Annotated in this window: 50 protein-coding genes and 1 pseudogene (1 of these 51 running past the window's edge); 31 read left to right on the top strand and 20 right to left on the bottom strand. The window is 69.8% G+C overall.

Going from position 1 to position 57,671, the window contains the following annotated elements; all coding sequences use genetic code 11:
- Positions 1-514: the 3' portion of an SDR family oxidoreductase gene (locus RPQ07_RS01755; RefSeq protein WP_313942178.1), read on the top strand. It extends 233 nt beyond the left edge of the window; the window shows 514 of its 747 coding nt (coding positions 234-747); its start codon lies beyond the left edge, outside the window; its stop codon occupies positions 512-514.
- Positions 515-657: 143 nt separating this feature from the next.
- The gene (locus RPQ07_RS01750) at positions 658-1,335 is read left to right on the top strand and encodes a class I SAM-dependent methyltransferase (RefSeq protein ID WP_313942177.1); all 678 of its coding nucleotides are present in this window, start codon (positions 658-660) and stop codon (positions 1,333-1,335) included.
- A gap of 60 nt (positions 1,336-1,395) precedes the next feature.
- On the opposite strand, the gene RPQ07_RS01745 is transcribed toward RPQ07_RS01750, so the two are convergent.
- Together RPQ07_RS01745 and RPQ07_RS01740 are read right to left on the bottom strand one after the other, a co-directional pair.
- The gene (locus RPQ07_RS01745; protein ID WP_313942176.1) at positions 1,396-1,752 is read right to left on the bottom strand and encodes an STAS domain-containing protein; all 357 of its coding nucleotides are present in this window, start codon (positions 1,750-1,752) and stop codon (positions 1,396-1,398) included.
- Positions 1,753-1,936: 184 nt separating this feature from the next.
- Positions 1,937-2,722, bottom strand: coding sequence for a DUF72 domain-containing protein (locus RPQ07_RS01740; protein WP_313942175.1), 786 nt, complete (start codon positions 2,720-2,722; stop codon positions 1,937-1,939).
- Between the two features lie 410 nt (positions 2,723-3,132).
- Here RPQ07_RS01740 and RPQ07_RS01735 point away from each other — a divergent pair, with 410 nt between their 5' ends.
- A complete protein-coding gene (locus RPQ07_RS01735) occupies positions 3,133-4,602 on the top strand; it encodes a HEAT repeat domain-containing protein (RefSeq protein WP_313942174.1) in 1,470 nt (489 codons plus the stop codon).
- Positions 4,603-4,687: 85 nt separating this feature from the next.
- Here RPQ07_RS01735 and RPQ07_RS01730 read toward each other — a convergent pair whose 3' ends face one another.
- Positions 4,688-5,488 (bottom strand): restriction endonuclease, encoded by an 801-nt coding sequence (locus RPQ07_RS01730; protein ID WP_313942173.1) that lies wholly within the window; start codon positions 5,486-5,488, stop codon positions 4,688-4,690.
- A gap of 249 nt (positions 5,489-5,737) precedes the next feature.
- Here RPQ07_RS01730 and RPQ07_RS01725 point away from each other — a divergent pair, with 249 nt between their 5' ends.
- From RPQ07_RS01725 to RPQ07_RS01710, 4 genes are all read left to right on the top strand, one after another.
- Positions 5,738-6,958, top strand: coding sequence for a serine hydrolase domain-containing protein (locus RPQ07_RS01725; RefSeq protein ID WP_313942172.1), 1,221 nt, complete (start codon positions 5,738-5,740; stop codon positions 6,956-6,958).
- Between the two features lie 9 nt (positions 6,959-6,967).
- The gene (locus RPQ07_RS01720) at positions 6,968-7,846 is read left to right on the top strand and encodes a hypothetical protein (protein WP_313942171.1); all 879 of its coding nucleotides are present in this window, start codon (positions 6,968-6,970) and stop codon (positions 7,844-7,846) included.
- A gap of 49 nt (positions 7,847-7,895) precedes the next feature.
- Entirely contained in the window at positions 7,896-8,645 is a 750-nt protein-coding gene (locus tag RPQ07_RS01715; protein WP_313942170.1) for an MBL fold metallo-hydrolase, read from the top strand.
- A 149-nt stretch (positions 8,646-8,794) separates the two neighbouring features.
- Complete coding sequence (locus RPQ07_RS01710) at positions 8,795-9,211, top strand: VOC family protein (protein ID WP_313942169.1); 417 nt, start codon at positions 8,795-8,797, stop codon at positions 9,209-9,211.
- Between the two features lie 271 nt (positions 9,212-9,482).
- Here RPQ07_RS01710 and RPQ07_RS01705 read toward each other — a convergent pair whose 3' ends face one another.
- A complete protein-coding gene (locus RPQ07_RS01705; protein WP_313942168.1) occupies positions 9,483-9,881 on the bottom strand; it encodes a DUF6221 family protein in 399 nt (132 codons plus the stop codon).
- 241 nt (positions 9,882-10,122) lie between these two features.
- Between RPQ07_RS01705 and RPQ07_RS01700 the strand changes: the two genes are divergently transcribed.
- Positions 10,123-11,430, top strand: a complete 1,308-nt coding sequence (locus RPQ07_RS01700) for an MFS transporter (protein ID WP_313942167.1) — start codon at positions 10,123-10,125, stop codon at positions 11,428-11,430.
- A gap of 93 nt (positions 11,431-11,523) precedes the next feature.
- Here the strand turns inward: RPQ07_RS01700 and RPQ07_RS01695 are convergent, their stop codons facing one another.
- On the bottom strand, positions 11,524-13,857 hold the full coding sequence (locus tag RPQ07_RS01695) for a discoidin domain-containing protein (RefSeq protein ID WP_313942166.1): 2,334 nt from the start codon (positions 13,855-13,857) through the stop codon (positions 11,524-11,526).
- 616 nt (positions 13,858-14,473) lie between these two features.
- Here RPQ07_RS01695 and mscL point away from each other — a divergent pair.
- The 3 genes from mscL to RPQ07_RS01680 all read left to right on the top strand — a co-directional run bounded on the left by mscL (position 14,474) and on the right by RPQ07_RS01680 (position 17,976).
- Positions 14,474-14,917 carry a large conductance mechanosensitive channel protein MscL gene (mscL, locus tag RPQ07_RS01690; RefSeq protein WP_313942165.1) on the top strand — a complete coding sequence of 148 codons (444 nt, stop codon included), beginning with the start codon at positions 14,474-14,476 and terminating at the stop codon, positions 14,915-14,917.
- 255 nt (positions 14,918-15,172) lie between these two features.
- Entirely contained in the window at positions 15,173-17,038 is a 1,866-nt protein-coding gene (locus RPQ07_RS01685; RefSeq protein ID WP_313942164.1) for a LamG domain-containing protein, read from the top strand.
- Positions 17,039-17,373: 335 nt separating this feature from the next.
- On the top strand, positions 17,374-17,976 hold the full coding sequence (locus RPQ07_RS01680) for a YcxB family protein (RefSeq protein WP_313942163.1): 603 nt from the start codon (positions 17,374-17,376) through the stop codon (positions 17,974-17,976).
- A gap of 151 nt (positions 17,977-18,127) precedes the next feature.
- Here the strand turns inward: RPQ07_RS01680 and RPQ07_RS01675 are convergent, their stop codons facing one another.
- The 3 genes from RPQ07_RS01675 to RPQ07_RS01665 are packed head-to-tail and all read right to left on the bottom strand — an operon-like array spanning position 18,128 to position 20,708.
- Entirely contained in the window at positions 18,128-19,486 is a 1,359-nt protein-coding gene (locus RPQ07_RS01675; protein WP_313942162.1) for an FtsX-like permease family protein, read from the bottom strand.
- A complete protein-coding gene (locus tag RPQ07_RS01670) occupies positions 19,483-20,178 on the bottom strand; it encodes an ABC transporter ATP-binding protein (protein ID WP_313942161.1) in 696 nt (231 codons plus the stop codon). The genes RPQ07_RS01675 and RPQ07_RS01670 overlap by 4 nt, the downstream gene beginning before the upstream one ends.
- Entirely contained in the window at positions 20,175-20,708 is a 534-nt protein-coding gene (locus RPQ07_RS01665; protein ID WP_313942160.1) for a PadR family transcriptional regulator, read from the bottom strand. Before RPQ07_RS01665 ends, RPQ07_RS01670 begins: the two co-directional genes overlap by 4 nt.
- 350 nt (positions 20,709-21,058) lie before the next feature.
- Between RPQ07_RS01665 and RPQ07_RS01660 the strand changes: the two genes are divergently transcribed.
- Together RPQ07_RS01660 and RPQ07_RS01655 are read left to right on the top strand one after the other, a co-directional pair.
- Complete coding sequence (locus RPQ07_RS01660; protein ID WP_313942159.1) at positions 21,059-24,079, top strand: trypsin-like peptidase domain-containing protein; 3,021 nt, start codon at positions 21,059-21,061, stop codon at positions 24,077-24,079.
- Between the two features lie 18 nt (positions 24,080-24,097).
- The gene (locus tag RPQ07_RS01655) at positions 24,098-24,688 is read left to right on the top strand and encodes an NUDIX domain-containing protein (protein WP_313942158.1); all 591 of its coding nucleotides are present in this window, start codon (positions 24,098-24,100) and stop codon (positions 24,686-24,688) included.
- On the opposite strand, the gene RPQ07_RS01650 is transcribed toward RPQ07_RS01655, so the two are convergent.
- Positions 24,674-25,930, bottom strand: coding sequence for a hypothetical protein (locus RPQ07_RS01650; protein ID WP_313942157.1), 1,257 nt, complete (start codon positions 25,928-25,930; stop codon positions 24,674-24,676). The two genes, RPQ07_RS01655 and RPQ07_RS01650, sit on opposite strands and share 15 nt — an antisense overlap.
- 119 nt (positions 25,931-26,049) lie before the next feature.
- Here RPQ07_RS01650 and RPQ07_RS01645 point away from each other — a divergent pair, with 119 nt between their 5' ends.
- The 8 genes from RPQ07_RS01645 to RPQ07_RS01610 all read left to right on the top strand — a co-directional run bounded on the left by RPQ07_RS01645 (position 26,050) and on the right by RPQ07_RS01610 (position 35,059).
- The gene (locus tag RPQ07_RS01645) at positions 26,050-26,460 is read left to right on the top strand and encodes a CU044_2847 family protein (RefSeq protein WP_313942156.1); all 411 of its coding nucleotides are present in this window, start codon (positions 26,050-26,052) and stop codon (positions 26,458-26,460) included.
- Positions 26,461-26,891: 431 nt separating this feature from the next.
- Entirely contained in the window at positions 26,892-29,198 is a 2,307-nt protein-coding gene (locus RPQ07_RS01640) for a collagenase (RefSeq protein ID WP_313942155.1), read from the top strand.
- 82 nt (positions 29,199-29,280) lie between these two features.
- Positions 29,281-30,453: an FAD-binding oxidoreductase gene (locus RPQ07_RS01635; RefSeq protein WP_313942154.1), complete on the top strand. Its 1,173-nt coding sequence runs from the start codon at positions 29,281-29,283 to the stop codon at positions 30,451-30,453.
- Positions 30,450-30,764: a (2Fe-2S)-binding protein gene (locus tag RPQ07_RS01630; RefSeq protein WP_313942153.1), complete on the top strand. Its 315-nt coding sequence runs from the start codon at positions 30,450-30,452 to the stop codon at positions 30,762-30,764. The genes RPQ07_RS01635 and RPQ07_RS01630 overlap by 4 nt, the downstream gene beginning before the upstream one ends.
- Complete coding sequence (locus RPQ07_RS01625) at positions 30,745-32,214, top strand: FAD-dependent oxidoreductase (protein ID WP_313942152.1); 1,470 nt, start codon at positions 30,745-30,747, stop codon at positions 32,212-32,214. Before RPQ07_RS01630 ends, RPQ07_RS01625 begins: the two co-directional genes overlap by 20 nt.
- Before the next feature lie 63 nt (positions 32,215-32,277).
- Positions 32,278-33,192: a dihydrodipicolinate synthase family protein gene (locus RPQ07_RS01620; RefSeq protein WP_313942151.1), complete on the top strand. Its 915-nt coding sequence runs from the start codon at positions 32,278-32,280 to the stop codon at positions 33,190-33,192.
- A 46-nt stretch (positions 33,193-33,238) separates the two neighbouring features.
- On the top strand, positions 33,239-34,240 hold the full coding sequence (locus tag RPQ07_RS01615) for a proline racemase family protein (RefSeq protein ID WP_313942150.1): 1,002 nt from the start codon (positions 33,239-33,241) through the stop codon (positions 34,238-34,240).
- Positions 34,241-34,342: 102 nt separating this feature from the next.
- A complete protein-coding gene (locus RPQ07_RS01610; protein ID WP_313942149.1) occupies positions 34,343-35,059 on the top strand; it encodes a GntR family transcriptional regulator in 717 nt (238 codons plus the stop codon).
- Between the two features lie 215 nt (positions 35,060-35,274).
- On the opposite strand, the gene RPQ07_RS01605 is transcribed toward RPQ07_RS01610, so the two are convergent.
- Both RPQ07_RS01605 and RPQ07_RS01600 read right to left on the bottom strand, forming a co-directional pair.
- Positions 35,275-35,997 carry an alpha/beta hydrolase gene (locus tag RPQ07_RS01605; RefSeq protein ID WP_313942148.1) on the bottom strand — a complete coding sequence of 241 codons (723 nt, stop codon included), beginning with the start codon at positions 35,995-35,997 and terminating at the stop codon, positions 35,275-35,277.
- A gap of 403 nt (positions 35,998-36,400) precedes the next feature.
- On the bottom strand, positions 36,401-37,090 hold the full coding sequence (locus tag RPQ07_RS01600) for a hypothetical protein (RefSeq protein ID WP_313942147.1): 690 nt from the start codon (positions 37,088-37,090) through the stop codon (positions 36,401-36,403).
- 44 nt (positions 37,091-37,134) lie between these two features.
- On the opposite strand from RPQ07_RS01600, the gene RPQ07_RS01595 reads away from it, so the two are divergent.
- Positions 37,135-38,340 (top strand): cupin domain-containing protein, encoded by a 1,206-nt coding sequence (locus tag RPQ07_RS01595; RefSeq protein ID WP_313942146.1) that lies wholly within the window; start codon positions 37,135-37,137, stop codon positions 38,338-38,340.
- 10 nt (positions 38,341-38,350) lie between these two features.
- Positions 38,351-39,247, top strand: a complete 897-nt coding sequence (locus RPQ07_RS01590; RefSeq protein WP_313942145.1) for a sucrase ferredoxin — start codon at positions 38,351-38,353, stop codon at positions 39,245-39,247.
- Positions 39,248-39,419: 172 nt separating this feature from the next.
- On the opposite strand, the gene RPQ07_RS01585 is transcribed toward RPQ07_RS01590, so the two are convergent.
- Entirely contained in the window at positions 39,420-39,914 is a 495-nt protein-coding gene (locus RPQ07_RS01585; protein WP_313942144.1) for a hypothetical protein, read from the bottom strand.
- A 432-nt stretch (positions 39,915-40,346) separates the two neighbouring features.
- On the bottom strand, positions 40,347-41,255 hold the full coding sequence (locus RPQ07_RS01580) for a GlxA family transcriptional regulator (RefSeq protein WP_313948745.1): 909 nt from the start codon (positions 41,253-41,255) through the stop codon (positions 40,347-40,349).
- A gap of 129 nt (positions 41,256-41,384) precedes the next feature.
- Here RPQ07_RS01580 and RPQ07_RS01575 point away from each other — a divergent pair, with 129 nt between their 5' ends.
- The gene (locus RPQ07_RS01575) at positions 41,385-41,978 is read left to right on the top strand and encodes an MBL fold metallo-hydrolase (protein ID WP_313942143.1); all 594 of its coding nucleotides are present in this window, start codon (positions 41,385-41,387) and stop codon (positions 41,976-41,978) included.
- 517 nt (positions 41,979-42,495) lie between these two features.
- On the opposite strand, the gene RPQ07_RS01570 is transcribed toward RPQ07_RS01575, so the two are convergent.
- Both RPQ07_RS01570 and RPQ07_RS01565 read right to left on the bottom strand, forming a co-directional pair.
- The gene (locus tag RPQ07_RS01570; protein ID WP_313942142.1) at positions 42,496-43,335 is read right to left on the bottom strand and encodes an SGNH/GDSL hydrolase family protein; all 840 of its coding nucleotides are present in this window, start codon (positions 43,333-43,335) and stop codon (positions 42,496-42,498) included.
- On the bottom strand, positions 43,322-43,891 hold the full coding sequence (locus RPQ07_RS01565; protein ID WP_313942141.1) for a PadR family transcriptional regulator: 570 nt from the start codon (positions 43,889-43,891) through the stop codon (positions 43,322-43,324). Before RPQ07_RS01565 ends, RPQ07_RS01570 begins: the two co-directional genes overlap by 14 nt.
- 340 nt (positions 43,892-44,231) lie before the next feature.
- Between RPQ07_RS01565 and RPQ07_RS01560 the strand changes: the two genes are divergently transcribed.
- Positions 44,232-45,668: a WGR domain-containing protein gene (locus RPQ07_RS01560; protein ID WP_313942140.1), complete on the top strand. Its 1,437-nt coding sequence runs from the start codon at positions 44,232-44,234 to the stop codon at positions 45,666-45,668.
- Between the two features lie 248 nt (positions 45,669-45,916).
- On the opposite strand, the gene RPQ07_RS01555 is transcribed toward RPQ07_RS01560, so the two are convergent.
- The 3 genes from RPQ07_RS01555 to RPQ07_RS01545 all read right to left on the bottom strand — a co-directional run bounded on the left by RPQ07_RS01555 (position 45,917) and on the right by RPQ07_RS01545 (position 49,507).
- Entirely contained in the window at positions 45,917-46,822 is a 906-nt protein-coding gene (locus RPQ07_RS01555) for a DMT family transporter (RefSeq protein ID WP_313942139.1), read from the bottom strand.
- Between the two features lie 918 nt (positions 46,823-47,740).
- Positions 47,741-48,382: an RDD family protein gene (locus RPQ07_RS01550; protein ID WP_313948744.1), complete on the bottom strand. Its 642-nt coding sequence runs from the start codon at positions 48,380-48,382 to the stop codon at positions 47,741-47,743.
- A gap of 573 nt (positions 48,383-48,955) precedes the next feature.
- Complete coding sequence (locus tag RPQ07_RS01545; RefSeq protein WP_313942138.1) at positions 48,956-49,507, bottom strand: AAA family ATPase; 552 nt, start codon at positions 49,505-49,507, stop codon at positions 48,956-48,958.
- Positions 49,508-50,302: 795 nt separating this feature from the next.
- On the opposite strand from RPQ07_RS01545, the gene RPQ07_RS01540 reads away from it, so the two are divergent.
- From RPQ07_RS01540 to RPQ07_RS01515, 6 genes and pseudogenes are all read left to right on the top strand, one after another.
- On the top strand, positions 50,303-53,629 hold the full coding sequence (locus tag RPQ07_RS01540) for an RHS repeat-associated core domain-containing protein (protein ID WP_413777689.1): 3,327 nt from the start codon (positions 50,303-50,305) through the stop codon (positions 53,627-53,629).
- Positions 53,630-53,694: 65 nt separating this feature from the next.
- Positions 53,695-53,904, top strand: a complete 210-nt coding sequence (locus RPQ07_RS01535; RefSeq protein ID WP_313942136.1) for a hypothetical protein — start codon at positions 53,695-53,697, stop codon at positions 53,902-53,904.
- Positions 53,905-54,118: 214 nt separating this feature from the next.
- Complete coding sequence (locus tag RPQ07_RS01530; protein WP_313942135.1) at positions 54,119-54,406, top strand: hypothetical protein; 288 nt, start codon at positions 54,119-54,121, stop codon at positions 54,404-54,406.
- A 532-nt stretch (positions 54,407-54,938) separates the two neighbouring features.
- Positions 54,939-55,916, top strand: coding sequence for a hypothetical protein (locus RPQ07_RS01525; protein ID WP_313942134.1), 978 nt, complete (start codon positions 54,939-54,941; stop codon positions 55,914-55,916).
- A gap of 176 nt (positions 55,917-56,092) precedes the next feature.
- Positions 56,093-56,446 carry a hypothetical protein gene (locus tag RPQ07_RS01520; RefSeq protein WP_075032794.1) on the top strand — a complete coding sequence of 118 codons (354 nt, stop codon included), beginning with the start codon at positions 56,093-56,095 and terminating at the stop codon, positions 56,444-56,446.
- Between the two features lie 60 nt (positions 56,447-56,506).
- A pseudogene (locus RPQ07_RS01515) lies at positions 56,507-56,712 on the top strand (IS5/IS1182 family transposase); the annotation flags it as partial.
- 150 nt (positions 56,713-56,862) lie between these two features.
- On the opposite strand, the gene RPQ07_RS01510 reads toward RPQ07_RS01515, so the two are convergent.
- Both RPQ07_RS01510 and RPQ07_RS01505 read right to left on the bottom strand, forming a co-directional pair.
- Complete coding sequence (locus RPQ07_RS01510) at positions 56,863-57,225, bottom strand: hypothetical protein (protein ID WP_313942133.1); 363 nt, start codon at positions 57,223-57,225, stop codon at positions 56,863-56,865.
- Between the two features lie 183 nt (positions 57,226-57,408).
- Positions 57,409-57,609, bottom strand: coding sequence for a hypothetical protein (locus tag RPQ07_RS01505; protein ID WP_313942132.1), 201 nt, complete (start codon positions 57,607-57,609; stop codon positions 57,409-57,411).
- Positions 57,610-57,671 lie beyond the last annotated feature (62 nt).

Raw genomic sequence — 57,671 nt, 5'->3', positions numbered from 1 at the left:
GGAGCTGCCCGGCACGGTCGACCACGTGCTCTCCACGGCCGGCGGCCCCGCATACATGCCCTTGGCCGACATGGACCTCGCGGAGGTCCGCCGCCACTTCGGCGATCGCCTCGCCATGACGCTCGGGATCGCCCTGCACAGCCGTGACAAGGTCCGGCCCGGAGGCACCCTGCTGTTCATCGGTGGCACAGGCGGCCGCCGTCCCGCCGTCGGCATGACCATCACGTCCGCGATGACCGCGGCGCTTCCCGCTCTCACCGCCAACCTGGCGCTGGAGCTCGCTCCGATTCGTGTGAACCTCATCGCCGCCGGATTCGTCGACACGCCCCTGTCCGCCTCATTGCTGGGCGACCAGCTCGAAGCCCGACGCGCGGAGCTGCGTGCGACACTCCCCATCCGCCGCGTCGTCGGCCCCGAGGACGTCGCCGCTCTGGCCGTACACATCATGTGCAACGAAGCGCTCACGGGCGCGACATACGACATCGATGGCGGCCAGCAACTCCTGTCCCACTGAGCCGCTGTCCTGACGGGGGTGGGCCTCGTCGGGCCAGGAACCGGGGGCGTCCGCACGACGAAGCGTAGGGTCGGTCGGCAGGACGTTGCCGAGACGGGAACCCGGGCGGAGCCGGGCGACCGCAGTGACGGAAGGTCGCGAGTATGGCCGGATCACCGGCACACGACGATGCGGGTGCACCGACCCCCTGGCAGTGGCTGGACGACCTGTACGCCGTCCGGCCACCGTGGGAGATCGGACGACCGCAGCAGGCCTTTCTCGAGCTTGCACAATCAGGCGCCATCCGGGGACGAGTGCTCGACATCGGCTGCGGAACCGGGGAGCACGTGCTCATGTGCCACGACCTCGGCCTCGACGCCACCGGCGTGGACCTGGCGGCCGGCGCGCTACGGGCCGCGGAGGACAAGGCGCGTCGGCGCGGCGCCACCGTCCGCTTCCTCCATCACGACGCGCGAAGACTGGACGACCTGGGGGAGCAGTTCGACACCGCTCTCGACTCGGGCCTGTTCCACATGCTCGATCCGGACGACCGCGCCGCCTTCGCCCACGGCCTTCACGCCGCGCTGCGCCCCGGCGGACGTTACTTCCTGTTGTGCTTCAGCGACCGGGAACCCGGGAGTCCCGGAGTGCACGGGCCCCACCGCCTGACGCGGCACGACATCACTGTCGCTTTTGCCGACACGCTGCGGATCGACTCCCTTGAACCGGCCACGATCGAGTTCACCCTGGATCCGGCGGGCATCCGTGGCTGGCTCGTCGAGATGACGAAGGTCTCCGACCGGGTCGGGCGGACGGCCGAAGCAGGTCCCGGCGTGCTCTGAGCGCATGGGTGCCTGCCCGGTGCGGTGTCGATCGGGATGCGGCTGGACCACGCGTGTGGGCTAGGCGGCGGTGCCTTGGGGGACGTGGTGGGCTGCGCCGCCGATGTTCAGGCTTGTGCCGGGTGTGGCGAGTGGGGTGCCGGTGATGTGGAGGAGTCGGGCGAGGTGGTCGGGGATGTTGCGGACGGTGAGGTGGGTGCCGCGGCGGGCGGCGGAGTTTTTCGCGGCGACGAGTGCGCCGATGCCGGAGCAGTCGCAGAATGCGAGGTCTCCGAGGTCGATGACCACCTGCCGGTATGCGGTGACTGCTGCGGCGAGTGCCGCGCGGATGTCACCGACGGTGGAGATGTCCAGCTCTCCGGCCAGTTTCATTACGGCGTGTCCCGGGCCAGGCCCGGCAGTCGTCGTGATGTCCATGTGACTGCCTCCCGCATGTGCGCCGTGGTGTGGCGCGTGACAGCCGTCGCCCCAGGCCGTGGCCCTTGTCGGACGACCGCTCGACATTCCGACGTGGCATCCATACAAACCGGGCCAGAAGTGATTTGTCCAGAGGTGACGGACCAGTGCCGCCCGGGCGGTCGATATTGGCATCCTGTGCCGGTCAGCCCGCATTCCCGGCACCGGATGCCAGGCCCTGTGGAGTGCGGCTGACATGTGCGCCGGCCGCCGTGGCGAGACGGGCGAACGCCATGGCGTCACGGACCGCGGCCCCTCCCGGGTCGTTGTTGAAGTACACGTACATATCGCAGTCGCCCGGCCAGGCGGCGGTCAGCCGGCCCACCCAGGTCGACAGGGCCTGCCTGCCGTAACGCGGCCAGGGCTGGGCCCGGCCCGCGTGCAGCCGCAGATAGCCCCAGTCGCTGGTCCGCCACAGCGGTCCTGCGGGCCGGGAGTGCAGGTCCGCCCAGCACAAGGCGGCGCCGCGTGCCTCGAGGACCGCACGGACCTCCGGAACCCACCAGGAGTCGTGGCGCGGCTCGACCGCGACGCGCGTACCGGCCGGGAAACAGCGCAGGCAGTCGTCGAGGAGGGTGGCATCGGCCTTCAGGGTCGGCGGCAGCTGCAGGAGTACCGGCCCGAGACGGTCACCGAGCCCGGCGGCGTGTTCCATCAGCCGCGCGACCGGCTCCTCGGGGTCCCGCAGCCGTTTGATGTGGGTCAGAAAGCGGCTGGCCTTCACGGCCATGACGAAGCCCTCGGGGGTGCGCCGGCGCCACTGGGCGAACGTCTCCCGGGACGGGAGCCGGTAGAAGGCGTTGTTGCTCTCCACGGTCGCGAAGCCGGATGCGTACTCCTCCAGCCACAGTCGCTGGGACACACCCTCGGGGTACAGGACATCCCGCCAGTCCTTGTACTGCCAGCCCGAGGTGCCGACGAAGACCGTCACCCCTTCATCGAAGCACGTGATGCCACCGCGGGGCGTGCCGGGCGAGTGGCCTAACCACACCGGGCCGGCGAGGCACACCGTTCACCGCTCGGGCCTGTCCGCGATCACCGTGCTCACCCGTGTCAGGGTGGCCACGACCGTGCCCTTGGCCACGAACGGACCTCCCGACGCCTTGCCTCCCGCGTAGTAGCCCAACCCGGGCGCTCAACCCGGAGGGCCGGCAGGAGAGCCGCGGCGTCGACCGGGACGTACTCAGGGGGGCAGGCGGTGGAGGCGGCCCGAACACCTCCTCAGCCGGCAGCCACCGGATGAGCGCAACGACTGACCGCGTGCTCCTGCTGTGAAAAGTGCCCGAGGTGGCGCAACCCCCAGGCCCCCTGAACGTCTCTTCTCCCAAAGGGGGAAACACCATGGGGGCTGACCATCAGATCGCCTTCTTCCTGCGGGAGCTCGCGGCGCCCGAGCCGTGGCGGCGGGTTGCCGCCGCCAAGGGGCTGGGGCGGATCGGGCGGTACGAGCAGGTGCAGGCGCTCATCCATGTGGGGCGCGATGCCGATCCCGCGGTGCGCGCGGCCGCCGCACTCGGCCTCGGCCGCCTCGGCGCACCCGGGGCGGACGACGTTCTCATCTCTCTGATGCGGGATCCCGATGCCCAGGTCCGCCGCCGCGCGGCGCTCGCCGTACAGAGGCTCGCACTGAAGGGCCCGGCCGTCATCGACGCTTTCGCCCGCCTCCTGCGTGACTCGGACCGGCACGTCCGGCTCAACGCGCTGACCGGACTGACCCGGCTGAAGGCGATCGGTGACCGCAAGGCCGTGGTGCTCCTGCTGGGCGACCCCGACTGGCGGGTCTGGGGGCATGCCCGGTGCCTGGTGGAGACCCGGATGGACGACGACCTGCGGGCCGAGGTGCTGCACACCGCCCGCCAGGGCCCCGGCGCGGCCCGTGCGCGGGCGCTGGACATGCTGCCCTCCCGATACACGCACCGGCTGCGCGATTCCCTGCTCGAAGGCCTCCACAATCCTGCCTTCGAGGTACGGGAGGCGGTGGTGGGCAAACTGGTCGACCTCAAGGAACGCGGAACGGCCGGCCTGCTGCTGACGACCCTTCAGGACGAACGGCACCCGGATGTCGCTCGCCGGCTGTTGCGTGCCCTGGGACGGCTGGGCGAGCGCCGCCTGCTGGCAGCGGCACTGCCGTGGCTCGACCATCCCGACGTGGGCCCGGTCGCCGTGGACGTCCTGGCCGACATCGGCACCCCGACCGCCGTCCGGCAGATCAGGTCGGTCCTCACCCAGTGGCCCTGCCACCCCGCGATCCAGGCGGCCGCCGCCAAGGCCCTCGGGGAACTCGGCGACCGCAAGGCCCTCGAGCTGCTGCTCCCGCTCCTGAACGACGAGGACAAGGAGGTCCGCTCCGGGGCACTCACCGGCCTGGGCCGCCTCGGTCACCATCAACTGCCCCCGGCGGACCGCCGCAGGGTCGTCGAGACGCTGATGCACTGCCTGGTGAGCGACCCGCAGGTGCTCTGGCACACCGGCAGTGCGCTGCGCAGCTATCCCGAAGTCCTGCCGTGGGTACGAGGGTTGCTGGAAGAGGCCGCACCCGATGTCCGGGCGACGGCGCTGTCCCTGCTGGACGACGGCGACGAGGCCGACGGGCGCCTCTTCCTGACGTATCTGAGCGACCCGGACGACGACGTGCGCTACCAGGCCGCGATCGGACTCGGCCGGTACGCCGAGGAACACGGCGTCCTCCCGCCGGGCGGCGACGCGGCGATCGGGGTGCTCACCGCGCTGACGTCGGATGCCTCGGGCGGCGTTCGCTGGGCGGCGGCCAGGGTGCTGCGCGCCCTCGAAACCCCGGACGCCGGACCGTAGAAGGAGCTGACAGCCGGCCGTGTGACGTCGGTCGTCACGTGCCGGCCGGCTGCCGTGTGGGCGGCCCGACTGCCCGGTCCTGTGCTCAGCAGCCGGCCACGTCCGCTTCAGCCACCACCTCCACCTCCCACGGCGCCGGCCCGGTGCCGTCCTCCCAGGCGGCCAGGGCATGGGCGTCGAAGCAGACGATCCCGCACTGCTCGGCGTACTCGGTCGCCGGCAAGGTGAAGCCGCCTGTGGTCACCACTGCCGCGACCTGGGCCTCGTGCACGGCGAAACACGTACCGCCGAACCGCTGGACGTCCTGCGACCCCACCTTGTTCACGGGGCCGTAGCGCTTGCACTGGATGACGACATGCCTTCCGTCCGGCGCTGTTGCCACCACGTCCGCTCCGAGGTCGCCCGCACCCCCGACGACCTCGATGTCACGGCAGCCGTCGCGTTCGCACAGTGCTGCCACGGCCTGCTCGAAGGCGACGGGGTCCAACAGCCCCAGCAGCGAGGCTTCCTGCTCCACCCCGTCCACCGTTTCCGCGTCGCCCTCGCCGTCGGCCTCCGGTGTCCCCGGCGCGAGGACATGCGCTGCCGGTCCGGGCTCCTGCGGTAGGCCCCCGTCGGCGCAGGCGGCCGCCCGGCCGTCCCAGACCGGGTGCCGGCGCCGGTGTCGCGTCCGCCGGACCGCGCCGAGCGCCACCACGACCGCACCCGCCGCCAGCGCAATGCCCAGCAGCTCATGGGTGTCTGATGACTTCACCAGCGTTTTGAGCATCAGCCCGCCGCCGCAGACCAGCGACGCCACCAGGCCGAAACCGAGTGCGGTCTGACGCAGACTGAATCCCGGCCGACGACGCATCATCACCCGTGGCCGACGCGCAGGTACCGTCATGTTGTCGCTCCCACATTTCCAAGATCGTTAATGCATGCCGTCTGCCCCAACTGGCGCGATTAAACGGCGCGTTCGTCCTGGCTGAGCCGATCTCCGTGCGGCCGCTCCCTCCCGGGCCACGACATCGCGGTAGCCGCGGTACGGGAGACAGGGCTCGAAGGTGACTGGGGGAGGGGTCCTGGTTCGGTCGGGGAGGTTTGCGGGGCATCCCTGATGGCCCGCCGGCATCGCGCCGACAGCATGAACTCCATGACATCCCAGCCCCTTTCGCGCCGCTCACTCGTCGTCGGCGGCGCGGCCACTGCCGTCCTCACCACGGCAGGAGGCACCCACGCCCGGGCAGCTACCCGGACGGGTGCACAGCGCCGAGCCGCCGAAGCTGCCGGCGCCGCGCGCATCCCCCCGCTGCGCCCGGACGTGCTGCGCGCCGCCATCGGTGACCTCACCCACCCGCCGGCGACCGCCGCGCAACTGCGCGTCACCGGCACGCAGGGCAGCTGGTACGGCTCGGCGGGAGTGGCCGACACCACAACGGGTCGGGAGGTGCGGCCGGATGACGCATTTCGCGCAGGCAGCGTCACCAAGGTGTTCGTGGCGACCGTGGTCCTGCAGATGGCCGCCCGTCGCCGGCTGGAACTCGACGCCCCGATCGGACGCTACCTGCCGGGCCTGCTCCCGCGGGAGCAGGCCCGGATCACCGTCGCCCAGCTGCTGCAGCACACCAGCGGCCTGCCCGACCACCGGGGCCTGCCGGACCTGCGTACACCGGAGGATGTGCTGCACCACCGGCACGACCGATGGACGCCGCACCAGTTGGTGGCGACCGTGACCCACGGGCCGCTCAAGTTCCCGCCGGGCACAGCGCAGGAGTACCGGGGCATCAACTACGTCCTGCTCGCCCTGCTCATCGAGCGCCTGAGCGGCCGGCCCTACGGCGAGGAGATCCGGCGGGCCCTCCTGCGCCCGCTGGGCCTCACGAGAACCCTGCTGCCCGGGGACGACCCGCGGCTGCACGGCAGCCACGTGCACGGATATCTCCGCATGAGCGATACCTCTCTGCGCGACATCACCGTCTACAACCCCTCCTCGAGCTGGGGTGAGGGCGAACTCGTCTCCAGCGTCGACGATCTGTCCCGCTTCCTGGAGGCACTGTTTCGCGGCGTGCTCCTGCCGCGCTTCATGACGGAGAAGCTGTTCACGCTGCCCCCGGCGAGTGTGCGCATGCTGGACGGCAGCGCGGCCCGCTACTCCATGGGACTGCAGCAGGCCACGGTGAACGGCGTGACCTTCTGGGGCAAGACGGGGGAGTGGTACGGCTGTCGCACCCGCATGTTCTCCACCCGCGACCACCAGCGCCGTTTCGTGCTCTCCTACGCCCCCACCCCCCTGAACCCCCGCGAGGACATGACCCAACGCGTCGTCGCCGCGCTCACCCAGGCCGAGGGCGGGGGCGCCGGGGACACCGCATAGGGTCGGGGCGTGCTGACTTCTCGACACCTGACTGAATGGGTGAGCGCGCGGTACGGGCCGCGCCATGCCGACCGGCGGATCCGGGACCTCGGGTTCGCCTGGTCGGTCGACACCCAGCCCGACGCGTACCACGACGGCGACACCTCCGCGATGACCTACGGCAACGGCCCTGACATCGTCGTCAAACGCACCGGCGCGGTGTGGCAGTTCGGCTCGAGTCCCATGATGCTGCCGCTGTACGAGGCACGCACCGAGGAGGAGCTGCGCCGGTCGATGGCGAAGCTGATGCCGGGGGCGGACCTGGACCGGCCCCGCGAGACGGTCCAGACATCGGCACCGGCACCGATCCTTGCGCCGACGCCGACGCCGACGCCGACGCCGACGCCGACGCCGACACCGACGACCGCGCCCGCGTCCCCCGTCCCGCCGATCACCACGGCCGCGCCGCCGATGGTCGGCGCGCCCGGCACGGTCCCCCCGCCCACCGGTGTTTTCGGCGCCCCGTACGAGCCCACGCCGCCGCCCGGACCGGCCCCCGCGGCAGCGCCCGTACCGCCCGCACCCGCGCCTGCGGCGGCTGCGCCCACGGCGGCGCACGCGCCCGCCGTAGGGCCCGAGTTCGCGGCGGCCGACACGAAGAACGCGGTCCTCGTGGATCCTCAGGGGGTCTGCTTCGACCAGGAGGGCCGGCATGCCGCATTCGCCTGGCCGGAGATTCGCACGGTCCACCACACGGTGCGCGGTACGTGCCTGATGGTGGGTGTCGTGCACGCGAACGGGGCGTTCTACGAATGCCGGGTGAGCGCGAAGCGGCAAGCGCGCGTTCGGGAGTGGTCCACGCACCTTCCGCAGGTCCTCGCGTTCTATCTCGCGGGCCGCCCGGCCTGAGCGGAGGCCCGCCAACGCCACCTCACCCCTCTCGGAGAGCAGGCCGGTCATGCGCCCACAGTCCCTCGTCCAGGTTGCCGACGGGGTCCACCTGGTCCACGGCAGCAACACGAACTGGGTCATCCTCAGCGAAGGCGACGAGGCCACACTCGTCGACTGCGGCTATCCCGGCGACCGTGAATTTCTGCTGGAGTCGCTGGCCGAGGTCGGTCACGCTCCCGAGTCGGTCAGGGCCGTCCTCGTCACGCACGCGCACAACGATCACATCGGATCCGCCGAACATCTCAGCCGCTCCTTCGGGACGCCCGTTCTCCTGCACGAGGCGGAAGTGCCGCACGCACGCCGGGAGTTCCTGCATCAGGTCGGCATCACCACCGTGCTGCGCAACGCGTGGCGCCCCGGCGTCCTGCCGTGGGCGGTACACGCCCTGCGCTCCGGCGGTACCGCCGACTCGCGGGTCACGGCGCCGCGGGCGTTTCCCGCCCCGGGCGCTCTCGACCTGCCCGGGCGTCCCGTCCCCCTCCACACCCCGGGCCACACGGCAGGGCACTGCTGCTACGTACTGCCGCAGGCAGGGATCCTCATCTCGGGCGACGCCCTTGTCAGCGGCCATCCCACCTCACGGCTGAAGGGCCCGCAGCTGCTTCCCGTCATGTTCGACACCGACCGCGAGCGAGCTCTGGCCTCGCTGCGGACCATCGAGGGCGTGGCGGGCGACACCCTCCTTCCCGGCCACGGCCCTCTGCACCGGGGATCCGTCGCTGCGGCCGCCGGCCGGGCACGCGATCTCGCCTCCTGACCCGGCCGCGGCCTACGCCGGCAGCGCCCGCGGCGCTGCCCTCGGCACACACCAGGACGCGGTTCCACGACGGGAGCGCAGAACCCTCCCCGCGGGGTCGGCCGGGGCTACGCTGCATTCCTGACAAAACGTCACGAAAGGATCATGCTGTGGCCTCTCGACTCAACCCGTACATCAGTTTCACCGGTGACGCCAAGCAAGCCCTGGAGTTCTACAAGGCCGTCTTCGGCGGCACCTTGACGGCCCACACCTTCGGCGATTTCGGTGGCGAGGCGCCGCCCGGCTTCGCCGACAAGATCATGCACGGCCAGCTGGAAACCCCCGCCGGCTTCACCCTCATGGGAGCCGACACCCCTCCCGGGATGGACTACACGCCGGGCACGAACTTCGCCGTCAGCCTCAGCGGCGACGACCCGGGCGAACTGCGCGGGTACTGGGACAAGCTCTCCGACGGTGGCACCGTCGCGGTCCCGCTGGAGAAGCAGATGTGGGGCGACGTGTTCGGCATGTGCACGGACAAGTTCGGCATCGGCTGGATGGTCAACATCAGCGAGCCCGGCGCCTGACCGCGATCCGCACCCCGAGGGTCCCGCGCCGCCCGGCGCCGGGGCCCTCGGCGCATCCCCGGCCCCGGCCCCCTGAGGACCTCAGGGCTGTGCCGCCGTCCCCGGCGGGCGCACGACGACAACTACGGCCCCTCTTCGTGGTGTCGGATCACCCGAATACGGCGGTTATGAGGAGGATCTTCCCCAGCCTCCGGCGGGGATGCCTACACCGTCGTGCGATGCACCGCATCCGACGCCCCGCGCCGATCCACCGGGGATGACGGGACAGCCCTCAGCGGATGAAGCGGGGAAGCCATTTCGCGGTGTAGTCGGGATGCGAGGCGTACTCCGCGGCCAGCTGCCGTACCGCGAAGCCGAGGCCGACGGCGCGACCGGAGGTGAAGTCCTCCTCCGGGCGGTCGGTGTCCCGTTCCGCGATCTCGACGTACTCGCTGAGCAGGACCCGGTTGGTCTCGATGCGGGCCACCGTGCGGGCAGGGTCCTGGAGTGCGATGTGCCGGTCGTAGCCGGCGTCCCTGACCGTGAAGGCGATCCCGGACGTCCGGTCGTGGACCTCCCCGGGGACATCCGCCGGACACCGCCAGCTCGCGCCCCCGGCATCCAGCGCGACCCGCTCCTCCTCGGCGAGCCGTGCTTCGATGAAGGCCACCATTTCTGCGTTGCCGGCCATACGACGGCGCTTCCTCTCGTCAAAGGCGTGTGGATTGCGGAGCCATTGTGCTGGACACCCCGCCCCGCCTGCGAACCGGCAGGTGCCGCCCACCCCGGCCATGGGGCCTCCATCCGGGCACGGCGGCGGACGTTCGCGAAAAACCCGCTGTCCCGTCCGGTGCGGCCGCGCTTACGATTCTGTGCTGCACGGAAGGGCCGGCCGGCCCGCCGCGCCCGGGGCCCGGGGGAGGAACCACAGCATGATCGACTCCGCAGTCGTGCAACCTCCGCTGTGGACACGGAACTTCACGCTCTACTTCACCGCCCGCATCGCGTCCATGCTGGGCGACGCGATGCTGCCGGTCGCCCTGTCGGTGGCGATGCTCACCCTCGGCTACGGGGTGAGCGCGGTCGGGTTCGCCCTCGGTGCGTGGATGGCCGCCTTCGCGGTGTTCGTCGTGTTCGGCGGGGTTCTCGCGGACCGGTTCCACCCCCGGCCGGTGATGATCGCCGCCGACGCGGTGCGGTTCCTGCTCATCGCATCCCTCGCCTGGTACGTCGCGGTCGGCCGGCCCCCGCTGTGGTTCATCGTAACCGCGACCGCGCTGGGCGGTCTGGCCACCGCGATGTTCCAGCCGGGAGTCAACGGCATGGTGCCGCAGGTCGCCGCCGACGCGCAGAAGGCCAACGCCGTCCTCCGCGTCGGCCAGGGCATCTCCACCATGGCCGGTCCCGCGGGCGCCGGACTGCTCGTCGCGGCCGCCGCACCCGCCTGGGCGTTCGCCGCGACCGCTGCCACCTTCGCCGCCAGCGGACTGTCCTTGCTGGCCCTGCGGCTGCCGCCGTTCACCGCCGACCGCACGACCTCCACATGGGAGAACCTGCGCACCGGCTGGACCGAATTCCGTTCCCGCTCCTGGCTGTGGGCGGTCATCCTCATCTGGTGGGTCCTCGGCGTCTTCGTCTGGGGCCCGCTCACCCCGCTCGGTGCCGCGTCCGTCACGGGTGCTCACGGCACCGCGGCCTTCGGTTACGCCGAGGCCGCGTTCGGCGCCGGCTGCGCCGTCGGTGGCCTCATCGCCATCCGCATCCGCCCAGCCCGGCCGCTGCTCGGCGGCGCCGTAGCCATGTTCCTCTTCCCCCTGATGCCGCTCACGGCCGCTCTGGTCCCGGCGCTGCCGCTGCTCCTGCTCGGCTACGCGGTCAGCGGGGTCGGCTGGGCGTTCTGGGGCGTGCAGTGGGCCACCACCGTGCAGACCCAGATCCCCGAGGACCGGCTCAACCGGGTCTCCGCGTACGAGATCGCCGGGTCGATCCTCGCCGTCCCGCTGGGGCAGATGATCGCCGGACCGGCGAGCTCGCTGGTCGGGGTCCATGAACTGCTGTTCGCCGCCGCCGTGATCAGCGCCGGCTGCGCGGCGGCACTGATCGCGGTCGCGCCCGTCCGGCGGTTGCGACGCGCACCGCCCCGCCGCCTGGCACCCATCGCCCCCGCGCCGGAGCCCGGCATGACGCTGCGGCCGGCCGCGCCCGGAACAGGGCACGGCGACACGCACGAGCGCACCTGACCGCCCCGCTCGGATCACCCTTACGGGGGACGACCGAGCGCCCGGTGTCACCCGCAGAACAGGTGGCACCGGGCGCCCGTGGACGCCGGGCTGTCAGCCCACGGTGAGCATCCTCGCCTTGCTGGGCACCCCTTCGGCGTTCAGGGCGAACAGGAAGTACGTGCCCGGGAGCGCCACCCCCGGATCGGCCGGAACGGTGACGTCGTATGCCCCCGCACCTGTTTGACGGAACGTCAGCGGCACACGGCGCTGGTCGTTGTCCGTGGAATGCGTCGACGCCCCCGCTCTCACCAGCGCGAACGAGGAGACGTCGGCGTCGGTCGTCACGGCCAGCTGCGCCCCGTTCGCCGCTCGGGCCGGGACACCGCCCGTGATCACCGGACGGGCCTTCTCACTGCCGTCCGCGTTCAGGAGGTACGGCGGCGTGAAGATCGCCCCGTCGGGATGGTTGGTCGCACACGCACCGCACAGTCCGCCGCCCCCGGTGAAGATGCGGCCGTCGGGCAGCAGGTTGGCGACACTGTGATAGTTCCGCGGCACCGCCATCGACGCCATCCGCGTGAATCTGCCCGTCGCCGGATCCCAGATCTCCGGCGTCATCGCCGAGGTCGCGTCACTGAACGGCACCGGGAACGACTGCCCGCCGAAGACGGCCACCTTGCCGTCCGGCATCACCACACTGTTGCCGAAGGCGCGGGCATAGGCCATGTCCCCGGTACGCGAACTGATCGGTGTGCCACCCCCGTTGAGGTCGACGGTGTACGCCCGCCGCGTCGCCTTCACATTCTCGTACGCCGTCGCACCGCCCAGCGTGAGCAGCTTCCCGATGTCGTACGCGACCGCGTTGCCGTTCATCGCGTCCGGGGAATCCGCGCGCCGTCCGGCCGCGGTGATGGTGCCGTTGCCGCTGGTGGAGATCCAGTTGATCTGCTTGCTCGGGCCGAGGTGCAGCACCCGACCGTTCGACGTGGCGTGCAGCCACTGATGGTTGTCGGCGCGGTAGGCACCGCGCGGATCGGCGGTCATGGTCGTGGTGACCGGTACACCGCTGAGCTTGCGCCATGTGCCGTTCGCCGACGACCAGACCTCACCGCCCTTGGCGCTGCCGCCGCCGCTCCACGATCCGCCGAGAACGAAGGCATCGCCGGTGGAGAGCAGGGTCATCGCCTGATAGCCGCGGGCGATGTTCATGTCCGACGTGGATGCCCAGGCGTCGGTGGCGGGGTCGTAGATGCTTGCCCGCTCGGCGTTGGAGCCGCCGGTGACCAGCACGCGGCCGTCCTTCAGGACCGCTATGCCGGGACAGAACATGTCGTGCCCGGTGTTGTCCACCCGCCGCTGTGTGACCCGGCCGGTCGCCAGGTCCATGATCGCGGTCTGGGTGTAGCCGTTGCTCCCGCCGAAGCGGTCGATACCGTACGCCGACCATGCCAGCATCTTGTTGTTCGGCAGCACCGCCGTCGCGACCGGCACCAGCGGGAAGCCCGTCACCTTGCCCCACACGCCGTGCGAGGCAGGTGCGGCGGGTCCACTGATACGGATCTCGCCCGCCGACGCCCACGGTCCACGGCCGCCGGCTTCACTCGTCGCGGTCAGCCGCACATAGCGGGCGGTGACGGTACGGGTGAAGGTGGCGCCCTTCAGCGTGTCGTCGTCCTTCCAACTGCCGCTCGCCACCGGCGTACTGAACGTGGTGCCGTTCAGGCTGGTGGTGACGGTGTGGGCGCCGATCCGGCCGTTGACACCGATGCGCCGCGGCTCGTACGAGAGCGCGGACACCGGCCGCGCCGTCTTCATGTCGATCGTGATGCTGTGCGGGAACGGCGCTGTGGTCGGTGACCACCTGCTGTGCCACAGGGTGTCCGGATCACCGTCCAGCGCAGCGGCGGGAGCGTGCGCGCCCCGGGCCGTCTCGAAGCTGGTTGCCGATGCCGTCCAGCCCTCACGGGGCAGATCGACCACGGAGGCGGCGGTACCCGGATCGCCCAGCAGGTTGATCTCACCGGCACTGGAGAACGGGCCGCGGCCACCTGCCTCGGTCGTCGCGGTCAGCCGGATGAAGCGAGCGCCCTTCGGCGCGAAACTCAGCGTCTTGACCGTGGCGTCGTCGGCCAGCGTACCCGTCGCCACAGCGGCACCCCAGGCCACACCGTCAGCGCTCAGGTGGATCGCGTACTCCCCGATCCGGCCGTTGGTCCCGGTCGCCCGAGGCCGGTAGACGAGCGCGGACAGGACCGCCGTCTCCGTGATGTCGATGGTGATGCTGTGCGGCAACGCGGCAGCGGTCGGCGACCACCGGCTGTGCCACATGGTGTTCGGATCGCCGTCCAGTACCCGAAGAGGACGGTGATCCCCCCGTACCGTCTCGTGATCACTCGCCGTCGCCGTCCACCCGTCCCGCGGCAATGTCGGCGCGGCCGGCTCCATGGCGGAAGCAGGTGCAGCCTGATGATGCGGCGCAGGCGGCGGCGCCGTCGGGTCCGCCATCGGCAATGCCCCCGGCCCGGCACTCGCCCGGCCACCCGAAGTGAACAGCGGCAGCAGAGCCACCAGCGTCGCCGTCAGCGCCAGCAGAATCAGACCCCGCGATCTGAGCCGGAACGGACGGCGGAAAACAGACAGAGCAAAGCCACGGATCATGTCGTTGTCCCCCCACGGAAAGGACGTCGCGTCCCACGGCAACGCCCATGCGGGAGTTGACCCTCGCAGTAGCCCACAGGCTTGTAAAGACTTCTGCGGCTATTGCGGACAACTGTGACCCGACAGGAGCCAAGCGGTGTACGTTATGAGATTTCGTCGCGTTCCGTGCCGTGATCGGACAGCCACGACAGCCCCGACAGCGCGCAGCACGCAGCCGAGCGCCGCGGGCCTGCAGCCCCGGGACCGGGCATCGCCGGCGTCCACACGCGGACCGCGGCCGGAAACGAGACCGTACACATTCACTCCGCCCTCCCGGGGCAGCCGGACAGGGCAGGCACGCCCCGTCCCGCGCCCACACGTCCCCACCTGTGTCGCCGCGGGCCCCGGAGAGGAGAACCAAAAGATGAAAGGCTTCCGCAGCTTCATCCTGCGAGGCAACGTCGTCGATCTGGCCGTCGGCATCGTCATCGGCGCCGCGTTCACCGCCGTCGTGAACGGTTTCGTCGGTGCATTCCTGACCCCACTCGTCGGACTGGCCACGGGAGCCACCGGCGACATGAGCCGCAAGCACTTCACCCTCGGCGCGACCCAGTTCCCCTACGGCGCCTTCATCAACGCCGCGATCAGCTTCCTTCTCCTTGCCGCGGCCCTGTACTTCCTCGTCGTCCTGCCCATCAACAAACTCCACGAGCGCCTCGCCCCGCACCAGGACGTTCAGGCCCCCAAGCGGGACTGCCCCGAATGCCTCAGCCCTGTCCCGGCCCACGCCCGACGCTGCGCGTCCTGCACCGTGCCCCTGCCCGAGATCCCCGTCCAGGCCGACACGACCACACAGCGCGCCGGCTGACTCCGGGCAGACACCGCGCCGCCCAGCAGCACCGGTCGTCCGACGGCTCGTCGACCTCTTTCAAGGCCGCCCGACATCAAGCACGTGCCCAGCTCGCTCCTGAGCGCATAAAAGATCGAATCGAATCCCGTCCCGGGCTAGGGTGCGCCGACGGGCCTCGTACAGTCGCCCGTTCACAAGGGGCCTGGGGAGGCCCAGGGGAGGGGAAAGACGAACGTGCCCGGACACAGACGGAGAAGCAGGCCCGCATGGGCCGTGATCGCAGGCGCCACGCTGCTGGCAGGGCTGCTGACATCGCCGGCCTTCGGAGCATCGGGAGACGCAGCCGACGATCCGGTACCAAGACCACCCCGGATCACCAGTCAAGGTCCGTACACGGAGTGCACCGCGGACGACTGCGTCGGGCGCGGCGAACCCGGGCTGCCCGGCCTGTTCACCTTCCGGCCGAACGAGGCCGATATCGACGCAGCCACAGGAAGCACCGACGTCACCGCCTACCGGGTGCGCCTCACCGGCCACATGGGAGCCGTCGTCGTCGATGGGGCTGAGCCGCCGCCGTACACCGCAGTGCCATCCGTTGCCGGCCTTCAAATCCTGGAAGTACAGGCCAGAGACCGGGGCGAACGCTGGGGCCCTTCGACATCCTTCACCTTCATGGTGAAGCAGGCGCCCGGCGCGGTCGGACAGTGGCAGTTCGCGGACCGTCCCTCAAACGGATCAGGGACCACGACGAAGGACACCGCAAGCGAGGGGACGGAGCGCCACGACGCGTCACTCAAGGGCGGCGCCACCTGGTCGGACCGGGCCCGACGCGGCGAGGCCGACTCTTCGCTCGACCTGAACAGCTCGGCCCCTCGCAAGCAAAAGGCGTACGCGACGACAGCCGGGCCGCCCATCAACACCGCCGAGTCGTTCACCGTCTCGGCCTGGGCTTATCTCGCCAACACGACGTCCGATCAAGCCGTACTCTCCGCACCCGGGACCCACGACGCCGCTTTCGAGCTGTCCTACTCCGCCCAGCACAAGAAGTGGGCCTTCGGCCGAGGCGCCCAGGACCGCCGTCACACGACGGATGTCGTCTCCTACGGCGACGCGGCGCATCCGCCCGCCGGCGTATGGACCCACCTGGCCGGAGTCTTCGACACCAAACGTGACGCAGACTCGACGAACGACACCATCCAACTGTTCGTCAACGGCCGTCCCCAGGGAGAGCCGGTAACCCTGGCCACAGCGACCTCGGCCTACCGGCCCTGGACGTCGGCAAGCGGACTCCAGATGGGCCGGAGCAAGGCCAACGGCCGGCACCAGCGGTACTTCCACGGCTACGTGGACGAAGTAGCAGTCTGGCAAAGGGCACTGCGGCCGATGGACCTACGTCTGGTATCAGACCTCGAGGACGAATACGAGCCGGCCACCGCGCTCGTCGCGGACTGGAACGCCGGCCCGGTCACCACCGGCAACATCATCAAGGACATCAGCCGCTACGGCCGAACCGCCCTCAACCTCTCGCCCGAGGGGGCACAACTTCTGCCGGACGACATGGGGCAAGGCCGACTGGTGCTCGACGGAATACGGGGTTACGCCGACGCCTCCGGACCGGTCGTGGACGAAACGGGCTCCTTCACCGTGTCGGCCCGGGTGAGTGTGAACGGTACGGAGTGGGCGTCCAAGCCGGTCGGCCACCGCGGAATCGTGGCCGCCCAAAACCTTGCAGGCGCTTCGTCCTGGGCGCTCGTACTGACCAAGCTCGACACGGACATTTCCCTTTGGAGCTTTGTCCGTACAGGGGTTGACGCTGCAGGCAATGTCACTGGCCGTGTCGAGGCCCAAGCGAACGACGTGATGACAGATTTCGACACCCCGATCGATCTCACCGGTACCTACAACGCCACCGCGATCGCCGATGACCCGTCCGACACGTCCGGCGCGCTGAAGCTCTACATCGGTACCTCTGGGCAGGGGACGTCTCCCCAGGCCGGTCACATCGCGCAGACGCAGGGAACGGGCAAGGTGACCGTGGGGCGCGCCGCCGACGGCGACCCCCTTCCCGGCAGCCTGCACCGATTGCGTATCTGGACCGGAGCCCTGACAGCCAACGGGGTAGGCAACCAAGTCCCGTGACGGACGCGTTGACGGTGCCGGCCGGCTGACCTCTGCGGGCGGGCTCGACCGTCGCGGTACCCCGAAGCGCAGGGTCCCCGGTGCGTCAGCTCCGGGGGCCCTGCGCTCTCCGCTGCCGGCCGCTGACGTGGAGCTGCTCCTGAATGCCGGCGTTGCAGGTGACGAGGGCGCCGGAGGGCTTGGATGAGGTCCTCCGAGGATCTGTAAGCAGTGCGTCCCCGGCGGCGCCGATGGGTGGGGGCCACAGCTTTACCGAGTCGGCGATCCGGCCGATGCGGGATGAGCCGTGATCGCCTGCCAGTACGATCCGTTTCCACGAGCTCTGGGGAGGGTGTATGAGCACCGACGTATCCGTACGGTTCACCTACACGGTGACGCTGCGAGAGATATCCGACGGGTTGAAACTTCAGATGCGGCACAGCCCGGCCGGCCGGTGGGCTTTTCGCGTTCTGTGGGGCGTGGGCATCTTCCTCGGCCTGGTGATCGCGATCAACGTTGCGGTCAAGGGCACCGACTCCCCGGCCCTGGGGGTACTGCGGTTGATCGTGACCGTCATCGTCATAGCCGTCGTGTGCCGCTGGCTGATGGCTCTGGGCCTGCTCGGGTACGCCAGGCACCTGGGCGAACATCGCGTCACGCTCGACCCGTCAGGGATCAGCACCGTGTCCGTGCGCCATACGAACCACACAGGTTGGGAGTTCTACGGGCGCTGGGTCGAGGGTCGCCGGGTCTTTGTACTGCTCACCCCGGATGTGTGGGGCGCCGGCGTGCTGATCCTGCCCAAGCGAGGCTTGAGCTCACCTCAGGACGCCGAACGCGTAAGGGAGTTGCTCGCCGCAAGACTGGTCGACCAGCGATCTGTCCGGGCTGCGCGGAAGAACGCTGGTGACCAGCCCGAAGAGGGCCCCCATGACGCGGAAGTCGTGCGCGGTGCCTGACTTCGGTCGGCACAACGCACATGCTTGAGTGATCAGAAGCGACACGAGTCCGGATCGACGCACGGTCGGGTCGGGCAGGTGAGCAGGCGGGCGCCCATGCCCCCACCCAGGTCGGCATGTGGTCGTCACCGTCTGCTCTCATGGTGCGCTGTCACGCGTACCGCAGCTCCCCCGGCCGCACCCAGCGCCCGAGAAGGGGCAACGCCGTCGCCGCCGCCAGCAGACAGGACCCGTACATCACGGGCGCGACCAGAAGGGCGGTCCACGGTACCGAGCCGACGCCGGTGGCCGTGGAGTACGCGACGCCGATCGCCATGCCTCCGGTGCCCGCCAGGAGCAAGCCGGGGGCGAGGGGGAGGGCCGTCTCCAGGAGGAGGGCGCAGTTCAGGACCGGGCGCTGCACGCCGGCCGCCACCTGGGCGGCCAGGGCGCGGCGGCGGGAGGCCAGTGACTCCGCGGTGCCCACGGCGAGCCCGGAGAGAGTGATGGCGAGGGCGACCAGGACGGCGGCCCCGGTCAGGTCGAGACCGGTGGTGTAGTAGGCCATGTCGGCGGCGGGATGATCCCGCCTGGACAGTTCCGTGCGCATCGCGTGCTGAACACAGAGGAAGACCGTCCCGACGACCGTCACCAGCAGCACTGCGGCGTGGGACCGGGCCGCGGCCCACGGATCGTCGCGCAGCCGTTCCCCCGCAATCAGCGGCGCCGCGGTCCGGGCCCGCGCGGCGAGCAGACGCCCGGTGTGCCGCGCAGTGACGCCGGACAGCCACACCGCGCCGGCGCCGAGGGTGACGACGAGGCCCATTACGGTCAACGGCATCCGCCAGTCGAACCGGTTGCCGGAGACGTGGCCGCCGTACATGGCGAGTGACGCCAGCCCGACCACCATCACCAGACCACCACCCAGGGACAACAGTCCTGGTCCCCGGCCCGCCTTCGGGTGCACCCGGCGGACCCGGCCCAGTGGGGAGGCCACCACCCGGCGCAGTGCGAAGGCTCCCGCTGCCGCGCCCAGCACCGGTACCCCGACGGCGACCGATGCGAGGGCCGCCCAGGTCAACGGCGTCGGACCGCTCCACAGGCGCAGCAGGCAAAGCACCGAGAAGGCGGTGGTGACCGCCGAACCCAGCAGACAGGCGAGCCCGGTCTCCAGGGCGGCGATCCGGCGAACCTGCCAGGGTGTCGCCCCGGCGAGCCGCAGCCCGGCCAGCCGGCGATCGCGGTGTACAGCGCCGATCCGGGCGCACTGACCGAGGAATCCCAGCACCGGCACCAGCAACAGCAGCAGGCCGCTGATCACCCCGGCACGAGTACCGGGTTGGTCCAGGAGGCCGTGGAAGAGGGAGAGACGGTAACTGCCCTGTAGGGACGCGAGCGTGGCGGCCACCAGAGCGAAACCCGTGGCGAGCGCTGCGCCCGCCGCCGTCAGCGTGATCCTCCACGACTCCCGCCGGTCGGACCCGCGTACGAGCTGCCAAGCCAGGCGGAGGTCCGAAGCCATCGTGCTCATGCCGTCACCTCCAGCTTCGACACGGCCCCGTCCCGCAGCTGGACCTCGCGATCCGCGTACGCCGCCACTTGGGCGTCGTGCGTGACCAGCAGCACGGCCGTGCCCGACTCCCGGGCCGTGTGAGCCAACGCCGTCATGACCTGCTCGCTCGCCAGCGAGTCCAGCGCCCCGGTCGGCTCGTCCGCGAACACCACCCTCGGCCGGGTGACCAGCGCACGGGCCAGCGCCGCCCGCTGCGCCTGCCCGCCGCTCATCTCGCCCGGCCGCAGCTCCTCCTGCCCGCGCACCCCGAACCGCTCCAGAAGCGTTCCGGCGCACGCCCGCGCCTCGGTGCGGCCGGTGCCGGCCAGCATCAGCGGCAAGGCCACGTTGTCCAGAGCCGTCAGCTCCGGGATCAGCTGCCCGAACTGGAAGATCACCCCGAATTCGGTGCGGCGCAGCTCGCTCAGCCGCTTCTCCGGCAGCCTGTCCAGCCGCTCGCCGTCGTACGTCACCGAGCCCGCGTCCGGGCGGACTATCCCGGCCAGGCAGTGCAGCAGCGTCGACTTCCCGCTGCCGCTGGCCCCGGTAACGGCGAGGATCTCACCGGCCCGCAGCTCGGCACTGGCACCGCGCAGGGCCTCGGTCCTGCCGTGGGCCTTCACCAAGTCGCGAGCCGCAAGCAGCGGCTGTCTCGTGGTCCCGTTCGTCATGCTGTGCAGACCTCCGCGGTCAGGGTTGTGAGCCGGGCCGCCGTGGTGGTCATCCAACGGAGGTCGGCGTCGAGGTGATGGAGGGCGTAGTCGGCCGAGAGGACGGTCGTCATGTCCGTGCCCGGGGCTGTCTTGACCGCCGTGAGCTCCCGCATCCGCGCCATATGGGCAGCGCGCTGGGCCAGCAGATAGGCGCCCGCGTCGCCGCCGGTGAGGATCGACACGACGACCTTGGCGAAGATCTCGTTCGTCACGAAGGGTGCGGGGGGTGCGATCTCACATGCCCACCGGGCCAGTTCGCGCGTGCCCTCGTCCGTCGTGCGGTACGCGGTCCGCTCCGGACCGCCGTCCGACGCGGTGCCGTCGACCGCTGCGAGGCCGTCCCGGACCAGGCGTTGCAGGGTCGTGTAGACCTGCCCGTATGCCAGGGGACGGGCCTCGGGGAAGCGCTCGTCGTGACGTCGCTTCAAGTCGTATCCATGGCTGGGCCCCGAGGAGAGCAGCCCCAGCAGAATGTGACGGGTGGTCATGCAGATCAGTATGCACCATGTATATGTACTGAGTGAATAGTGGAGCGGTGACCAAGACGGATCTGGAAAGAGGCCGGCGGCGATGAACGCACATCGGGTGCGCGGCGAACGGAGTCGGATGTGCAGGGGCGCTTCGGAAGCGCCTGGCTCCGACGGCAGATCAGCTTCGCCTCGCCGAAGGCCCGTTCGGCTCCAGGTCTTCTCCCGGCGGTCTGCTCCTCCCTCGCCGGCTGAACGGCCTGCGGGCGAGAGATGGATTCAGCGTCAACTCTCCCCCGAGCAACGGCGTTTCCCAAGCCCTGGTGGGGGAGGATCAGCCAGTCGGTTGGTGGTGTGCAACGGGAGTGTTCATGACGGTGCCGGAGCGACTGAGTGACGAAACGCGGGAGCGGCTGAGGGTTCTGACGGAGCGGCACACGGTAGGCATCACGGCCGGCGGTGCCTTCTGCGGTTCGGGGTTCGTCGTGACCCCCGACACGGTGATCACCTGCGCCCATGTTGTCGCCGGCCGTGACCCGGCGGGTCTCGTCGCCCTCGTCGAGGGGCGGAGTGTCGCCGTCGACGTGGTAAGGATGGTTCCCGAGTCCCGGGGAGAGGGCAGCATCTACGGCTTCCCGGACCTGGCCGAACTGCGGCTGGCCGAGCCGGCGCACGACCTGCGCGGAGTGTGGCTCGACGACAGCGAGCCCCTGCAGTCGGCCTCGGTCTCGGTCCACGGCTTCAGCGGCCACACGCTGGAGCAGGGTGTCCAGCCGGACACTCTGCGCCTAGAGGTCGCGGGCCGCAGCGGACAGTACGTACGGTTGCAGTGGGACCAAGTGGTGCAGGGTTTCAGCGGCGGCCCCGTGCTCGACACCGGCACGGGACGTGTCTGTGGGGTGCTCAAGGCGTCGCGGCACGAGAAGGGGATGTCCGGCGGCTGGCTCATCCCGATCGATGCTTTGGAGCAGTGTTCTCCCGGGCTGTTGGAGCGAAACCGCCGCTCGCACACACCCGGCACACCGTGGTTCGACGCGGCCGGTGAGCGCCTGCGCAGGCAGAAGGAGCTCTTCGGACCCGATCCCGTCAGCGAGGGCAGCGGCACGACGCCCGCGCAGATGCTGTCGCGTGGTGCCATGCCGTTCGTGGAGAGGCCGGAGCTGGGCGAGTTGGTCTCGTGGTGTCACGAGCCGCCCGATCTCTTGCTGCGCGTGCTCTACGCGCCGGGAGGCTCGGGCAAGACCCGGCTGTCGGCGCAGCTGTGCGGGCTTCTGCGTGAGGAGGGCTGGGTCGCCGGGTTCGCCGAGGTGTTCACCAACCCGCTCGCCCAGGAGCGGTGGTTGGAGAACATGACCTCGGCGCTTGCGGCCGGTTTCCCCGCGCTCGTCGTGTTCGACTACGCCCAGGCGCGTGTGAGCGACGTCTGCGAACTCCTTGCGCACATCCACCGCCACCGGCCGCAGGACGCCACTGTGCGCGTCCTGCTCCTCGCCCGGTCCGAGACGCCGCTGCGGCAACTGCTGCAGGAGGAGCTCGCGGCCCGGCACATCGAGGAGTGGGCGCTGCGTGAGGCGAGAGCGCACAGGCTGCCCAACAGCATCGAGGGCAGGAAGCCGGAGTCGCTGGCCGTGGAGGCGTTCGGCGAGTTCGCCAGGCAGCTGGACTGCGCGTGGGTCGCTGCGCCGGACGGTCTGGGCCGTACGGCCGGACAGCAGGACTCACTGCTGGGGGTACTGGCCACCGCTCTGGACGCCGTGCTCACGCTGCGCCAGGGGGAAGCCTGGGCGGAGAACGAGGATCCCCTGGCCCGCATCTGCTGGCACGAGATCAAGGGCTGGCACGCCTTGTTGGAGGACCGGCTGGGTACGGACGGGCCCCTCGCGGGACGTACCGGGCGACTGATGGCGGAAGGGCTGTTGCTCGTCCCCACACTCGCGCGTCGCCGCGAGCGGAGGGAGCTGACCGCGCTGCTCCGGCGTGTCCATGAAGCCGCCTTTCCCGACGCGGACCGCCGCCCCTCCATGGCTGCCGTCCACGGGTGTCTGCGCGCCCTGTACCCGGCTCAGGGCGGCCAGGTGGCCGTTCTGGAACCGGACCGCGTGGGGGAGATCCTGGCGCGCCGGGTCCTCCTGGAGCCGGAGAGCTGCGGCGAAGCCACCGACTATCTCGCGGCCGTGCTCGGCGCGGACGTGCCTGGTGTCGACGACGCCCGTGCCGAGACGGTTCTGGAAACGCTCGACGTGCTGGCCCGCGCCCGCGGCTGCACCGCGGTGGGGCGGGTCTTGGACCACCCGGCGCACGCGATCCTCGACGAGGCGCTGAGTGAGGCCGTGGGTATCAACCCCGAGTTGCTGGTACCGGCGTTGACGGTCACGGGAGCGCGCGTACCCCATGCGGAACCGCTTGCCGAGTTGATTCGGCCCGCCCTGGAGCAATGCGACACCGCACTGCTGCTGCAGGTCGAGACGCGGCTTCCCGGCTACGCCGGCGGGTTGTCCGGCGTGTCCGCCCTCGTGTTGGAACGGCTGCTCGCCGTGCCCGACCGTACGACGCCGGACGGTACGACCACCGGCGAGGGCAGGCTGGTCCGGTTGCGCCGTCTGATGAGTCGCAGCCTGCGCCTGCAGGAGACGGCACGAGGTCCTGAAGCGCTGCGGGTGGCCGACGAGGCGGTCGTCCTTGCGCGTGATCTGGTTCGGCGTTCCGGGCGCCACCAGCGCCCGCACGCGGCCGCGCTGCACAATCTGAGCCTGCTGCGCCACAGGGCGGGTGACACCGCCTCTGCCCTGGAGCTGAACGTCGAGGCGGTGTCGATCTATCGGAAGCTGGCGGACGAGGAAGCCCCGCAGCGGCCGCACCTGCTGCTGGACACCGCCTGGGCGCTGAGCACGCTCGCGTTGCTGCGCTTGGCGGACGGGCAGGTCAACGGTGCGGCCGAGGACGCCGCCGAGGGTGTTCTGCGGTGCGAGAGCGCCGCTGACGGTGCCCGGCGGCAGGATGTACTTCTCCAGTGCCTGGAGACGCTGGCCGAGTGCCGTATGAAAACAGGGCTGACGGATGAGGCTCTCGTGACGGCGGCCGAGGCGGTCGCCCTGTTACGTGAGCTGGCCAGGAGGCGGCCGGCACAGTACATGGCGCGCCTGCCTCACACCCTGCAGCTGCACGGTCTGTGGCTCATCAGGGCGGGCCGTTTCCACGAGGCGCACGATGTCCTGCAAGAGGCGGTCCGGCGCAGGGCCGTGCTGCCTCTGCAGGCGTCGCCCCACCTGCGCAAGCAGCAGCGGACCGCGCTGTCCGTGCTGGTGCAACTCACCATCGAACTCGACGAATTCGCAGATGAACGTACATCCTGGCGGGAGATGGAGGCCGTGCTCGACGGCCTCCCCGACTGACAGGAGCGCTCGCAACCGATGGATGACGCAGTGGATGCACCGACCGTCCCCGAGCCGATCAGGCGCCGCAGGGCCGTGGAGGTCTTCGGCAACCGGTTCGGCACGCTGTTCAACGACGAGGTGGTGGCGCCCACGGGTGCCGAGGGCCGGTATCTGCGCTGGCGGTGGTCCCACAGCGGGGTGGTCGTCGTCCCCACGGGGCCGGCCGGGTACCTGTTCGTCCCGACGTACCGGTACCCGATCGGTGATGTGTCCCTGGAATTCCCCCGGGGAGGGTGCGACGCAGACGAGGCGCCCGCCCGCGCCGCGGCCCGGGAGCTCCGCGAAGAGACCGGTTACGCCTGTGACGCCTCCTTGCTGCGCCGAATCGGGACGGTCCACGCCGACACCGGTCTCATCGAGACGGGGGTCCACGTGTTCACCGCGGAGGTCCGCGACGCGGAGGCGTCCACCGCTCGTCCGGAGGCCATGGAGTCGGTCACGGACCCGGTCTGGGCCAGTCGCGAGGAGGTGCTGACCTGGCTGCAGAAGGGCAGCGTCACCTGCGGGGTGACGCTGGCGGCACTCGCGCTCGCGCTGGCCGCCGGCAGCTTGTCAGACGGCGGCTGACGCCACGGCGGAGGCTCTGGCACCGCCGACGGCGGATCCCTGGACGAGACGACGCCTCATGCGCCGTTCGTCCATCGGCTCCGGGCCGGCGACGCCGTTCGCGTCCGGGACGCTGCGGTCCAGGACCTGTACGTCGAGGTAGTCCTCCCTCGTTCCGTCCGTCGACCACACATCGAGTCCCGCGCCGAGAGCGCCCGTCGTCTCGTCCTCGGAGACGGCGAAACGCATCAGGTTCTGTTTCCCGGCGAGGACCTCTCGCGCACGTTCGTCCGTGTCACGGAACGTACGGATGAAGGCTTCCTGCATCCAGGCGCTGAACTCGGTGACCGCTTCGCCGAGTCGCGCCGGGTCCGGACCGTCGCCCCGCCGCAGGAGAGCGAGTTCATGGACCATGGCGTTGCGGGAGGGCTGCTCGGTCGCTTCCAGGAACACCTCGACGGGCAGTCGGCCGAGGAGGAACTCGTCGAGCATGCCGGCCGGCAGCGCGTGCTGCTCCTGCACGACGCGTGCGGTGGAGGATCCGATGGCCGCCTGCGCGCCGCGGGGTGCGGCGGTGCAGGCGCCGAGCACCGTGGGCAGCGCCTGCCGGTACGCTTCCCCGGCCGCCCGGTCGACGGCGCCCAGCGCGAGAATCACCTCGGGTGTCCGGCCGCCCGAAGCGTCCTGGAAGGCGTCTTCCCAGTCCCTGATGGCCTTGAAGAACAGCGGATTCTCGCCGGACATGAACGCGTGGGCCGCCTCCAGCGTCCTTCGCGTCTCACCGTCCGCGTCGCGCAACTCCTGCTCCACCAGGGCGAGAACCCCTGTTTTGAAGGCGGCGGCGACGGTGGCGAGCTGATAGGAGATGGGGTGCGCGGCGGTCCGGCGGTCCATGTCCTCGGCGTACCCGGCGCTCGGGACATGTTCCACGTCACGCAGCTTCTGCGAGGCGCGGACGGCGCCCAGGCTCTGGCCGTCGCGCCGGGCCACGCGGATACGGCCGCCGTCCAGAAGCGTCCCCAGGTCGGCCCGTACGGCTTCACTCCGCGCTGCGACCTCGGCCTCGCGTGGATCCACCAGGGCACGGAACAGCGGTGTGTTGAGGCATTGGGAGTCCCCGATGAGCAGTACGTCGGAGAGCAGGACGTGGAAGAGTACCCGGGCCCGTAGGTCCGTGGCCTTGGCGATGGGGGACTGCCGGTGGATCTCGACGTCCGAGAGAAAGACCTTCTCCAGCGATAATTCGGCTCGTGCGTCACTCATGAGCTGCCTCCCCCTTGGCTGCGGACCCCGGCCGAGTGTAGGGAGAACTTCCGGTGTTCGTCCGCGGAACAGGGCATCCTTGTTGTTCTGTTGGGAGTTGCGACGTACGAGGAGCTCAGGTGTCCGATCTTGTCCAGGCGATGATGCCCGATGGCACGGCGATGTGGGTACGGGTCACGGACGACGAGGAAGGCCCACGGGACACCGGCTTCGGCGACGCGGTCAGCCGCCGCCTCGATGACCTCTCCGGCACCCTGGACACGGTGACCCGCACCGTCCGTGCCGGCCTGCGCAACGCGGCGCCTGATGAGGTGGCGCTCGAGTTCGGCATCGAAGTGGCCGCGAAGAGCGGCAAGTTGGTGAGCGTCCTGACAGAGACGGGCGGAAAGGCCACTCTCAAGGTGACGGTCACGTGGCGCAAGGGGCAGCCGACGGTGACCACCGTGACGCCTACGGGCCAGGCGTCCGAGTCCGAGGCCGAGGCCGAGGATGGCGAGGCAGGCGCGGACCGAGCGGGCGGGACTGTCTGAAGGGGGACAGGCCGACGCCCGTACAAGTCCGCCCCTGGAGCCACCGAAGATCGTCACGCAGGCCGGTCCGACGGTTCGATGAGAACGACTTTGTGGCCGAGCGCGGTCTCTCCGCAGGTCAGTGACGGCCTCGCGGCTGCCCGAGCGACGGTCGACCACCTGCCCCGGCACGCGTGCCCAAGCTGGCGGGGCGGCAGGCGGGCCGCCTCCTGCCCGGCTGATGGTGATGAACGGTCAGACAGGGTTGTGCGTGGCGTCGATGGCCCGCAGGGCGGGACAAGTTCCGCGCACCCCTTGCCAGTAAAATTGCACACTACTATGTTACCGGGTGCGTACCGTCGTACCTGCCCCTCAACACCCTTGCCCGTGCGGGCACTTCGGGACGCTTCGTCCGCTGTTGCACCACCCCCACCTCCCATACAGGAGTCCAGGTGTCCCAGCTCAGACCGATGCGCGCGCCCTTCCTCGCGGGCGCCATCGCCGCGTTACTGCTCGTCCCGCTCGGGCAGGCCGGTGCCGTCGAACCCCCGCCGCCCGCGGCCGCCCGTCCGCAAGCGCTGCCCTCCGACCGCACCGGCGACGAGGTGGAACGCCTCGCCCGTGCACCCCGCTCCACACCCACCGCCGCCCCCGCGCCCGGTGGTCTGCCGCAGGCACGCACACCTGGCCGGCGCAGCACCCCCGCTCCGCAGCACGCGTCCGGCCCGACCGCTGTGCCCTGCACCCTCGATGTGGTCACGGCGCTCGCACCCGAGGAGTTCGCCGACTTCCTCGCCGATCCGTCCGTCACCGCCGACGGCTGCCTCGGCACCCTCATATGGACCTGGGACCCGCGCCTGAAGCGCGTCATGTCGGACGTCCATGTCCAGGCCGTCAGCCGCCGGGCCTCGTCCCTCGCCGCAGCGCACGACGGCCGCAACTCCACCCACCTGCTGGAGATGTTCACCTATCTCCACGCCGTCGCGTACCACGACTTCTCGCGCACCGAGATCGACGTCACCGACGTCCCGACCACCGAGGCCATGCGGCGCGCCGTCAACGCGTTCGGCACCGCGGCCCGCACGTTCGACGTCACCAGGACCAACGCCGAGAGCCTGCGCGAGGCGCTCTACACCGGTAGTGCGCCCGGACTGCGCCACAGTCAACTCGCGCTCATCAAGAAGGTCCTGGTCACCATGGACCGCTACCACAAGGGGCAGTACGACGACGCCTCCTGGGGCGGCGCCGCGCTGGCCGCGCTCTCGGTGAACTACCTGGGCATCTACCCCGGCAACCGCGACACCGCGTTCCACAATGTGGTGACACAGAACCCCTCCTACCGGGCCGCGTTCCGCGCCTTCTCCGGCCACGGTCATCTCAAGGGCACCGCCAACGCGTGGGTCGCCCGTGACGCCCTCGGCGAGTACGGCCGTTTCGGCCAGGTGACCGTCCTGACCGCGGGGATCGTCCCCGACCTCGGGGCCCTTCTGCCCGTCACCGAAGCCACCTTCGGGCGCGGGGCCGCGCCCTGGGCCTCGCTGGTGACCTGGCTCAACTTCTACGAGGCGTGCAAGCCCTACAGCGTGTGCAAGGAAGACATCGAACGCCGGATCTTCCCGCACACCTACACGTACGACAGCGGAGCGATCAAGGTGCGCACCGGCCTGGACCGTGCGACCGTGGACCAGCTCTACTACGCCGCCAAGCAGGTCAAAGCACAGTTCCACCGGGTGCTCGGCACCCTGGAACCGCTGGCCGGCGACACCAATACCGCGCTCAACGTGGTGCTGTACGCCTCTCGCGGTGACTACGAGGTCTACCACCCCATCCTCACCGGCATGGGCACCGAGAACGGCGGCGTCTACATCGAGCGCGGCGCCACCTTCTACACGTACCAGCGCCGCGTACCGCAGGACTCCTCGCTGACCCTCGAGGAACTCTTCCGCCACGAGTACGTCCACTACCTCAACGGCCGCTTCGCCGTACCTGGTTACTTCGGGGAGGGCCCCTGGTACAGCGGCGATCGCACGACCGCGATGGACGAGGGAACGGCGGAGTTCTTCGACGGCGCCACCCGCGACGACGGCGTCGCTGTCCGGAAGTCCCTGGTGCAGGGGGTCATCGACGACACGGCGGGCGGCGGCCCCAGGATGAGCGTCGACCGGCTGCTGCACGCCACGTACGACGGGGACGGCTTCCGCTTCTACGACTACGCGGGCACGTTCTTCGAGTACCTGTGGACCGAACGACCTTCGCTCCTGCGGGAGATGTACCGGCACCTGAGGGCCGACGACCCGACAGCGTTCGACGCCTGGCGCGACCGGCTCGGCGACGACGCCACGATCCAGCAGGGCTACGACGCCTTCCTGGACGCGCGGATCGCCGAGGTCGACGACCTGTTCGTACCCGACACGCAGTACACGCCCAACGGGCAGCTGCGGGACAACTCGACGGTCGCCGTCGCCTCGCTCTTCCAGAACGCGACATCTGCCGGACCCACGTGCGTCGACGCCGGTGAGGCGGCCATGCGCCGCTTCTCCTGCACCGGGCGCGTCACCGCCCGGCTCACCGACGCCAGATCACCGGACCACGTCTTCCGGGACATGTCCGAGACGGTCGACCACTTCATTCTCGACCGGGCCGGCGCCGCATCCAACAACCTCGCCGACATGAACTGCTCGTTCGGGGAGGTGGCCATCTGGAGCGACGGCAGCGCCGGCACCTCGACCTACCACTGCGAGGGCCCGCTGCGCAGCTGACCCAGCCGCTCAGGGGCCGGGGCCGACCCGGTCCCTGAGCGGATTCCCCACCGCCGGAGCGGAGGAGTGACACATTTCAGTGGTGTCCAGCACACAGACCCACGACGTCGTCGTCATCGGTGCCGGCGTCGTCGGAGCCGCCTGCGCCTACTACGCGAGCCGCGCCGGACTCCGTGTGGCCGTCGTCGACCGCGGTCCGGTCGCCGGCGGCACCACGGGCGCGGGCGAGGGCAACCTGCTCGTCTCCGACAAGGCGGCCGGGCCGGAGCTCGAGCTCGCGCTGCTGTCCGTGCGGCTCTGGCGTGAACTGGCCGCGGTTCTCCCGGCGTCCGTCGAGTACGAGCCCAAGGGTGGCGTGGTCGTCGCGCCCGACGAGGCGGCCCTGGGCGCACTGCGTCGCTTCGCCGAGGAACAGCGAGCGGCCGGGGTCGACGCCCGTGAAGTGACGGCCGACGAACTGGGCGAGCTCGAACCCCATCTCGCCCCGTGGCTCGCGGGCGGCTTCCACTACCCGCAGGACGCCCAGGTCCAGCCCGCGCGCGCGGCGGCGCATCTGCTGCACGCATCCGGCTGCGACCGGTACCTGGACGAAGAGGCCGTCGCGATCCTCACCGGCGCGGACGGCACGGTCCGCGGCGTCCGCACCGCCCGTCGCGAGCTCAGCGCCCCGGCGGTGGTCAACGCTGCCGGAACCTGGGGCGGTCACGTGGCCGAGCTGGCCGGCACGACGTTGCCGGTGCTGCCCCGTCGCGGCTTCGTCCTGGTCACCGAACCGCTGCCGCGGGTCGTACGCCACAAGGTCTACGCGGCCGACTACATCGCCGACGTCGCAAGCGGTTCGGCAGCCCTGCAGTCCTCGGCCGTCGTCGAGGGCACACCCGCCGGGCCCGTCCTGATCGGTGCCACCCGCGAACGCGTCGGTTTCGACCGTGGCCTGTCCGGCGAAGCGCTGCGCCGCCTCGCCGCCCGGGCGGCGGCACTCTTCCCCCTGCTCGCGCACGTCCGGGTGATGCGCGCCTACCACGGCTTCCGGCCCTATCTGCCGGACCATCTGCCCGCCATCGGCCCCGATTCCCGCGTGCCCGGCCTCTTCCACGCCTGCGGCCACGAGGGCGCGGGCATCGGTCTCGCGCCGGCGACGGGACTGCTGATCGCCGCCGCGCTGTGCGGTGAACGGCCACCGCTGGACCCGGCGCCCTTCGCGCCCGAACGCTTCGAGGACTCTGCACACCGACCGACAGGAGCGGACCGTTGAGCCGGTCACCCGCAGATCCGGAACGGGCCGAGCTCGGCCCGCCTTTCGAGATCACCTTCGACGGACGCCCCGTACGGGCGCTGCCCGGGCAGAGTATCGCCGCGGCGCTCTGGGCCGCGGGCATCCTCGCCTGGCGTACCACCCGCAAGGGCGGGGCACCGCGCGGCGCCTTTTGCGGTATCGGGTCCTGTTACGACTGCCTCGCGACCGTCAACGGCCGCCCCAACCGGCGGGCCTGTCTCCTGCGGGCCCGCCCCGGCGACGCCGTCACCACCCAGGAGGGCACCGGACATGCCGAACTCGCCGTCTGACCGCGGGCGCGCGACGGGCGGGCAGCCCGCAGGTCTCGCGGTGGTCGGGGCGGGACCCGCCGGGCTCACCGCCGCGGTCACCGCCGCGGACCTCGGGGTCACCGTGGTCCTGCTGGACGCGGCGGACCGTCCCGGAGGGCAGTACCACCGGCACGCGGCGCCGGAGCTCGGCGCGCGCACACCGAGCGTGCCGCACCTCAAGCGGCGTGCCTGGACCCGATGGGAGCAGCGGCTGCGCCGGCACCGTTCCGCCGGCCGTATCCGGTACCTGCCCGCCCACCACGTCTGGACCGTGCTGCCGGAGGCGGACGGGAGCGGTTGGGTGCTGCACGCGGTCGCGGGGGAGGAGGAGCGGGCGGTGACCGTCCGAGCCCGCACGCTGCTGCTGGCCACCGGGGCATACGAGCGGCAAATCCCCTTCCCTGGATGGACAGTGCCCGGTGTGGTCGGGGCGGGAGGGGCGCAGGCCATGCTCAAGTCGGGCCTGGTGCTTCCGGGCCGCCGCGTGCTGGTGGCCGGCAGCGGCCCGCTGTTGCTGGCTGTCGCAGCCTCGCTCGCGGCGGCGGGTGCCACCGTGCCGGCGATCGTCGAGGCCGCCGCCTACACGGCGTACGCGGACCGGCTCGGGACACTCGCCGTCAACCCGGGCAAGGCGCTGGAAGGCGCCCGTCTCGGCGCCGGTCTGGCACGCCGCTCGGTGCGGGTGCTGTCCCGGCACGCCGTGACTGCCGTGCACGGCACCGACCGGGTGACGGGGGTGACCGTCCAGCGGCTCGACAGCGCCTGGCGCCCGGTGCCGGGCACCGGGCGGCGCATCCCCTGCGACGCGCTCGCGGTCGGCCACGGACTCGTGCCGCAGCTGGAGCTCGCCACCGCTCTCGGCTGCGCCGTACGGCGGACGGCGGACGGGACCGTCGCTCTGGCCCTCGACACGCGGCAGCGTACCTCGGTGCCGGGAATCTGGTCCGCCGGTGAGACCGGTGGTATCGGCGGCGTGGAACTGGCCCTGCTGGAAGGTCGGTTGGCCGGTCGCGACGTGGCGCACGAGCTGCAGGGAACACAACTGCCACCGCGTGCAAGGGTTCTTGCCCGTCGCCGCGCCCGTCGACGGGCCTTCGCCGAGACGATGGCCGCCGCGCACCGGCCGGGGCCAGGCTGGGTCGAGTGGCTCGCCCCGGCCACCGCGGTGTGCCGATGCGAGGAGGTCACGGTCGCCGAGGTCCGAGAAGCCGTCGAAACGCTGGGCGCCGCCGACTCACGGACCGTCAAGTTGCTGACCCGGGCCGGAATGGGCTGGTGCCAGGGCCGCATGTGCGCGCCCGCGGTGGCCGCGCTCGCAGGCCGGGAACCACCCCCCGAGAGCCGTCCGTTGTCCTGCCCGGTCCTCCTGGGCAACCTGGCACAGCTGCCGGGCACGGGCGCATCCGGAATCGGCGACCCCGGCAGCTGATCCCTGGACGCCGCAGGACCGGGCCACGCCCCGCAACCGTCACACCTCACCCAAGGAGCGCCCATGACAACTGCATCCGCACCCGCCCTCCGCACCCGACCCTGGCACGGCCTCATGGTCGCCACCGCCCTTCCGCTCCGCGAGGACCTCTCCGTCGACCTGGACGCCTACGGCGCACACGTCGCCCGGCTGCTGGCCGAGGGCTGCGACGGCGTGGTCCCCAACGGCTCACTCGGCGAGTACCAGACCCTCACCGACGACGAGCGCTCCCGCGTCGTACACACCGCCGTCGAGGCCGCAGGAGGCGGCGACCGCGTGATGCCCGGCGTCTCCGCGTACGGAAGCGCCGAGGCCAGGCGCTGGGCCGAGCACGCCGCCGAGGCGGGGGCCGGATCGGTGCTCCTCCTGCCGCCCAACGCCTACCGGGCGGACGACGACGCCGTATCCGCGCACTACGCCGAGGTGGCCCGGGCGGGTGTGCCCGTGGTCGCGTACAACAACCCCTACGACACCAAGGTCGACCTGACCCCGGCCCTCCTCGCCCGGCTCCATCACGAGGGCAGCATCGTCGCCGTCAAGGAGTTCAGCGGTGATGTGCGCCGGGCCTACGAGATCGCCGAACTCGCGCCGTCCCTCGATCTGTTGATCGGCGCGGACGACGTCCTTCTGGAACTCGCCCTTGCCGGCGCCGTCGGCTGGATCGCCGGATACCCCAACGCACTGCCCAGCTCCTGCGTCACCCTCTACGGGGCTGCCGTCAGCCACGACCTGGCGACGGCGCTGCCCCTCTACCGGGAACTGCATCCCCTGCTGCGCTGGGACTCGCGGACCGAGTTCGTCCAGGCCATCAAGCGCTCCATGGACCTGGCGGGCCGCCCCGGCGGTCCCACCCGCCCGCCGCGTACGCCACTGACGGCCGAGCAGGACGCCGCGGTGAGGGCGGCCACCGAGAAGGCGCTGGCCGAAGGCCACCGGTGAACCACGAACGTCCGAACAGGCGCACAACCCGGCCAGGAGGGAAACCATGCGCACGCGTCACGTCTTCCACGCCGTCGACTCCCACACCGAGGGCATGCCGACCCGCGTCGTCACCGGCGGCGTCGGCGTGATCCCCGGAGACACGATGGCCGAGCGCCGTCTGCACTGCATCGAACACCTCGACCACATCCGTACGCTGCTGATGTACGAGCCGCGCGGCCATTCGGCGATGAGCGGAGCCATCCTCCAGCCGCCGACCAGACCCGATGCCGACTACGGGGTCCTGTACATCGAGGTGTCCGGGCTGCTGCCCATGTGCGGCCACGGCACCATCGGCGTGGCCACCGTGCTCGTCGAGACCGGCATGGTGGCCGTCACCGAACCCGTCACCACCGTCCGCCTCGACACCCCGGCCGGGCTGGTGAGTGTCGACGTGCAGGTCGAGGACGGTGCGGCCCGCTCCGTCACCCTCACCAACGTCCCCGCGTTCTGCCTCGCCCTGGACCGCAAGGTCGACGTACCCGGCCACGGCACGGTCACCTACGACATCGCGTACGGCGGCAACTTCTACGCTGTCGTCCATCTCGACTCCCTCGGCCTGCCCTTCGACCGGGCCCGCAAGGACGACCTGCTCGCCGCCGGACTGGCGGTCATGGACGCCGTGAACGCCGCCGACCGTCCTGTTCATCCCGAGGACCCGGCCATCAGCGGCCTCAAACACGTCTACCTCGCGGCCCCGGGCTCCGATGCCCGACGCTCGCGGCACGCCATGGCCATCCACCCCGGCTGGTTCGACCGCTCGCCCTGCGGCACCGGAACCAGCGCCCGCATGGCCCAGTTGCACGCGCGGGGCCTGCTGCCGCTGCACCGCGACTTCGTCAACGAGTCGTTCATCGGCACCGAGTTCACCGGCCGGCTCGTCGGGGAGACCACGGTCGGAGGCTTGAGCGCCGTCGTCCCCACCGTCACGGGCCGCGCGTGGATCACGGGCACGGCGCAGTACTTCCTCGACCCGTCCGACCCTTTCCCAGGAGGGTTTCTGCTCTGAGCGGTGCGGCCCGCCGACCCCCGAGTATGTGCCCGGTACCTGCGGGCAGCGCAACGTGACATTGTACGCTGGCGCTTCCCGCGGACCCCCGGAGGAAGCGCCATGGGCCAGCTGAAGCAGGACGACCTGATCCCGGCCCAGGAGCGCCTGCGCGACCGGGTCGCCCACGCACTGCGCGCGGCGCTCGTGGCGGGCGAACTCCGGCCCGGCAGCGTCTACTCGGCGCCCGTTCTCGCGGCCGACTTCGGCATCTCCGCCACTCCCGTGCGCGAGGCGATGCTCGACCTCGCCCGGGAGGGCCTGGTCGAACCGGTACGGAACAAGGGCTTCAGGATCACCGAGGTCAGTGAGCGCGACCTGGACCAGTACACCGAACTGCGGGCGCTGATCGAGGTGCCCACCATCGGCCGGGTCACCCGCAGCGCCACCGCCGGGCAACTGGAGGAACTGCGCCCGCTGGCCGAGGAGATCGTGGCGCGGGCCCGCGACCACGACCTCATCGGCTATCTGGACGCCGACCGCAGGTTCCACCTCGGCCTGCTCGCCCTCGCCGGCAACGACCGGCTCGTCGAGACGGTGGGGGACCTGCGCAAGCGGTCCCGGCTCTATGGCCTCAGGGGGCTCGATGAGCAGGGCCGGCTGATCTCCTCGGCCGAGGAGCACATCGAACTGCTCGACCTGATGCTCTCCGGCGACGCGGCCGCCGCGGAGGCATGCATGGCCAGGCACCTCGGGCATGTCCGCTCCCTGTGGGCAGCAGCACGCGACGAGCCGGTCGAGCCACGGTCCCGGCTCACTCTGGGAGCCGGCCGCCCCTGACCCCTCGCCATCCGTGCCGGCGGTCGGCGTGGTGCGGGAATCCTGATCGGCCCCTCGGAGCAGCATGGCGAGGGCACGACCTCGGACCGAGAGCGGAGTGCATTGCACCGCTGTTGCCAGGGGCCACCGCCACCGAGGAGGGCCGGGACCTGTCCTCGATGACGGCGTCCTGGCCGACGGCGCCTACTGTCAGCTGTCGGCCTGGCGGCCCGGCCTCACTTCAGGTGCCGGCCGAAGAACCGGTTCCCGTCCTCCACCTCGAACCACGGGGTGCCGGTGTGCCCGCCCAGATTGGCGTGCAGCGTCTTTTCCTTGGTGCCGAAAGCGTCGAACAGCTCCAGGGCCCGCTGCCGGGGGTTCCCTTCGTCGTCCCACTGCAGCAGGAACAACAGCGGAATGGTGACCTGCCGGGCCTCCTCGCGCTGGGCGCGGGGCACGTAACCCCCGGCGAAGAGGCCGGCGGCCGCGATGCGGGGCTCGAGCACCGCCAGCCGGATGCCGACGGCGGTCCACCCCGAGTAGCCGACGGGGCCGCCGATCCCTGGCAGCGAGAGGAGGGCGTCCAGGGTGGTCCGCCAGTCCGGGACCGCCCTTTCGACCAGCGGGCCGATGAAGGATTCGAAGATCTCATCGACCGGCTCGCCCGCCTGCATGGCCCGGCGGAGTTCGGCGCGAGCCTGCTCCTCGTCGGCGGAACGAGGCCGGTCACCGCACCCGGAAGCGTCGATGGTGGCCACCGCGTAGCCGCACGCCGCAGAGTGCCGGGCCCGGGCCACCAACCGGGGTTCCCGCTTGGGCAGGCCGTTGTTGTGGGCCATCAGGATCAGCGGGACCGGTGCGGAGGACTCAGGCGTCCACAGGGTGCCGGGGATCTCGCCGAGGGTGAATTCGCGTTCGAGGACGCCGTCGTCGAGGCGTTGTTCAAAAGTGAAGTGCATGGTCGTGCCTTTCGGGAGTGCTCCTGAACGGCGCTCCCGGACGACCTATCGTCCGACCGTGACCCCGGAGGGGAGCACCCATGTCGATACAGCGTTCACGGGTACCACCTCCTCGTTCATTCGCACGGCCTCCGGAAAGCTAGCAGCGGTCGCCGTGGCTCGCCAACGGGTTTATGCGGAGGCCCCGTTGCCGGATGCCACGGAGACGGGGACGCCTCCGTGGTCGTCACCGGCTTCGAGGCCACCCGTGCCCGCAGCTCGCACCCGCCGAACGGGAGGCCAACCGCACCCCGGCCGCCGGACGTGCCCCGGGTCGAACGCGGCTTCGCCCACTGCCCCCGGACGACCTCAGGCGCCGCGCCGGATGGCCTCCGCACCGAACTACGGGGCCTCAGCCGTTCCCTCATCGCGGCCTGTTCCCCGACGGCCGAAGTGAGGAAGGGCTGTACGACATGCAGCGATAACCCAGCGTGACCGTTCGCGTGGCTTGGGTGAGGTCGCCGCGGCTTCCAGGCGAGGGGACGGCCGGGCCGAGGTCCGAACCGGCTCGATCCACCCCCGTACTGAGTGACTCATCCGCCGCTCTGCCCGAATCGAGGCTTTCGTCCTGGAGCGATACGGTGATTACGGGCAATGCCCATCCGGGATCGCCCGTAAGACGATCAGATGCCAGTTGGGGAGCCCGGTCCCGGTCGTTGGATTCCCAGGAGGAATGATGGCTGACGCCGAACAGGATCCGAACCAGCAAGAGGGGCCCGCGGACGGTGGCGCGGCCGGTGCACCTGGTGTTCATGACGGCGGTGCCGATGGCGGTGCTGACGGCGGTGCGGAGGGGCCCGCGGACGGCGGTGCGGCCGGTACGCCCGGTGTTCATGATGGCGGTGCCGACGGCGGTGCCGAAGGTCCGGCGGACGGTGGTGCGGCCGGTACGCCCGGTGTCCATGACGGTGGTGCCGACGGTGGCGCCGAAGGTCCCGCAGATGGTGGTGCGGCCGGCGCCCCCGGTGTCCATGACGGTGGTGCAGACGGCGGTGCCGATGGTGGTGCGGAGGGGCCCGCGGACGGCGGTGCGGCCGGTACGCCCGGTGTTCATGACGGCGGTGCCGACGGTGGCGCCGGCGAGTCCGGCAGCCGCTCTTGAGTTCCCTCCGAACCGAACTTCAGAGCACCGGCGCCACACCAGGCGCCGGGGTTCTGGAAACACGGCTGACCGGACTGAGTCAGGAGGAGTTCGCCCGTGACGTCTGGGCGCGGACAGCGTTGTTCACACGCCGCGCGAGCGATTTCTCCGACCTGTTCTCCGCCGAAGCCGTAGACGAACTGATCGCGCGCCGCGGACTGCGTACGCCCTTCCTCCGCGTGGCCAAGGAGGGCTCCACGCTGCCCGAGCAGTCCTTCACTTCGCCTGCCGGGGTCGGTGCCACCATCTCCGACCAGCTCGACGACACGGCCCTGTGGCGCGCGTTCGCGGACGGCGCCACGCTCGTTCTGCAGGCTCTGCAGCGCACATGGGAGCCGATCGCGGACCTCAGCGCCCGGCTGAGCACGGAGCTCGGACATCCCGTGCAGGCCAATGCCTACGTCACTCCGCCGCACAACCGCGGATTCGACGACCACTACGACATCCACGATGTCTTCGTCCTTCAGATCGAGGGCACCAAGCGCTGGGTCATCCACGAGCCCGTCCACCGCGACCCACTGCGCGATCAGCCCTGGACCGATCACCGCTCGGCCGTGGCGGAGGCCGCGAAGGGCAAGGCCCACATCGACACGGTGCTCGAGCCCGGCGATACCCTCTACCTGCCTCGGGGCTGGCTGCACGCCGCCCAGGCGCAGGGAAACGTATCGACCCACCTGACGCTCGGAATCCACACCTGGACGCGCTACACCCTGGCCGAACACCTGGTCCAGTCCGCACTCGCGATGCTGCGTGACGACCTCCAGATGCGCCGCTCCCTGCCGCTCGGCGTGGACGGGCCGGCCGAGGAGATCGACTTCGTCCGCAAACGCCTCGTCGCTGCCGTCACGGACGCCGATTCCGCCCCGCTGTTCCACCGCACGCGCCGAGGCCAGGGACGTCCGGCGCCGCTGGGACCGCTGGCCCAACTCAAGGCGGTCGACGGCCTCCGCCCGGAGTCGCCGGTGCGGCTCCGCGCAGCCCTGGAGGCGCGGCTGGAAGGCCCGCGCCTGAGCACACGCGTGGGCTGGCTCGACTTCCCGGAAGCCGATCTGCCGTCGGTGACCCGCCTGCTCGACGGCGAGGTGAGCACCGCCGGTGATCTTGGGGTCGAACTCGTCCGGAGACTGCTGCGCGCGGGCGTACTGATGCCCGCCGAACCGTGACGTCGCCGCGGTGACTGCGCCAGAACGCTTCTTCTGCTCCGACGCCGCCCGGATACGCGGCGACTCGATCGTGGGTACAGCGCCGCACGGACTGGTCTGGGTCCTCATCGAGTACCGAGGCGCGTGGCCGGCCAACGGCTTCGACGGCCTCGATCTGGAGCCCAGGATCAAAGAGTTGGTGTTCACCGCCGCCCAGGCGGCACGCGCACGGATCCTTCTGGTCAGGCGGCACGCACGCTCCACGCGCGAGGGGCCTGGTCGCTGGGCGGTGCTGCGCCACGAGAGGTCCGGCGCCTACCGCCAGCAATGGGGCACGTGGCAACGGGACGAGGACTTGGCGGAGATCGTCGGAGCCCTCGCTGCCCCCGGAGAACTCGGCGCTCCACCGGTGCTCCTCGTCTGCACCCACGGGCGGCACGACACCTGTTGCGCCGTACGAGGACGGCCCGTGGGCCGTGTCCTGAGCGAACGCTGGCCGGATCTGGTGTGGGAATGCACGCACGTCGGCGGTGACCGGTTCGCCGCCAACGTCGTCGTCGCGCCGGACGGTGTCTATTACGGCGATCTCGATGCCAAGTCGTCTGTCGCAGCGGTCGAAGAGCACCTTGCCGGGCGTATTCACGCCGGATATCTGCGCGGGTACACAGATCTCTTCCCGCCGCAGCAGGCAGCGGTCGCAGCGGCGCTCAGACGCTTCGGCCCGGCCGGCCGGCATGACTGGGCGGTCGCCGGCACGTCTCGCGACAGCGGCGGCTGGCGGATTCGCCTCACCGGCCGCCCGCCTCACCCGCCGGCACTCGACGTCGAGGTGCGTGCCTATCGCACACCTCCGCATCAACTGACCTGCCGCGGGCCGACGATGAGTTCGGCCGTCGCCTACGAAGTCACGTCGATGCGCATCGACTGAGCCTGCACGGTGGAACAGAGGTTGAGCCGGATCATGTGCCGGCGTCGAGACGCAGACCGTGCAAAGGGGGGACGCCGCTTTGTGCCGTCGCTGTGAAGCCGCATCCCCGCACGTGGCTTTGCTCGCCGCACGCGCGGGGACGGTCCAGTGGATGTGTGGTGGCCGGGAGGGATCAGCGCACGACGTAGAGGGTGAGGGCTCCGCCTGCCTGCGAGACGCGGGCGACGTGACCATGGCCACGGGCGGTGGCGTACGCGCCGGTGCCGCCGGTGATGGCGAGGTCGAAGTCGCTGGGCGGGGCACCGGGAGTGATGGTCTGCAGGTGCTGCCACGCCACTTGTCCCCGGGGAAGGCTGAAAGTGCCTGTGCAGAGGTTGGTTTGTGCTGCCACTCGGGTGCACACCGCTCCCTCGGTGCCATAGGCGGCACCACCGCGGAAGAGGTTCGCGGTGATGATGATCTGGTCGCCGACCCCGGCTCCGGGTGCCCCGTTGTCGACCATGGTGGGTGCTGAGCCCTTGGACGTCAGATCGATGACCTCCGTGCGCTTGACGCTCCAGTCCCGGTCCAGGTCGTTCGGATCGTTGGACGCGGAGGCGGAACCCGCGAGAGCTGCGAGCGAGAGGGCTGTTGCTGCCGCCACGCCCCACTTCGAAATGGAAAGCATTTTTCCTCGCCTGATGAACGGGGATTATTGGCCTGGTCAAGAATTCTCATGGTGTGATGGAGTGTCAATTCTCAAACTCATAAGGAGTGTCTGGTTCATCCGGGCGGCGGCATTTATAGCGCGCCAAGGCCGGCTGCCTCTGCGCACGCAGAACGGCAGGACGCTTGCAATCCGGCGAGACCAGTGCCCCGGCCGGCCCGTTTCGGCTCGACATCGACCCGGGACTATCGGCCAATCGGCCCGGCGTTTGCGGCCGGTAGAACCTCGGTACCTCTGAGGAGCAGGAATGGGGGATGTCGGGGTGGCGCCCTTATCGCCAGACGGCGGCACCGTGCACGTCAATTGTGCGCTCCGGGTACGGCGTTCGCCGTCACGGGACTCTGGCGCTGACAGCGACGGCACACTGACCGCGTGTTGGTTACGGCGTGTTGGTTACGGCGTGTTCGTGAAGGTGCGGCGGTAGGAGCGGGGCGGTACGCCCCGGCGGCGCACGAACTGTTCGCGCAGGACGGCCGCGCTTCCGTATCCGACGCGGTGGGCGATCTCCTCGACCGGCAGGTCCGTCGTCTCCAGGAGTTCCTCGGCGCTGGTCAGACGCAGGCTCCGCAGCCAGGCGTGGGGGGTGGTGCCGGTCGCGGCGGTGAAGCGACGGGCGAAGGAGCGTTTGCTCATCACGGCACGCCGGGCCAGTTCCGCGACGGGAAGAGGCTCGTGGAGGTTCTCGCGGGCCCAGGCGAGGACTTCGGCGAGACGCTCGTCGTCGCAGTCTTCGGGGAGGGGGGCGGCCAGGTACTGTGCCTGCCCGCCGTCGCGGTGGGAGGGCAGCACCACGTCGCGGGCGACAGCGTTGGCCATAGCTGCTCCGTGCTCCCGCCTCAGCAGGTGCAGGCAGAGATCGAAGCCCGCGGCGGCTCCCGCGCCCGTGATGATGCGTCCTTCGTCGATGTAGAGGGCGTCGGGCTCGACGGTGACTTCGGGGTGGCGGCGGGCGAGGAGTTCGGCGAATCGCCAATGAGTGGTGGCCCGTAGGCCGTCGAGCAGTCCGGCGGCGGCGAGCGCGAAAGCGCCGACACAATGGGCCGCGACCAGTGCGCCGCGCTGGTGCGCGGCCGACAGCGCTTCGAGTACAGGGGGAGCGGGGGGTGTGCGAAATCCGGTCCACGGCAGAGCGATCACCAGATCGGCTGTGGCGAGCCGGTCCAGGCCGTGCGTGACGGTGAGCGGCAGGCCGAGGTCGGTGGGAACCGGCCCGGGCCGGTCGGTGCACAGGGTGAAGTCGAAGCCGGGCAGTGTTTCGCCGTGCGGACCGAAAACCTCGGCGACGATGCCGACGGCGAGCATGCCGACTCCGGGCGGGACGTACGCGGCGACGGTCACGAAGGGAGGCACACCTCAGTGTGGCACCAATCCTGCGATCAGCGGCAGTTGTGCCACTGGTGAGCAGTGGACCAGGCCGGAAGGATTGAGGCCATGACAGACGCACCGCTCGGCCGTAGTGCCGTGTACACGATCCTGACCACCGGATACGTCGGCTCCACCGGCCCCGGTGTCGCCGCCACCGTTTCCTACGTGTCCGACGCCGGCCGGCATGTGATCTTCGACCCCGGCATGGTGGCGAGCCGCGACGACATCCTCGGCCCGCTCGCCGAGTTGGGGCTCGGCCCCGACGACATCACCGATGTCGTACTCAGCCACCACCACCCGGACAACACGATGAACGTGGGCCTGTTCCAACGGGCCACCGTGCACGACCACAAGGTGGAGTACCAGGGCGACCAGTGGAAGAACCGTGACGCGGAGGGTTACGAACTGACCCCGTCGCTGCGGCTGATCCGCACACCGGGACACAGCCCTGAGGACATCACTCTGCTGGCCGGCACGGACACGGGCGTGGTGGCGTTCGCCGGTGACCTGTGGTGGCACTCGGAGGGCCCGGCGGACGACCCGGTGGCCCCCGACCGTGAGGTGTTGCGCGCCTCCCGGCTGCGGGTGATGACTGCCGCGGACGTGATCGTGCCCGGCCACGGCGGCCCGTTCAGGCCCGACGACACCACGCCGCGCTAGCCGTACTGCCCCGTGCGGGCTGCTGAGTCGGGACCGGATGGGCTTCTCTCACCGTCTCGGCCGGCGTCGCCTGGAGGAGGCGCGGTGCGCGGCCAGGTCGATCGGCTACGGCGGCATCGTGGCCGCACAGAGCCTTGTAGGTGCCTCACCTTGGGCTCGTGCTGACGAAGTTCGACAGGGGCGTCCCTATGGTGCTTTGCCCGCACTGCCGTTGACCGGCCCGGCACCATGTCAGCACGCGTCGAGGCCTAGGAGAACGACCTCGTGACTGACGTCGACACCTCGATGATCTCACCGGCTCCTACGGCGCTGCCGGGGCGACTTCGACCTGTCAGGCCTCCGGCACGCTGACCCCCTGCATCAGCACCTCCGGGCGGCCGACATCCCGGCCCACCAAGTGCCCTGACGCCCGCGGCGGGGGCAGGGCACTGCCGTACTCGGCATTGCCCTGCCCCTCGCAGGCATCTGTCCGATGGCCGTGTCGGACGAAACCCGATCCGTCGGTTCTCCGACGTGGCTAACGGGCGCCGCCTTCTCCAGGTGCCTGCGGCCCGGGCAGACCGACGGGCAACAGCTGCGGACGCTTCGCCGAACGGCCGTCGCCGCTGGACCGGCCGCGTAGGCGGCGGCCGATCCAGGGACCCAGGAAACCGGCGGCCCAGCGCAGTTCGGCCGTCAGCGCCTGCACCGTGCCGGGGGCCGACACGGGCGGCAGCGGGTGCGTCCAGGTGTCGTCACTGCCGGGCAGACAGAGGGTGTGGGCTACGGCAGCGGCGATCCGCTCGTGGCCGAGCGGGCCGGCGTGCAGCCGGTCCACCGTCCACAGCCGCGGATCGGTGGTGACCGCGTACCCGCCGGTGTCGACGACTGTGACCCCGTGCCGGGACGCCGCTGCCTGCACCCGGGCGTTCAGATCGGTCAACCGGGGCGCGAGCGGGCGGGCCATGGGCGCGATCTTCGAGAGGTCGGGAAAGGCGAGCGTGACCACGTGGGCCCCGGACGCCGTCAGCGCGGCGAACATCGCCTCCAGCTCCCCGGCCACCTCCGCGGCGTCGTACCGCGGCCGCAGTATGTCGTTGACCCCGGCCACGACGGTGACCAGATCGGGGCGCAGGGCCAGGGCGGGTTCCAGCTGTTCGGCGCGAACCTGGCGGGCGACACGGCCGCGTACGGCGAGGTTCGCGTACCGGAGCGCCGGGTCGGCGGCCGCCAGCAGTTCCGCGAGCCGATCGGCCCAGCCGCGCAGCCCGGCGATGTCGTCACCGTCGCCGACCCCTTCGGTCTGACTGTCGCCGAGGGCCACGTAGCGCTCGTATACGCGGGGTCCGAGTGACTCGCCGAGCTCAGTTTCCGGCACGGGACACCTGCCGCTCCCGCAGAGCCGCGGCGGTGCTCAGGCACCAGTCCCGGTGCTCCTCCTCGAAGACCAGGCCGCGCCGGCAGGTCAGGTACGGGCCGACGGGCTCGCCGTGGAGCAGAAACTCCTTCTCGTCCGCGTCACCACGCATGCGGCTCAGCAGCTTCGCGAGCAGTTCGATCTTGGACTCGGCGGCCGCCGCGCGCGCCTCCAGCTGTTCGATCACCGACCCGGCGTCGACGCGGTCGACGGCCTGGACCTTGACGAGCAGGTCGTCCCGGATGAACGAGGGCTTCGACGCGGCTGCCGCGAAGTGCTCCAATTCGGCGAGCCCGGCATCGGTGACCGTGAACAGCCGCTTGTTGGGCCGGGTTTCCTGCACCACCTGGCGGCCCGTGACCAGCCCGTCCTTCTCCAGCTTGGCCAGCTCGGCGTAGAGCTGCTGGGGGAGGGCGTGCCAGAAGTTCGCGACGCCCAGGTCGAACGCCTTGGCCAGCTCGTACCCGCTGAACTCGCCGTCCAGCAGGGCCGCCAGCACAGCATGTCTCAGAGCCATCGAAGCACTCCCTCCGCCCGCTCTCTCATCGCTCTCTCGCTTCCTGCGTCGTGTTCGGAGCCATCCTACTCAAGGATAAGAATAGTCATATTCTTGAATAGTCGAGACTCGTGGAAGCCGTCGAAGTCCGCGACCACGCCACGTACGGCGGCCGGGGATGGAAGAACTCACCGGGCTTGGCCGACCGGGCGGCAGCGTTCGCCATGACGACATCCCCGCCCTCAGTGCTGAGCAGACGGGCACGTCTCCTCGGATCCTGCCGGGCAGGGCAAGCCCGGCAGGACCGCGAACTGCACCTCGGCCCGGCCCGTTGTCAGTGGCCTGCTCTAGCGTTCTCGACATGACGACGAAGACCTATCTGGAGCTGTCGCAGGACGGCGACGGCGCGCACAAGTTCTACGAAGTAACCGTCGACGGACTGGTGGTGTCGGTCCGTTACGGACGGATCGGCGCCGCCGGGCAGACACAGTCCTCCACGTTCACCACCGCGGACAAGGCGCGCGCCGCGGCAGCGAAGAAGATAGGCGAGAAGGTCCGCAAGGGGTATGCCCCGGCGGTCCAGGGGCAGCGGGCGGCCCGCTCCGTCACCCGCCGCGCGGTCACCTCCGCACCCTCGACCGCCCGCGCGGTCGCGCCGGTCCTGTGGCGGTTCAGGACCGGCTCATCCGCCTTCGGTATCCATGTCGACGACGACCGCTGCTGGGTCGGCAACCAGGCCGGTGATGTGTACACCCTCAGCCACGCCGGCGAGGTCCAGGCCCGCTTCTCTCTCCCGGACGGGGTGAAGTGTTTGGTCGCCGACGACTTCTGGATCTACGCGGGCTGTGACGACGGCCGGGTGTACGACCTGTCGTCGAAGCTGCCCTTCGCCGCCTACGACATCGCCGCGGACGTCGACATCTTCTGGCTGGACATCCACGAGGGCGTGCTGAACGTGGCCGACCGGTCCGGCCGGCTGACCGTCATCGACCATGAGGACGAACATCAGTGGTCCCGCGGTGGCCGAGGCGAGCACGCCTGGATGGTCCGCGCCGACGGCGGCGCCGTCTACTACGGCGACACCCGAGGTGTGACGGCGTACGCCCTGGACGGAGGCGGCGAGATCTGGCACACCGACAGCCAGGGCGCGGTGCTCTTCGGCTGGCAGGAGGACACCGCCGTCTACGCGGGCACGGCACACAGGAAGGTCCAGCGCCTCGCCAAGAAGGACGGCCGTGTCGAAGCGGTGTACGCGTGCGACAGCACCGTGTACTCCTGCGCGACCTCCCCGAGCGGCCGCTTCGTCTTCGCCGCTGATGCCGCCTCCTCGGTGTACTGCTTCGCCGAGGACGGCACGCGTCTGTGGAAGCTGGGCACGGGCGCGGGTTCGGCACTCTCCATGCAGTACCGGGACGAGCGGCTCTATCTGGTGACCTCGGACGGTTCCCTGGTGTGCGTGGACGCGAGCGAGGCCGCGATCACTGCCGCCCAGCAGGGCACCGTCCCTGTCGCCAGGGACGTCAAGCTCGCGGCGGCGCTGCCCACCTACGAACCGGCGACGACGGTCGCGGCAGTGACGACGGTGAGCACCGCACCCGCCGGCTCGGTCATCGTGGAGTGCGTCCAGGAAGGCGGCCGGACCCGGGTCCATGTGCTGTCGGACGGCTATGAACGGTCGTGGAACGTGCAGTTCCCCAGAGCCATCCGGGAAGCCGGCACGCGCTACGCGGTCGACGCCCTGCACCCGGCGTCGGGCGGCTTCTACCGGGTCCGTGGCGACATCCGGCGACTGCTGTGACCGGGGGCACCCGGGCATCCTGAGGACGAGGCCGAACTTCCCGCCGAAGCCGACCCACTTGCCCGGTTGTGCGCCGCTCTTCGGCTCGACGAGCAGCTGGATCGCACGGCGGAGCGGGCATCCCGGTAGTAGCGCTCGGCGGCGGTCTGTTCGGTCCAGCTGCCCGCGCCGCGCAGGGGATGTGCCTTCGGCCAGGCACTGCGGGACAGATCGGGCCGTGCGTCGCGTGGGCCGTTGACGTCGTCCCGTCATGTGGTTGTGGCAGTGGAGTGCTGGTCCTGTTGGTGCTCGGCGCCCGGCGTCACGCATTCTTCGAGGCACCGGGTGCGCGACAGGGTGAAGACGCCGTAGGACAGCAGGGCGGCGCCGAACAGGGCCGGCACGAGCCACAGCCCCTGACGCACAGACTCCGCGTAGAGCGTCACCCCGAGGGCGAAGCTCACCACCGCATCACCCAGAGTGAGGGCGGGCTGCGAAGCGATGAGCGGGCCTGCCTGCAGTGCGTATCCGAGCAGGAAGACGGACGCCGAGCCCACGATCGCGAAGCTGTAGGTCTGCCACGCCAGGAAGAAGCCGGTGGCTCCCTCTTCGGACAGGATGGTCATGGCCGACTTGACCAGCGCGGCTGTGACGGCGTTGCCGATGGCGGCCGCGGCGGCCAGGCACGCCGCACGGGCCAGGCCGTGCGGGCGCCGCAGCCCCGTCACGACGAGGAGTGCCGCCATCCCGCCGGTGGCGGCGAGGGCGGGTACCCACAGGACTCCGGGAACCTGGGAACGCCCGCCGCTGGGCGCCGTGGAGAAGAGGCTGAGAGCCAGTCCCGCGAAGATGAACACCACGCACAGCCACGCCGTCCGTGAGATTCGGACACGGAACACGGCGCTGCCGATCAGGAGGGCAAGCGGCAGTTCCAGGATGAAGATCGGCTGGATGGCGGCCAGGGACCCCGACGCCAGGGCCAGCGCCTGGAAGAGCGCAGCGAACACCACACCGAGGATTCCGCCGAACCAGGCCGGATTGTGCAGCAGGCTCCGGACCAGGCCGAACCGCTTCGCGGGGGATTCGGGCACGTTCAGCACCGCGCGCCGCTGCAGCACGGTGCCCAGGGCGTTGCTGACCGCAGACAAGAGGGCAAACAGGACTGCCAGAATCATCCCTCATCGCACCGCTTCTGGATCTTCGACTGCCTCCTGGGGCAACGCTGGGGAGGGCCGCGATCCTGTCGTTTACCGGAGATACGTGGTGTGACCGTTATGACGGGTATGTCGAGAAGATTCTATCCAACACGGTTCGGAGTGGGCGGGCGCTCAGCGGCTGCGTACGGGCCGGGACGGGGCGAAGCGGGTGTCTCGGGGCCAGCGCCGACCGGAACCGGCTGCCGTTGATGAGTCCGGGCAGATGCGCGGCCTGGACCGGGTTCGTCCGGCCATGCCTGCGGCGTGGACTGGAGCATTGAACCCGCCTGGTCCCGGGGTCTCGCCCAGCCCGCACTCCTCGACGACGCATCCCATATCGCCGTGTCGCCTTGTCTGTCGACCACGGACGCTCCGAGCCGGCGGCGGTGGCTCTGGCGGAGTCGCCGATGACGAATGGTCTCGTGGCCCGAGGGCGGATTTTGTGACGAGGGGCTGCTGTTCGCGCTGGGCGCTCGCAGGACATCGAGCCGCGGATCTCGCACTTGGCGGGGGAGCGCCACACTCAACTGGCGCTGATCGCGACCGGGCTCGGGTCCGCGACGCACCCCGGCCGGACCGCGGTCCGGTGCCCGACGGCGTGGCGCTCGTTCCCGTACGGCAGCAAGTGCGGTGCCACGTCTACGAGTGCGGCGCACAAACACCGACCTGCGCCACTCGATCAGGGCGGCGGTCCGACCACTCACGTGCGCGGCCGCCCGATCGTGCGCCCATGCGGGCGGAGTGAGCGCTCGCCCCGGAGGCTTCCTGCGGGCAGGCGCCGACGCGCCGACGGCGGCAGCAAGATGTGGTGCCGGGGTGGCGGCGCGGAGATCGTGTCGTTGTGCTGCCGGTCGGGACGGCCTGGTGCGGCCGTCCCGGCCGACATCGGTCGGTGGCTCAGCCCTTGGGGACCTTGACGACCACCGTGTTGCACACCTTGTCGGCGAAGGTCTGCTTCTTGGCGTCCCACAGCGGCCACAGCCAGCCGAGGTAGCAGGCGATGCTGTCCAGGAAGTGCGCGAGCTTGCGCACGAACGCCATGCCGAAGCCGAGGGTGCTGCCGTCGGCCTCCCGGAGCAGGCTGATGCCGAGGACCTTCTTGCCGATCGTCTGACCGGTCTTGCCCTCCTTGAACAGCTGGAAGAAGCCCATGCCGATGGCGTAGACGAGGCCAATGGCGAAGAAGGGCCCCGGGCCGGCGTTCGCCGGGTCGTCGCTGGAGGCCAGATCGATGAACCCCAGGGCGTACATCGGGCCCACGATGATCAGTGCGTCGAGCAGGTACGCGCCGACGCGGTGCCCCCAGTGGGCCAGCGGTGGCATCCCCGCTCCCGGCATGCTGGGCATTCCGGGGGGCGGGTACGCCCCGTACGGCTGCGGCGCCTGCTGCGGGTAGCCGTACTGCGGCGGAACCCCCTGCGGTGCCTGCTGCGGATAGCCGTACTGCGGGGACGCGTCCTGCGGTCCCTGCGGCGGATAGCCGGGCTGGCCCTGCGGAGGCTGCTGGTTGTAGGGGTTGTTGGGGTCGCCGAAGCTCATGGCGAGTCTCTCCATGCCTGAAATGGGGACGAAGCGACCTGCGCGGAGGGCCATTTCGCGGCATGAGCCATGTGCCCCCCGTGAAGCCGCGATCTTGCGCGCTCATCGTGTTCATAAACCGACGGGTTGTCCAATCTGATCATCAGCCCCGCATGCGGCGATGTGCGCCGAGCCACCCCTCGCGATGCACCGCGAACCGCGCCGGTGGCGCGTCACCGGGCAGCGAGCTCGCGAAGTCCCCGGAGGCGTTCGCGGCGGGCGTCAGGCGCAGCAACGCGCCCCGCCGTCGTGCGGCATCTCGGCGATGACGGAATTCGCCCAGGCGAACAGGCGCTCCGGTAGGTCCAGGTCCGCGCACCTCACCCCGCTGCGCGGGACATTGCCGGCGTGACCAAGGCGTGGACCCCACCGGAAGGGCTCCATCGAAGCGGAACTCCACCGATGTGCGCGCCATTGTCCGTTGGCCGTCGCCGTGCAGGTCCAGCCCCAGCACCGACACGTGACTGTTCCCTCCCAGTGCTCTCCCCTGGCGAACGAGCTGCCGCGACTGCGCAGGGTCTTGGGGATGGGTTGTCAATTCACCAGGGCGCGATGGCGAGCTTCTCGGACGACGCGATCAACGGTCTCCTCGGGAGTAAGGGCCGCGGTGTCGAACCACCAGCCGACATCGCCGAGCTCGCGCTTCATGTCGGCGTCGAGACCTTCATAGCCGTCGAAGTCGAACCGGTCACGCGGATCACGGATGGTATTGCGGTACTGACACACCTCGATGCCCGGTGCGAGAACGACGAACAAGACCTGCCGGGCCGGGAGGAGATCGAGGAAGAAGTCCAACTTCTCGCGGGAGGGGATGACCGCGTCGATCAGCGGCGCGAAGCCGGCGTCTGCGAAGTTGTTCGCCAGCGCGCACAGATTCCGGTGCAACAGCTCCACTTGCCGTGCCGCTTCGTCAGCGGGCTCGCCAAGGGCCCAGACGAAGCCGTTGACAATCATCCCGTTGAGCTCATCGCCGTCGAGCCGAGCGGAGCGCGCCAGCCGCTCGGCGACGAGCCGGGTCACCGTCGATTTCCCGGCCCCCGGCATCCCGGACACGATCAGGCAGTCCGGTGTCTCAGCTGTGATCACGCCGACAATGGTGTCAGCGTGCCCCGGTGGTCGGCAATCGCGTTTTCAAGGCCGGGTTCCTGTCAGGTGGCGTCGTCGTCTCGCAGGCGGGCGTCGGGATGTCCGCGCGAACCGCCATGCACTACCTGCGCGATGCCCGCCCTGGGCGCAGCGGCCCCGTCCCCGTGTCTGAGGTCCTGGGAGAGATCCGGAGAGCCAAGTGCCTGCGCGCTCAGGCTCTGATCAAGTGAGGAGGGCTCAGATCGGCTGCCTGCGTGGGGTTGTTGAACCAATGCCATGCAAGTGCATCACGCTCTGGACCCTAGCCCTCCTTGCCCCTCGGGGCGCTGTTGGCTCGGGTGCACCTCTGGCTTTGTCCACGAGTTCGACGGCACATTGACACTGGCTCCGGGTCACCTGGAGAACACCGCCCCGCGCCGAACCTGCTGGCCCCGGACCGCGATTGGTCGTGGGGCTGCGGTTGCTCCCCAGCCACATCTTGGCCACATCGCTTCACCACGAGAGCGATTCTTTCCGGCCATCTCCAGGACGGGTGCTGTGCCCGACGCCGGTCGATAACTATTGCCGTACGGCAACTTCGAAGCCGTGGGCTCCCCGCAAGGTCGTCGCAAACTCGCCCGCATGTTCGAAAGGATCGTGGGAAACCCATACCGGTCGTGAAGCCGCTGTGACAGCGTGTGCGACTCCAGTGGCCGTGGGGGCCGCTGTGGTTTCTCTTCCTGTGGGGGGAAGTGCATGGTTTCGCGTGCTTCCGGCACGCCGTTCCGGCGTGCCCGTATGTCTGCAAGACACTCATTGACAGCGGCCGTTGCTGTGCTCGCGCTGGGGGCCTCGGCGCTTCCGGCGTTCGCCGCGCCGACACCGCCGCCTGCCGATCCGGGCGCGGGATCGGTTTGGGGAAAGAAGGCGGCACCGCTCACCCGGCCGCCGGTGAAGGTGGGCTCCACCAAGCCCGTACCGGGCGAGGCGGAGGCGGCTCCGTCGAAGGAGGAGGCGGCGTGGCGGGCGGCGCAGAAGGAGCGCGCCCGTACCGGTGACGTTCCATCCGGTAGGGCCCGGTCAGCAACGTCCGGCACCCTGGTCTATGTGCCCGAGGGGCAGGGGTCGGTGCCGTGGCATCAGATCTCCGACTTCCGCATCACCGACTCACTCGTCGCGCGAATCAACCTGTCGAACGGCAACCTGATGCTCGCAGGGACCGATTTCGAGGTCGCGGGTGTGGGCCAGAAGCTGCGCCTCGCGCGTACGTACAACTCGCTGGACGCCCCGTGGGGCAAGGTCTCGCAGCGCTGGTGGCAGGAGTACGAGCGGTATCTCCAGGTCTTCGACTCCGAGGTGGTCGTCTACGACGCGAGCGGCGACGCGGTCCGCTTCACCGAGAACGCTGACGGCACCTTCGCCACACCCAAGGGCTACTCGAAGGACCTGAAGAAGAACGCCGACGGCACGTACACCCTGACCAGCCGCAAGTCGGGCGTGAAGGACACCTACGACGCGAACGGGACGCTGACGAAGGTGACCGATCGCAACAAGGGCACCATCACCGTCGAGCAGCACGACGACGGCAGTGAGCACAAGGGCTTCAAACTCACGGAGACCCGCTCGGGCCGATGGATCGACCTGCTCAAGACCTACCCGAATCAGTGGCAGGCCAAGGACCACACCGGCCGCACCGCGGTGTACGACCTTGACCCTGACGGCAACCTGGCCCGGACGACCGACACCGAGGGCAAGGCCACCACGTTCGGATACGACACGGACGGCCGCGTCGTGAAGATCACCACGCCCGAGGGGCGTGTCACCACCTTCACCTACGACGACCAGAACCGCGTCACGTCCATGCTCCGCGCGACAGACTTCGACGGATCCGGCCACACCGGCCCGACCTACACCTATGGCTACTCCGCCGGCACGCCGTCAGCAGCGGGAACGACGACGGTCACCGACCCGGAGCAGCACGCCACGAAGTACGAGCACGACGGCAACGGCAAGGTCGGCAAGGTGACCGACGCACTCGGGCACTCGCGGTCGAAGACGTTCGACGCCAACAACAACGTCCAGACCGCCACCGACGCCATGGGGACGGGCGGGACGGGTGGCAATGTGACCACCTACGGCTGGGACGGCCGCAACAACCCGACCTCCGCCAAGCTGCCCACCGGCGCGACGTCGTCGCTCACCGGCTACCAGACCAAGTCCGGCGCGGACCTGCCCGGTTCGATGACGACCGCGGACAACGAGAAGACCGACTACACCTACGACGACGCCGGCAACACCAAGTCGGTGGCGGTCACCGGCACGGGCGGCGGCTCGGAGACGTACGACTACAACACCTCCAGCCCCACCTGCGGAGGCTTCGAGGGCCAGCGGTGCAAGGCCACGACGAAGATGAGCTCGACCAAGTCGGTCTCCACGTCGTTCCACTACGACCCCAAGGGCAACCTCGACAAGGTCACCCCGCCCGCGCCCCTCGGGCAGACGACCTACACCTACGACGACCTCGGCCGCCCGAAGACCGTCAAGGACGGCCGCGGGGTCACCACCCTGTACGAGTACGACCACCGCGACCGGGTCACCAAGGTCGACACGTCCGGCTACGCGACCGTCATCTACTCCTACGACGGCGACGGCAACCTCAAGCAGCGATCCGACCGCTCGGGCGTCATCACGTACGACTTCGATCCGCTGTCCCGCGAGACCATCCGCACCCTGCAGAACGGGTCGCAGACCAAACTGACCTACACCCCGGCGGGCAATGTCGACACCTACCAGGATCCGGCCGGAGTCACCGACTACACCTGGAACGAGGTCAACCGGCTCAAGGAGTTCAAGGACCCGACGGGCAAGAAGACCACGTACACCTACAACAACAACGACGTCCGCACCAAGACGACCTACCCCGGCGGCACGGTCCACGAGGTGACGCCGGACAAGTCGGGCCGCCCGGAGAAGATCAAGGCAACCTCGCCGAAGGGCACCCTGGTCGACCTCTCCTACTCCTATGCCAACGCGGGCAAGGACGGCGGCAAGATCCGCACCAAGACCGATGCCGCCGCGGGGCTGAAGACCAGCTACACCTACGACAGTGCCGGCCGTTTTTCGTACGCGAAGGAGGAGAAGGGCAGCACGCTCACCTCCTCCTGGCAGTACTGCTACGACATGGCGGGCAACCTCACCTCCCAGGGCACCGACCCCGGCTGCCCGCGCGGTACCACCTACACCATCAACGACGCCCAGCAGGTCACCGCGAAGAACGGCGACACGAGCGGCTGGTCCTACGACAAACTCGGCAACGAAACCGCCGGCGCTCCCACCCCCGAGTCCATCCGCACGGCTGAGAAGTGGTCGGACTACTCGCAGTTGACCTCGATCACCGTCGGCGGCACGACGTACGCCGGCCAGTACGGCTCCACCGACCAGAGCGAGCGCATCAAGCTCGGTGACACGTTCTTCCACAACGGACCGCTCGGGCTCTCCGCCAAGTCGACGGCCGGAGTGGACATGGGATTCAACCGGGAACCCGGGGGCACCCTCAACTCCATGACGACCGGGGGCAAGACGTACTACTACCTCACCGACGCGCTCGGCTCCGTCGTCGCGCTCGCCGACGACACCGGCGCCAAGGTGAACTCGTACGCCTACAGTCCCCGCGGCGTCCGCATCCTCGCCACCACGACTGAAAGCGTCCCCCAGCCGTACCGGTTCGCGGGCGGTTTCCAGGACCCGACCGGCCTCTACCACTACGCGGCCCGCTACTACGACCCCAACATCGGCCGCTTCACCAGCCCGGACCCCTCCGGCCAGGAGAAGAACCCCTACCTCTACGCCGAAGGCGACCCCGTCAACCGCATCGACCCGACAGGGCTCGCAGCGTGGGACGCCCTGGGCATGGTAGGTGACGCAATTCAAGGCGTAAGCCACCTGGTTGAGGGGGACACTCGGGCGCTCTGGGGCGACGTCGCAGGGTTCGTGGCAGGCGCCGCCGTTCTGGCCGTGTGCGAGAGCATCATGTTGGGTGGAGCTATTCCCACGGCCGGCGCATCGGCAGTGGCGGGCCAAGCAGTCTGCTTTGCAGGCTCTTGGGGCGCCAGCACGTTTGTTTCCAACACAGTCGGCGGATAGAGGAATTGCGGGTGGGAGGGTCCTCTCCGATCCTCCCACCCCCCATAGCTCTGGAGAGGACTACGATGAGTCGTCTGGGATGGACCCTCGAACAGGAAGCCGGAGTAAAGCGCTATTTTGCTATTGGCTCTTTCTTCACGCTTCTCGGAATTATCCTCTCCGTGGTGCTCATTGCCATGGGGAACACCGGAGGATGGGCTCTCCTTGCGATCGTTGTCATCACATGGACTGCCGGCTACTTCTTTCTCAAGACCACACGCAAAAGCCAACCTTGACGCAGGCGTCGCCGTGCAACAGCGCCGGGTGTTGCCACGCAGGTGCTTCCAGGACCCGCCCGGCCTCCACCGCACTATGCCGCCCGCTACTGCGACCCCAACATCGGCCGCTTCACCAGCCCCGACCCCTCCGGCCGGGAGAAGAACCCCTACCTTTGGTTGCCGGTCGCTATCCTGGTGATCCTCTACTGCAGCGGCCACCGGGACGGCGTCAGTGAACAGGCTCCCCGTGCAGAACGGTGGCGAGGACTTCCTCTGCCTCTTCATCGAACCGTACTGTGACGTCTTCTGGTTGAAACCCGGTGACGAGTTCACCGTTGTGCCTGCTGATGAGGTGTCGGATCCCCAATTCACGGTGGTTGCGGTCAAGCACCGTCTGGTCGTCTGGATCTTCGAGGGCGGCGATCCCGCGAAGGTGATCGTCGACTACACGGTCATCGATAGCAAGGGAACTGAGCTGCCGGAGGGCTACCAGTGGCCTGCTGGCCGGATCCCATACTGACGCCCGAGTCCGAGAACTTTGCCTGCCTGACAACCCCGACAAGAGCCGCCCCGACATACAGGAGCCCTGGACCACGGCACGGGGATGTCCAGGGCTCCCGACTCTCGAGGATCCTGCGCACAACGCCCAGGCACGGCGCCGGTTACTTACCCGCCGACCAGCTGCAGCGGGCCAGCCGGGCTCCGCGCTGCGTGAGTCAGTACAGCTGCACACGGGTCAGGATGATGTCCAGATCAGCGGCGTCAGCGAGGGTGACGCACTGCGCAATGCCGAGATGACCGTCCGTGCCGAGCGGCATTCAGTGCTCACGAACCTGCGTAGAGCTGTGCATGATGCCTCCGCGATGCTTCGTCTGCGGGCTCCTATGACAGCGAATGGGTATGACATCCGGGGTCGGCAGTAGGGCCGGGTTGCCTGAGCGGCGGCGCCGTAAGGCCGCCGCCCTGATCGAACTTCCATAGGTGCACCGACCGGCCAGATGCGCGCTCAGTAGTCGGTGGTGCCGAATCGCGGAGTCCCATACGGTCGCTCTGTGATGATCAAAGTGGGTGAGCCGCGCAGGCTCGGCGTCCCGGTCCCCGAGGCGCGGTTGCACTTCGAGGCAGAACGACGGGAGAGTGGGGGCGCGCCGGGTCGTAGGTTGCTTGTAGTCGACGGGGACCCTGCGTTCGAGCTCAGCTTCTGGTGTGGAACGTGCCCGTTGCTGTTCCGCCGGTTGGAGACCGGGAAGCAGACGTTGTCGTTGGTGGGCGTGCAGGAGCAGCTCACCGGGACGCTGGCTGATCCGGGTGACGGTGGCGTGGTCGATGCGTTCGGTGCGTTGCTGCCGGAGGGAGAGTACCTTCCGTTGCTGCTGCGGGTGGAGCCTCGTCTGGTCATCCCCGGCAACGAAGGCGACTACTTCAGCGGTGAGCAGGTGGCCACGTGGGGGCTCGACCAGTTCTGGGGCCTGCCGGAGTATCCGCATACGCCGTACTACCGGACCTTCGAGACCGCGGTCGATGCCTCCGCTCACCTCTATGAGTTCGTTGTGCCCATGGTCCCCCCGACGTGGAACGTGAGGGAGCGTGTCGAGGAGTACGTCGAGCTCATGGGCCGGGGAGCGGTCCCGACGGCTGTGGCGGTCTCAACGCTGGACGTGTGCGAGCCATCCGCCGGTCTAGGGGCTGACCACTCCCGGCACTGGGTCTCACGCACTTCCTCCTCGACGGCCACCACAAACTGGAGGCTGCGGCCACAGCCGGTCGTCCGGTGCAACTCCTGTCACTCCTGGCCCTGGGCGAGGGCCTGGCCGGAGCTGAAGAGTGTGGTCGAGTGCCTGCCCTGCGCACTCAACTGCGCTCGGCCCGGGCAACCGGTATCTGACACTCAGCACCGGAGATCACATCTGCGGGCCGACGTGTCGCTGTCGTCGCTGCAGTGCAGGCTGAGCAGGCGCACGCCGACGCGGCGGCACCATTCTTGCGTGGACGCCCGACGGAAAAGGCATTACGTGTGGTCGGCTGACTGACCCGCCCCCCTCCTGCGACGAGCACGCTCAAGAAAGTGTCGCTGCCGCTGACTGAAGGCTGTCCCGAAACTGCTGGTCAAGGTGCGAAAACTGCGTGGCTGCTGAGTTCGCGGTGCGGGTATCGTCCGGTCCCTCGACCCGTCGTACCGGCGGCCTACGTTCAGAGAGCGATGCAGATGACCAGCCAGCAAGCAACGACGACCCTGTGGCGCCCTACCGGCCCCAAGGAGCTGGATCTGGTTCGCGAGCTGAACTGGCGTGCCTGGCCGCCCCGGCTGCCCGAGCAGCCGATCTTCTACCCGGTCCTCAACGAGGACTACGCGGTCAGGATCGCGCGGGACTGGAACGTGAAGCACGATGGCGCCGGGTTCGTCACTCGTTTTGAGGTCGAGTCGGTGTTCTTGAGCCGGTATCCCATCCAGCAGGCAGGCGGGCAGACGATCCTCGAGCTCTGGGTTCCGGCCGAAGAGCTGGACGACTTCAACGCCCACATTGTCGGTGAGATCCAGGTGGTCCAGGAGTTCCGCTGAGGCGTCGAGGCTTGATGACGGGGCACGCCGGCCCGGTGCGATGATCGCGGCGCGGCTGGTGTGATCACGGCGTCGGAGCCGTCCTGGACAGCGCCGTTCACCTGGCTGAGCCCACGTGTCTACGGGAAGCTGGTGACGGTGCTGTGGCGTGCGGGTGCTGATGCGGTCCGCAAGGTCGGCCGTGGAGCCTGTTTCTGGAGGACCGGGCCCTACAGGCCGCGGTGTACCGTCGCACGCACTTGACGATGCGCCAGCTCGCCGCGCTGCTCGTGGGACGGCGCGAGCCGTCCGGTCCCGCCTTCTGCATTGCGGTGATCGCGTCATCGCCGTAGCGGGCGGGAGTGGCATGGCCGGGACGCTGTCAACTCGGCCATGACGGGCTTCCTTCAGTAGGCGCGCGCGCCGCACTTCCGCTACTAAGCCGGGTCTCCTTGCCAGGCCATTGTCAGGTCGCCGGCAACCGGTGCAAGACCAGGCATCAGATTGCCCGTTCCCGTCATCCCTCTGGGCGGAAACGTGAATTGATCGAGGGTTGCGACCAAGCGCCGATGGCCATCGCCGCCCGGTACGGGAACCCACAAACCCAACTTCTGCCCCGCTGCGTCCCACTCCCATTCTCCCCTGGTGCTGAACGTTCCCGCGAGCAACGCGAGTTCTCCATCCCACCTGTCTCTTGGCCGGGGAGTGGAGAGCTTGGCATCGTCCCACATGATGTCGATGATGGTCTTCTGGGGAACCCAGCTCGGAAAGATCACCACGTGTCCGCCGTGTTGCCCCATAGCCGTCTCCTCGGTCGTGCGCTGAGGCTCTGATCGTGTCGTTGCCGAGCAGGTCCTCGGTGGGCTCAGCAGCGGATTGCGTCGCGCCGCCGAACTGCGGTGGCCCCAGCGAGACGCCCCCCTGACCGATCGACCAGGTGCGCTCGGAATCACACGACTGTGACCCGCACCAAGGCGGAAGTCCTAGAATTCCGGCTCTTGGGGGATGCCTTCGCGGTCGTTGTCCGTGTCGAGTTCGAGTCCTGCTGTCGGACGTCGGTCCGGAGGCCGCTTGGACGGCTGCTTCTTGCCCTCGGGTTCGCTCCGGTGCTTCTGTCCTTCGTCCTGTGCCTTGTCCGGGCGGTTCCGGCCCGACTCGTCCGGCATTGGCGCGTTCCCGCTCATGGCGCTCCTTGCATGCCCGATGGAAAAGAACGTTCACAACCAGGCTGACATAGCGGGAAGTG

The organism is Streptomyces sp. AM8-1-1, from assembly GCF_032229325.1.
In the GTDB taxonomy this organism is placed as follows: domain Bacteria; phylum Actinomycetota; class Actinomycetes; order Streptomycetales; family Streptomycetaceae; genus Streptomyces; species Streptomyces achmelvichensis.
This window is presented reverse-complemented; position numbering and strand designations above follow the sequence as displayed.

Coding starts and splice junctions, on each gene's coding strand:
- RPQ07_RS01750 (WP_313942177.1), top strand. CDS start 658: ATGGCCGGATCACCGGCACACGACGATGCGGGTGCACCGACCCCCTGG.
- RPQ07_RS01745 (WP_313942176.1), bottom strand. CDS start 1,752: ATGGACATCACGACGACTGCCGGGCCTGGCCCGGGACACGCCGTAATG.
- RPQ07_RS01735 (WP_313942174.1), top strand. CDS start 3,133: ATGGGGGCTGACCATCAGATCGCCTTCTTCCTGCGGGAGCTCGCGGCG.
- RPQ07_RS01730 (WP_313942173.1), bottom strand. CDS start 5,488: ATGACGGTACCTGCGCGTCGGCCACGGGTGATGATGCGTCGTCGGCCG.
- RPQ07_RS01725 (WP_313942172.1), top strand. CDS start 5,738: ATGACATCCCAGCCCCTTTCGCGCCGCTCACTCGTCGTCGGCGGCGCG.
- RPQ07_RS01715 (WP_313942170.1), top strand. CDS start 7,896: ATGCGCCCACAGTCCCTCGTCCAGGTTGCCGACGGGGTCCACCTGGTC.
- RPQ07_RS01705 (WP_313942168.1), bottom strand. CDS start 9,881: ATGGCCGGCAACGCAGAAATGGTGGCCTTCATCGAAGCACGGCTCGCC.
- RPQ07_RS01700 (WP_313942167.1), top strand. CDS start 10,123: ATGATCGACTCCGCAGTCGTGCAACCTCCGCTGTGGACACGGAACTTC.
- RPQ07_RS01695 (WP_313942166.1), bottom strand. CDS start 13,857: ATGGAGCCGGCCGCGCCGACATTGCCGCGGGACGGGTGGACGGCGACG.
- mscL (WP_313942165.1), top strand. CDS start 14,474: ATGAAAGGCTTCCGCAGCTTCATCCTGCGAGGCAACGTCGTCGATCTG.
- RPQ07_RS01680 (WP_313942163.1), top strand. CDS start 17,374: ATGAGCACCGACGTATCCGTACGGTTCACCTACACGGTGACGCTGCGA.
- RPQ07_RS01675 (WP_313942162.1), bottom strand. CDS start 19,486: ATGAGCACGATGGCTTCGGACCTCCGCCTGGCTTGGCAGCTCGTACGC.
- RPQ07_RS01670 (WP_313942161.1), bottom strand. CDS start 20,178: ATGACGAACGGGACCACGAGACAGCCGCTGCTTGCGGCTCGCGACTTG.
- RPQ07_RS01665 (WP_313942160.1), bottom strand. CDS start 20,708: ATGACCACCCGTCACATTCTGCTGGGGCTGCTCTCCTCGGGGCCCAGC.
- RPQ07_RS01660 (WP_313942159.1), top strand. CDS start 21,059: ATGACGGTGCCGGAGCGACTGAGTGACGAAACGCGGGAGCGGCTGAGG.
- RPQ07_RS01655 (WP_313942158.1), top strand. CDS start 24,098: ATGGATGACGCAGTGGATGCACCGACCGTCCCCGAGCCGATCAGGCGC.
- RPQ07_RS01650 (WP_313942157.1), bottom strand. CDS start 25,930: ATGAGTGACGCACGAGCCGAATTATCGCTGGAGAAGGTCTTTCTCTCG.
- RPQ07_RS01625 (WP_313942152.1), top strand. CDS start 30,745: ATGCCGAACTCGCCGTCTGACCGCGGGCGCGCGACGGGCGGGCAGCCC.
- RPQ07_RS01620 (WP_313942151.1), top strand. CDS start 32,278: ATGACAACTGCATCCGCACCCGCCCTCCGCACCCGACCCTGGCACGGC.
- RPQ07_RS01615 (WP_313942150.1), top strand. CDS start 33,239: ATGCGCACGCGTCACGTCTTCCACGCCGTCGACTCCCACACCGAGGGC.
- RPQ07_RS01610 (WP_313942149.1), top strand. CDS start 34,343: ATGGGCCAGCTGAAGCAGGACGACCTGATCCCGGCCCAGGAGCGCCTG.
- RPQ07_RS01605 (WP_313942148.1), bottom strand. CDS start 35,997: ATGCACTTCACTTTTGAACAACGCCTCGACGACGGCGTCCTCGAACGC.
- RPQ07_RS01600 (WP_313942147.1), bottom strand. CDS start 37,090: ATGAACACCGGGCGTACCGGCCGCACCGCCGTCCGCGGGCCCCTCCGC.
- RPQ07_RS01585 (WP_313942144.1), bottom strand. CDS start 39,914: ATGCTTTCCATTTCGAAGTGGGGCGTGGCGGCAGCAACAGCCCTCTCG.
- RPQ07_RS01580 (WP_313948745.1), bottom strand. CDS start 41,255: ATGCTCGCCGTCGGCATCGTCGCCGAGGTTTTCGGTCCGCACGGCGAA.
- RPQ07_RS01575 (WP_313942143.1), top strand. CDS start 41,385: ATGACAGACGCACCGCTCGGCCGTAGTGCCGTGTACACGATCCTGACC.
- RPQ07_RS01565 (WP_313942141.1), bottom strand. CDS start 43,891: ATGGCTCTGAGACATGCTGTGCTGGCGGCCCTGCTGGACGGCGAGTTC.
- RPQ07_RS01560 (WP_313942140.1), top strand. CDS start 44,232: ATGACGACGAAGACCTATCTGGAGCTGTCGCAGGACGGCGACGGCGCG.
- RPQ07_RS01555 (WP_313942139.1), bottom strand. CDS start 46,822: ATGATTCTGGCAGTCCTGTTTGCCCTCTTGTCTGCGGTCAGCAACGCC.
- RPQ07_RS01550 (WP_313948744.1), bottom strand. CDS start 48,382: ATGAGCTTCGGCGACCCCAACAACCCCTACAACCAGCAGCCTCCGCAG.
- RPQ07_RS01535 (WP_313942136.1), top strand. CDS start 53,695: ATGAGTCGTCTGGGATGGACCCTCGAACAGGAAGCCGGAGTAAAGCGC.
- RPQ07_RS01520 (WP_075032794.1), top strand. CDS start 56,093: ATGACCAGCCAGCAAGCAACGACGACCCTGTGGCGCCCTACCGGCCCC.
- RPQ07_RS01510 (WP_313942133.1), bottom strand. CDS start 57,225: ATGGGGCAACACGGCGGACACGTGGTGATCTTTCCGAGCTGGGTTCCC.
- RPQ07_RS01505 (WP_313942132.1), bottom strand. CDS start 57,609: ATGAGCGGGAACGCGCCAATGCCGGACGAGTCGGGCCGGAACCGCCCG.